General features: G+C 47.9%; 45 protein-coding genes and 3 tRNA genes (2 of these 48 running past the window's edge). 13 read left to right on the top strand and 35 right to left on the bottom strand.

Going from position 1 to position 57,671, the window contains the following annotated elements:
- On the bottom strand, window positions 1–953 hold the 5' portion of the coding sequence (locus B212_RS0105315; RefSeq protein WP_028530622.1) for a family 43 glycosylhydrolase. Its footprint begins 475 nt before the window's first position; only the first 953 of its 1,428 coding nucleotides appear in the window; its start codon is at window positions 951–953; its stop codon lies off the left edge, out of view.
- Window positions 954–1,223: 270 nt separating this feature from the next.
- Here B212_RS0105315 and B212_RS0105310 point away from each other — a divergent pair, with 270 nt between their 5' ends.
- Entirely contained in the window at window positions 1,224–2,336 is a 1,113-nt protein-coding gene (locus B212_RS0105310) for a glycosyl hydrolase family 8 (RefSeq protein ID WP_019909413.1), read from the top strand.
- A gap of 125 nt (window positions 2,337–2,461) precedes the next feature.
- On the opposite strand, the gene B212_RS0105305 is transcribed toward B212_RS0105310, so the two are convergent.
- The 12 genes from B212_RS0105305 to B212_RS0105250 form a co-directional block, all read right to left on the bottom strand.
- Window positions 2,462–3,967, bottom strand: a complete 1,506-nt coding sequence (locus B212_RS0105305) for an alpha/beta hydrolase family protein (RefSeq protein WP_019909412.1) — start codon at window positions 3,965–3,967, stop codon at window positions 2,462–2,464.
- 484 nt (window positions 3,968–4,451) lie between these two features.
- The gene (locus B212_RS0105300; protein WP_019909411.1) at window positions 4,452–6,830 is read right to left on the bottom strand and encodes an ABC transporter permease; all 2,379 of its coding nucleotides are present in this window, start codon (window positions 6,828–6,830) and stop codon (window positions 4,452–4,454) included.
- Window positions 6,831–6,857: 27 nt separating this feature from the next.
- Complete coding sequence (locus tag B212_RS0105295; protein WP_019909410.1) at window positions 6,858–7,565, bottom strand: ABC transporter ATP-binding protein; 708 nt, start codon at window positions 7,563–7,565, stop codon at window positions 6,858–6,860.
- A complete protein-coding gene (locus B212_RS30820; RefSeq protein ID WP_084673237.1) occupies window positions 7,562–8,272 on the bottom strand; it encodes a thioesterase II family protein in 711 nt (236 codons plus the stop codon). Before B212_RS30820 ends, B212_RS0105295 begins: the two co-directional genes overlap by 4 nt.
- Window positions 8,269–9,537 (bottom strand): MFS transporter, encoded by a 1,269-nt coding sequence (locus B212_RS0105285; protein ID WP_019909408.1) that lies wholly within the window; start codon window positions 9,535–9,537, stop codon window positions 8,269–8,271. Before B212_RS0105285 ends, B212_RS30820 begins: the two co-directional genes overlap by 4 nt.
- Window positions 9,538–9,542: 5 nt before the next feature.
- Window positions 9,543–10,733, bottom strand: a complete 1,191-nt coding sequence (locus B212_RS30815; protein ID WP_019909407.1) for a hypothetical protein — start codon at window positions 10,731–10,733, stop codon at window positions 9,543–9,545.
- A gap of 22 nt (window positions 10,734–10,755) precedes the next feature.
- Window positions 10,756–11,565, bottom strand: coding sequence for a methyltransferase domain-containing protein (locus B212_RS0105275; protein WP_019909406.1), 810 nt, complete (start codon window positions 11,563–11,565; stop codon window positions 10,756–10,758).
- 5 nt (window positions 11,566–11,570) lie between these two features.
- Entirely contained in the window at window positions 11,571–17,324 is a 5,754-nt protein-coding gene (locus B212_RS0105270; protein WP_019909405.1) for a non-ribosomal peptide synthetase, read from the bottom strand.
- Window positions 17,325–17,346: 22 nt separating this feature from the next.
- Window positions 17,347–20,325 carry a type I polyketide synthase gene (locus tag B212_RS0105265; protein WP_019909403.1) on the bottom strand — a complete coding sequence of 993 codons (2,979 nt, stop codon included), beginning with the start codon at window positions 20,323–20,325 and terminating at the stop codon, window positions 17,347–17,349.
- Window positions 20,322–26,885, bottom strand: coding sequence for a non-ribosomal peptide synthetase (locus tag B212_RS0105260; protein WP_036668000.1), 6,564 nt, complete (start codon window positions 26,883–26,885; stop codon window positions 20,322–20,324). The genes B212_RS0105265 and B212_RS0105260 overlap by 4 nt, the downstream gene beginning before the upstream one ends.
- A 36-nt stretch (window positions 26,886–26,921) precedes the next feature.
- Window positions 26,922–30,317, bottom strand: a complete 3,396-nt coding sequence (locus B212_RS0105255) for a type I polyketide synthase (protein WP_019909401.1) — start codon at window positions 30,315–30,317, stop codon at window positions 26,922–26,924.
- Window positions 30,289–32,043, bottom strand: a complete 1,755-nt coding sequence (locus B212_RS0105250; RefSeq protein WP_019909400.1) for a fatty acyl-AMP ligase — start codon at window positions 32,041–32,043, stop codon at window positions 30,289–30,291. The genes B212_RS0105255 and B212_RS0105250 overlap by 29 nt, the downstream gene beginning before the upstream one ends.
- 582 nt (window positions 32,044–32,625) lie before the next feature.
- Here B212_RS0105250 and B212_RS0105245 point away from each other — a divergent pair.
- The 3 genes from B212_RS0105245 to B212_RS0105235 all read left to right on the top strand — a co-directional run bounded on the left by B212_RS0105245 (window position 32,626) and on the right by B212_RS0105235 (window position 35,949).
- Complete coding sequence (locus B212_RS0105245) at window positions 32,626–33,327, top strand: hypothetical protein (protein WP_019909399.1); 702 nt, start codon at window positions 32,626–32,628, stop codon at window positions 33,325–33,327.
- A 228-nt stretch (window positions 33,328–33,555) separates the two neighbouring features.
- On the top strand, window positions 33,556–34,632 hold the full coding sequence (locus B212_RS0105240; protein ID WP_019909397.1) for an ArsR/SmtB family transcription factor: 1,077 nt from the start codon (window positions 33,556–33,558) through the stop codon (window positions 34,630–34,632).
- Between the two features lie 54 nt (window positions 34,633–34,686).
- Window positions 34,687–35,949: an MFS transporter gene (locus B212_RS0105235; RefSeq protein WP_019909396.1), complete on the top strand. Its 1,263-nt coding sequence runs from the start codon at window positions 34,687–34,689 to the stop codon at window positions 35,947–35,949.
- A 962-nt stretch (window positions 35,950–36,911) separates the two neighbouring features.
- Here B212_RS0105235 and B212_RS0105230 read toward each other — a convergent pair.
- Window positions 36,912–37,595, bottom strand: a complete 684-nt coding sequence (locus B212_RS0105230) for a CPBP family intramembrane glutamic endopeptidase (protein ID WP_019909394.1) — start codon at window positions 37,593–37,595, stop codon at window positions 36,912–36,914.
- A gap of 566 nt (window positions 37,596–38,161) precedes the next feature.
- Between B212_RS0105230 and B212_RS0105220 the strand changes: the two genes are divergently transcribed.
- Entirely contained in the window at window positions 38,162–38,896 is a 735-nt protein-coding gene (locus B212_RS0105220; protein ID WP_019909392.1) for a response regulator transcription factor, read from the top strand.
- Window positions 38,893–40,632, top strand: a complete 1,740-nt coding sequence (locus B212_RS0105215) for a sensor histidine kinase (protein WP_019909391.1) — start codon at window positions 38,893–38,895, stop codon at window positions 40,630–40,632. Before B212_RS0105220 ends, B212_RS0105215 begins: the two co-directional genes overlap by 4 nt.
- Before the next feature lie 193 nt (window positions 40,633–40,825).
- On the opposite strand, the gene B212_RS0105210 is transcribed toward B212_RS0105215, so the two are convergent.
- From B212_RS0105210 to B212_RS0105190, 4 genes are all read right to left on the bottom strand, one after another.
- Window positions 40,826–40,911 (bottom strand) — tRNA-Leu (locus B212_RS0105210).
- A 136-nt stretch (window positions 40,912–41,047) separates the two neighbouring features.
- Window positions 41,048–41,419, bottom strand: a complete 372-nt coding sequence (locus B212_RS30810; protein ID WP_019909389.1) for a WGxxGxxG family protein — start codon at window positions 41,417–41,419, stop codon at window positions 41,048–41,050.
- Between the two features lie 70 nt (window positions 41,420–41,489).
- Window positions 41,490–42,176: a M15 family metallopeptidase gene (locus B212_RS0105195; protein ID WP_019909388.1), complete on the bottom strand. Its 687-nt coding sequence runs from the start codon at window positions 42,174–42,176 to the stop codon at window positions 41,490–41,492.
- A gap of 126 nt (window positions 42,177–42,302) precedes the next feature.
- A complete protein-coding gene (locus B212_RS0105190) occupies window positions 42,303–42,485 on the bottom strand; it encodes a hypothetical protein (RefSeq protein WP_019909387.1) in 183 nt (60 codons plus the stop codon).
- Between the two features lie 110 nt (window positions 42,486–42,595).
- Here B212_RS0105190 and B212_RS34335 point away from each other — a divergent pair, with 110 nt between their 5' ends.
- Window positions 42,596–42,760: a hypothetical protein gene (locus tag B212_RS34335; RefSeq protein ID WP_019909386.1), complete on the top strand. Its 165-nt coding sequence runs from the start codon at window positions 42,596–42,598 to the stop codon at window positions 42,758–42,760.
- A gap of 27 nt (window positions 42,761–42,787) precedes the next feature.
- Here the strand turns inward: B212_RS34335 and B212_RS0105180 are convergent, their stop codons facing one another.
- Complete coding sequence (locus B212_RS0105180; protein WP_019909384.1) at window positions 42,788–43,093, bottom strand: YolD-like family protein; 306 nt, start codon at window positions 43,091–43,093, stop codon at window positions 42,788–42,790.
- A gap of 198 nt (window positions 43,094–43,291) precedes the next feature.
- On the bottom strand, window positions 43,292–43,936 hold the full coding sequence (locus B212_RS0105175) for a hypothetical protein (protein ID WP_019909382.1): 645 nt from the start codon (window positions 43,934–43,936) through the stop codon (window positions 43,292–43,294).
- 155 nt (window positions 43,937–44,091) lie between these two features.
- On the opposite strand from B212_RS0105175, the gene B212_RS32990 reads away from it, so the two are divergent.
- Complete coding sequence (locus tag B212_RS32990) at window positions 44,092–44,592, top strand: PH domain-containing protein (protein ID WP_019909380.1); 501 nt, start codon at window positions 44,092–44,094, stop codon at window positions 44,590–44,592.
- 21 nt (window positions 44,593–44,613) lie between these two features.
- Here B212_RS32990 and B212_RS0105165 read toward each other — a convergent pair whose 3' ends face one another.
- Both B212_RS0105165 and B212_RS0105160 read right to left on the bottom strand, forming a co-directional pair.
- Complete coding sequence (locus tag B212_RS0105165) at window positions 44,614–46,089, bottom strand: glycosyl hydrolase (protein ID WP_019909379.1); 1,476 nt, start codon at window positions 46,087–46,089, stop codon at window positions 44,614–44,616.
- A gap of 137 nt (window positions 46,090–46,226) precedes the next feature.
- On the bottom strand, window positions 46,227–46,643 hold the full coding sequence (locus B212_RS0105160) for a cytidine deaminase (protein ID WP_019909378.1): 417 nt from the start codon (window positions 46,641–46,643) through the stop codon (window positions 46,227–46,229).
- Window positions 46,644–46,762: 119 nt separating this feature from the next.
- Here B212_RS0105160 and B212_RS0105155 point away from each other — a divergent pair, with 119 nt between their 5' ends.
- Window positions 46,763–47,203, top strand: a complete 441-nt coding sequence (locus tag B212_RS0105155; RefSeq protein WP_019909377.1) for a NucA/NucB deoxyribonuclease domain-containing protein — start codon at window positions 46,763–46,765, stop codon at window positions 47,201–47,203.
- 62 nt (window positions 47,204–47,265) lie between these two features.
- Here B212_RS0105155 and B212_RS30800 read toward each other — a convergent pair whose 3' ends face one another.
- From B212_RS30800 to B212_RS34330, 3 genes are all read right to left on the bottom strand, one after another.
- The gene (locus B212_RS30800) at window positions 47,266–47,535 is read right to left on the bottom strand and encodes a hypothetical protein (protein WP_019909376.1); all 270 of its coding nucleotides are present in this window, start codon (window positions 47,533–47,535) and stop codon (window positions 47,266–47,268) included.
- A complete protein-coding gene (locus B212_RS0105145) occupies window positions 47,525–47,722 on the bottom strand; it encodes a hypothetical protein (RefSeq protein ID WP_028530618.1) in 198 nt (65 codons plus the stop codon). The genes B212_RS30800 and B212_RS0105145 overlap by 11 nt, the downstream gene beginning before the upstream one ends.
- A gap of 374 nt (window positions 47,723–48,096) precedes the next feature.
- Window positions 48,097–48,252, bottom strand: coding sequence for a hypothetical protein (locus tag B212_RS34330; protein ID WP_156830071.1), 156 nt, complete (start codon window positions 48,250–48,252; stop codon window positions 48,097–48,099).
- Between the two features lie 353 nt (window positions 48,253–48,605).
- Here B212_RS34330 and B212_RS33690 point away from each other — a divergent pair, with 353 nt between their 5' ends.
- The 3 genes from B212_RS33690 (at window position 48,606) to B212_RS34325 (ending at window position 49,676) form a co-directional block, all read left to right on the top strand.
- Window positions 48,606–48,782 carry a YjfB family protein gene (locus B212_RS33690; RefSeq protein WP_019909373.1) on the top strand — a complete coding sequence of 59 codons (177 nt, stop codon included), beginning with the start codon at window positions 48,606–48,608 and terminating at the stop codon, window positions 48,780–48,782.
- A gap of 111 nt (window positions 48,783–48,893) precedes the next feature.
- Window positions 48,894–49,436, top strand: a complete 543-nt coding sequence (locus B212_RS0105130) for an ImmA/IrrE family metallo-endopeptidase (protein WP_019909372.1) — start codon at window positions 48,894–48,896, stop codon at window positions 49,434–49,436.
- 81 nt (window positions 49,437–49,517) lie between these two features.
- Complete coding sequence (locus tag B212_RS34325) at window positions 49,518–49,676, top strand: hypothetical protein (RefSeq protein WP_019909371.1); 159 nt, start codon at window positions 49,518–49,520, stop codon at window positions 49,674–49,676.
- Window positions 49,677–49,850: 174 nt separating this feature from the next.
- Here the strand turns inward: B212_RS34325 and B212_RS34320 are convergent, their stop codons facing one another.
- The 3 genes from B212_RS34320 to B212_RS0105110 all read right to left on the bottom strand — a co-directional run bounded on the left by B212_RS34320 (window position 49,851) and on the right by B212_RS0105110 (window position 51,493).
- Window positions 49,851–50,024 carry a hypothetical protein gene (locus B212_RS34320; RefSeq protein WP_019909370.1) on the bottom strand — a complete coding sequence of 58 codons (174 nt, stop codon included), beginning with the start codon at window positions 50,022–50,024 and terminating at the stop codon, window positions 49,851–49,853.
- Window positions 50,025–50,244: 220 nt separating this feature from the next.
- Window positions 50,245–51,090, bottom strand: coding sequence for a pirin family protein (locus tag B212_RS0105115; protein ID WP_019909369.1), 846 nt, complete (start codon window positions 51,088–51,090; stop codon window positions 50,245–50,247).
- Between the two features lie 118 nt (window positions 51,091–51,208).
- Window positions 51,209–51,493, bottom strand: coding sequence for a hypothetical protein (locus B212_RS0105110; RefSeq protein WP_019909367.1), 285 nt, complete (start codon window positions 51,491–51,493; stop codon window positions 51,209–51,211).
- 125 nt (window positions 51,494–51,618) lie between these two features.
- Here B212_RS0105110 and B212_RS0105105 point away from each other — a divergent pair, with 125 nt between their 5' ends.
- A complete protein-coding gene (locus tag B212_RS0105105) occupies window positions 51,619–51,825 on the top strand; it encodes a hypothetical protein (RefSeq protein ID WP_019909366.1) in 207 nt (68 codons plus the stop codon).
- 64 nt (window positions 51,826–51,889) lie between these two features.
- On the opposite strand, the gene B212_RS0105100 is transcribed toward B212_RS0105105, so the two are convergent.
- The 7 genes from B212_RS0105100 to carB form a co-directional block, all read right to left on the bottom strand.
- A tRNA-Ile gene (locus B212_RS0105100) sits at window positions 51,890–51,963 on the bottom strand.
- Between the two features lie 44 nt (window positions 51,964–52,007).
- Window positions 52,008–52,084, bottom strand: a tRNA-Met gene (locus tag B212_RS0105095).
- An 82-nt stretch (window positions 52,085–52,166) separates the two neighbouring features.
- Window positions 52,167–52,331, bottom strand: coding sequence for a hypothetical protein (locus B212_RS34915; protein WP_019909365.1), 165 nt, complete (start codon window positions 52,329–52,331; stop codon window positions 52,167–52,169).
- Window positions 52,332–52,451: 120 nt separating this feature from the next.
- A complete protein-coding gene (locus B212_RS30795) occupies window positions 52,452–53,951 on the bottom strand; it encodes an ABC transporter substrate-binding protein (protein WP_019909364.1) in 1,500 nt (499 codons plus the stop codon).
- Window positions 53,952–54,219: 268 nt separating this feature from the next.
- Window positions 54,220–54,861: an orotate phosphoribosyltransferase gene (gene pyrE / locus B212_RS0105080; protein WP_019909363.1), complete on the bottom strand. Its 642-nt coding sequence runs from the start codon at window positions 54,859–54,861 to the stop codon at window positions 54,220–54,222.
- A complete protein-coding gene (gene pyrF / locus B212_RS0105075; protein ID WP_019909362.1) occupies window positions 54,858–55,616 on the bottom strand; it encodes an orotidine-5'-phosphate decarboxylase in 759 nt (252 codons plus the stop codon). The genes pyrE and pyrF overlap by 4 nt, the downstream gene beginning before the upstream one ends.
- A 182-nt stretch (window positions 55,617–55,798) precedes the next feature.
- On the bottom strand, window positions 55,799–57,671 hold the 3' portion of the coding sequence (gene carB, locus B212_RS0105070; protein WP_019909361.1) for a carbamoyl-phosphate synthase large subunit. The gene runs 1,349 nt beyond the window's last position; the window shows 1,873 of its 3,222 coding nt (coding positions 1,350–3,222); the start codon falls outside the window, past its right edge — the gene reads right to left on this strand; it ends in the stop codon at window positions 55,799–55,801.

Raw genomic sequence — 57,671 nt, 5'->3', positions numbered from 1 at the left:
TGTGGAATAGTGCCATCCTCCCGGAATTCAATCCGCTCAATACAGCCCTGCCGGCAGAATGCCGTTCCATTGGTGTGCCGGTGATAAAAAATGTACCCTTTCCCATTGATTTCAACGATGCTTCCATGATTATTGCCGCCATAATACATCGGCTGATCCGCCGGCTTGTACGTATCCATATGGAGATCGCAATTGCTTACAATAACCCCCTGGTATGTAAAATTCCTGGTCGGATGCTTGCTGGTAGCATAACACAGCTCATGCATGGAGATCGAGGAATAGATAAGGTAATAGGTATCTCCCCTTTTACGGATAGACGGAGCCTCAAAGAACTCATACCCCTCGAATCCGCTCCCCTTGCTGTAAGGCTGGCTCGGTGCGACGAACACAGGCGCCTCGACAATCGTGAGCATATCCGGGCCAAGCACCGTCGCCATTGCACCGTGTCTGGATCGGTCTCCGAACGCGCAGAATCCGGTGTACAGGTAGGTGTTCTCTCCTTCGGTCAGCACGCCCGGGTCAAATTGCGGCTCATCCCCTTCCCTCTCCCCGAGACGTGTTCCATCGGCATATCTGACGTAGCCGTAGAATTCATACTTGCCGCCCGGCGTGGCGCAGACAGCCACCGAAACGACGGGAACCTTATCAAGCACATAATAGAGATAATACCGCCCGTCCGGTCCCACTGTGACATCGGGAGCATATAGGCACATGCTGCCCTCCGGATTAAGCGGGTCATCCTTAGTCCTGTAGATGACCCCCTCATACCGCCAATCCGCCAGGTTATTCTCCGGTGCCGACCAGCAGACATAGTCGTTTAAGCAAAAGACGTGTCCGTTAAAACGGTCATGCGAGCCATACACATACACTCTGCCTTCAAAAACATAGGGCTCGCCGTCGGGGAGATATTCCCAAGACGGAAGATACGGATTAAATCCTTGTTTTTTTGCCATCGCAATCTCATCCTTGTCATTAATAAAATTGGTCTGTTTATCCCTGTATACAGAAAAATATATCCCCTTCGCTGTCATGCGAATTTGTCCTTTACAGTATAGTGAAGCGGCTTGACCGAAGTCCATGACATATAGACACCTAACATTGATCTATTCTTAGATTGTGCGTCCGGCCTGAATCATCTATAGATTTTCAGGAAAACGCTTTAATTTCTATAGTTCCGGTTATGTTATACTTTGGGCAAAACCCTATCTACTTGGAGGATTGCTATGGAATACAGAAACCTGTTCCTGGAGAACGGAGTGCCCAAAGAGGCGATCCGGCAAAGGCTTGACGACACCTGGAACGAATTGTTCTACGGCGCGCCCGATGTCCGAATCTACCACCCTATGGGTGACGATAAGGGATATATCGTGGATACCGGCAATACAGATGTGCGGACCGAGGGCATGTCCTACGGGATGATGATGGCTGTTCAGATGGACAAGAAGGAAGAATTCGACCGGCTCTGGAAGTTCGCCAAGGTATACATGCAGCATACGGAAGGCCGTTACAAGGACTATTTTGCCTGGCACTGCAAGCTGGACGGAACACGGCTGTCCCCCGGTCCGGCGCCGGACGGGGAAGAATTTTTCGCAATGGCGCTGTTCTTTGCCTCCAAGCGCTGGGGGGACGGCGAAGAACCGTTCAATTATTCCGGGCAGGCCAGAATCATACTCCGCGCCTGTGTGCACAAAGGGGAAGACGGAGAAGGCGATCCGATGTGGGACCCGGCGACCAAGCTGATCAAATTCGTTCCTGAAACTCCTTTCAGTGATCCCTCCTACCATCTGCCCCATTTCTATGATTTATTTGCCCTGCAGGCGGATGAACAGGATAGGGCCTTCTGGAAGGAAGCCGCAGCCAGAAGCAGAGCGTATCTGCAAAAGGCTTGCCATCCGTTAACCGGCCTTTCACCGGAATATGCCAACTATGACGGAACCCCGGTGGAACCCCAGCCTCATGGAGACTTCCGCCACTTCTTCAGCGATGCCTACCGGGTCGCGGCCAACATCGGGCTGGATTATGAATGGTTCGGCTGCGATCCTTGGCAGGTGGGGCAGTCCAACCGGATTCAGGCCTTCTTCCGGGACATTGATGTCGCCGATTACCGGCGCTACACCATTGACGGCCAGCCTTTCGAGGAGCCGTCCCTGCATCCGGTCGGCCTTCTGGCAACACTGGCCATGGCCTCGCTCGCTGCCGATGGACCGGATGCCGGATATTTTGTCAAGCTGTTCTGGAATACGCCGCTGCGTACCGGAGTCCGCCGGTATTACGACAACTGCCTCTACTTCTTCAGTATGCTGGCTCTAAGCGGGAACTACCGGATTTATTCATAAATTGACACAAAAATCGCTCATTTGGATATGGTGGATTCACAACCAGCCATCCCCAGAGGAGCGATTTTCTCGAGTGCCGCGCGGCACTCACACATTTCAGGAAAACTTATGGATTAAAAATATACTCACATCATCAAGTTTACGAACTTCACCTCCGGAAAGCGGCTATCCGGTCCTTTCATTAAGATTCCGCCTTGATTTTTCAGATACTTATCGAAGAAATCCAGCATATAGGCATTGATAACGGAGCTCGCTCTTTCGGGCGCAATCTTTCCTGTAATCCCCAGCATTTTGAAAATGGGAGAAATGAACTGTACGTCCGAAAAATTCAAATGCTCCGTATTTTCGATATAAAGGACTTGCCCCCCTGCTTTGACCGTTTGGCGCATCTGTTCAAGCTCCAGCTTTTTATCTTCCCTTACTTGATCCGTCCACTCTCTTGTTGAACCCATACGTTTCAGCTCTGCATCCGTGTAGACCCGGTTATCCCTCACCATTTTTATTTTTTCGAATTCGCTTTCCGAGTTGATGAACAAAAACGGCTTTCGCAGAGCTTCTCTGTCACGCAGTCGATAAAGCGCTCCATCCAAGTCTATCCCAACCGCAATTCGCGGATCATAAGAAGCGTCATAGGCCGTCGCTCCGCCGATGGAATGACCGAACACCCCGACATGACCGAGATCAACGCTCCCCTGTAGATGACTTGGAATCTGCCCCGATTGGATAAGCCCGAATTGGTCCAGCACAAACGACACATCGCCCGTTAGAATTTTTCCGAGCTGGTCGCGATTTCCGCTTTCCGTCCGGTAATCATGGTCAGGCGAGAATAAGTCATTGGTGTTGCTGGTCGTGATTCGACCGTCCGGAAACTCGGTTGCGAATGTATTGTAGGTGTGGTCGATCACTGCCACGATATATCCGTGACTCGCGAGATTCTCAGCTTGCGTGGTGTGGAGGAACCTGGAAGAGCCGAAGCCGGGATTCGCAAGAATCAGCGGGTATGAAGGCTGTGCCGAAGAGACTTCGGCCCCCGAATAAGCATGGCTGGATACGTACTTCAGATGCCCAAAAGTAAAACCGGGAAGGCCATAGTCCGCGCCCATATAACTTAAAATCCGGGTATCGGGAATAAAGGGAGCGTGCTTGCCAGTGCCAGCTTGAGCCGGATACCATACCTGAACCATCAATTCCCTCTTGCCATCTCTGGCTTTGCCGAAAATCTCTTCCCTATGTGTATCCACGAAATGAAACGTTTGCGTTCCTACCTTAAATTCACCGGTTGGTGCCGGAAGGCCGAATACGGGAAACACATAGTGGAAGCACGCCGTTGCGATTAGCCCAATCACGATAAAAAGGCGACCCAGCACCCTACGGATTCGCGAGACAGTCCGAACGGCTTTCTGCGTTCTGAAAACGTCTATAAGCGAACGCATAAGCATCAGGAGCGTAAATCCATATAGAAATAAAAGTTGAACCCTGTATCCTTCGACAAGAAAATGTATTACTAAAAAAATGAAGCCGGCTCCGCTTGCCAGGAGCAAAGCTGATCTTCGGATACGTTGATTGTAAATGAACAGGATTCCCAACAGACAAGCACTTGAAAAGAATAACAGCATTTCAAAAAGCCTCACGCCAACTCCCCCTACAAACTAATCCCACCGATGGATAGGCTTAGTATACTGGAGCAAATAGGCTGATACTATTGATCTAGATTACAGTTGCCTTACACTCCTTGTAAGATTATTCCGCGGGATTGAACCCGAGGCATCTCCGCGCCTTAGAGTCCCGCCAAACCCACTTCAGCACATTTCCCATAACCATTCGGGATCTTGATCTATATTAACAACGCTTCTTTTATCTTCACGTTTCTTAGTGATTTAAAGGATTGGAATCAAGCCTCTCTTGTTCTACTTATCCTAGATATTCAAACAGGTTATATGTAAGATAGCCCATCATTTCAAATGAATTGCTATATCTCTTGAAGAAAAGTCGCACATTGTTGTTCTTAAATTTGTTTAATTCTAACCATAATAAAAAACTCCTCTCCAGAACTTGTGGTTAGACAAGCACTGAAAAGGAGAATTACAGAACGCAACTAAATAATTGAATACACATTTAATACTTCAACGCTTTAGATTTGCCAAAGGATTTCTTGAACACATAATTTGAAGAAATGGTTATGACCACATAATAGATCAAAATGATTAGAGCAATAACACCTATGAGAATCCAAATATTATATATAAAAGGGATGTAATCATTAGTGCTGATGGATACGCTTCGAAGTATAGATGTAACGACCTCCCAGGACAAAGGCAGTGTGATTATATAAGCAACCAACAATATAGGCACATAGACATTGATCAGCATATTCTTGATCTCCGCAGGCTCATACCCCATCCGCTGCAAGATAACCATACTGCGTTTGCTTTCCTCGGTAACGATTAAACCGATCAACATTATCATCAGAATAGCAATAAGCACGCCAATGACCTGATTCAAAACAGCGCTTAATTGCGAGGACGAGGCTTGACTTAACTTTTCATCGTGAATTTGCTTTACGGAAATGACTTCAATTCCTGCCCCTTTGTCCCCTTCAGAAATTGAAGTATTGCTGAATCTGCCATTATAAATATGTGGAGATATACCGAGCATTGCCGTCAGCTTGTCTTTTTTCAAATACACTGTGTCCGGATTTCCATTATAGCTAAAAGCACTGACAGGAACCTGCAGCACTGAGTTGTCTACCCGAACTGTAATTGCCGTTCCTACCCGCAGCCCCCATAATTTCGCTTTAGAATAATGGACCACCGCCCCCTGATCCAAAGCGCTGTTAGTAGATTGACCGTCCTTCGACAACAGTGTGAGCCAGCCGGCATCGCCGTCCCAGGATAGCAGTTCACCTTGGAAGCCCTGTCGGCCGCTGCCGGAATCTGCCCAAGTAAAATGTTTGTTTCCGAGGCGGTAGTAGCTGTCAGAATCTCCTCGTTGTTCTTCAATTCCGGCCTGATCAAAACGCAAGTCATAGCTGTAATGAATTCCGGAGAACTGCCGCTGAACAGAATCCGAACTTGACTGATTCAGCGAGAAGCCGAGCAGGAACAAGATGGAGGACAGCATAATGGTTATGACAAGCAGCACAATTACCCGAAAGCTCCGAAACGCCATCCGCCATTTAATCCGGGACAAGAAAGGAAATTTTTCCGTCCACGAGGCAAGCTTTTGCATAACCTTCTTAGGAGAAGATTGCAATGTCGGCTGCAGCATGGATAACGATGTTTGACGTGCAAACAGGCGCAGCTTCAAATATAAAGGCAGGACAAATGCGGCAAGAATAAAGATTATCCCGATCAGCAGCGAAGCGGTTGAAACGCTTTTGGGAAATGACGGCAATGTATACTGGGATTGAAACTGCGCGATCAGCAGATCGGCTCCCATGTAAGCCAGTCCCCAGCCGGCGAGAATCCCTGCTGCGCACAAGCTCGTATGCACCAGCAAAAATGCCCGAATGATAAGACCCGGTGAATAGCCCATGGCTTGAAGCACTCCCCAGGATTGTCTCAGTGCGTTCAAGCGGCGGTCCAGAAAAACGTAATAGATCCCCCCGCACAAGGCCCCCAGCACAACCAAAAAAGTATAGGACAAGCCTTGATTCGAAGTAACACCCTGTATGATTTCAGACGCATTCGGGTTATCATTGACCTGCAGGATGGTGTCAAAACCAGTATCTTCATTCATTCGAGCTGTTTCATCGGAAAGCGATAAACCCTCCATCGGCAAAAATCTGCCGGTATACAGATATTGCTCCGAAGATGCCGAACGTTTATAATCATCAGGCCACGATAAAATGGAAACAAGCTGCTCCGACCCGGAAGACACTCGTGTTAAATGCCCCGGTTCAATAAAATGGCCCACAACGGTATAATTATTCCCGCCTAAGCTGATCGTCCCGCCTATATGGGAGGACAACAGCTCCTCTGCATTGACAGGGACTGCAATTTCACCGGATTTTCCAGGCAAACGGCCTTCGCTCATATACACCTGATTGATGCTTTGCGAGTTCGGACTTGCAATCAATCGGAAGGTTGTACCGTCTTGCCGGATTTCCTTGTAAGAGTTCCTTTCATATGTGAAGTGATACTCCTTGCTCAACCGCTCCGCTTCCTTACTTTCCTCAGCCTCAAAAGCAAGCCGGTATTTCTTGCGGATATTGTTAAATCCCATCAAATCGAACTCTTGCCGGGAGACTCCAGTTCCTGACAACAGCTCCCATTGCTGATCCTTGGTTAAGGCGCCCGCCAGGTTTAATGTAAATTCAAACTGCTCCTGATGCTGTTCTTCAATAAAGCTGTTGTATTCTGCGGCGATCCCATCCGATGCATAACGTATAAAAAAATAGATAAAAGCCGCAGCCAAAATAAGGATTATAATCAAAATCGTCTGCAGCCGGTTTTTAAGCACATCCCGCCATACCCACTTCAGCACATTTCCCATAACCATTCACTTCCTTAACTCGGATAACTAGCTCCAATGGATGTCACCCACATCAAGCGGCTGTAAAGAATGCAATTCTTTGACCAGCTTTCCGCTGTTCAGCATAATGATGTGATTTGCCATCTGCGATATGGATGTATTATGCGTGACGAATACAACGGTAAGTCCATACTTGCGACGTAGCCGTTGTATTATTTTTAACACCTGTTTGCCGCTCCCCTCGTCGAGTGCTCCGGTCGCTTCATCGCAGAACAGGATATCCGGCTTTTTAATCAAAGCTCTGGCAATGGCAACCCGCTGCTGCTGTCCGCCCGACAGTTCGTGTGGAAAACGCTTCTCCATGCTGCCGATATCCAGCTCTTCCACAAGCTCATCAATTTCCAGTCCCTCTTTGTTCAAATAACGCCCAATCTCAATATTCTCGCGAACGGTCAGATTAGGAATCAGATGATACTCTTGAAAAATAAATCCGGTATGTAGCCGGCGATAGCGGCGCAATTGTTGATCATTACACCGGCTCAAATCGTCCCCGGCAAAAAAAACAGCCCCTTCATCCGCACGCTCAAGTCCCGACAACAAATTCAACAAGGTAGACTTACCCGACCCGCTCGGACCAAGGATAACAACAAAATCCTTTTCTTCTATTCCCGCACTCACCTGCCTAAGGGCCCAAGCCCGCCCTTCTTTTTCCCCATAAGCTTTACTTGCATTTTCAACACGTAAAATCTCCGTCATGAATCCCCCTCCATTTTTGCTGTAGACATTGTACTGACGGCATTCAGAATAGCAGGCGCATCTTTAATAAAGAAATGGCCTCCATGAAAAGCATGAAATTGGCATCGGGCCGACGTATGCCTGCTCCATCCGTCAATGTTGGATTTTGTTATCGAATCGTCGATGCCATACAGAACAGAAACAACGCCCTGCAATTTTTCCTTACGCGGCTGAAACACGTAATTCTCCAAGGCCATGTAATCAGCGCGCAGCACCGGGAGTAATATAGCCGACAAATTGGGATCGTCCAAGGCCAAGGCTGGAGTTCCCTCAAGTTTGTAGATTTCCTGCTTGAAAGCTTCATCCGGCAGATCATGTATCAGGTAGTTGCCAGGATAATCGGGCGGGGATTTAGCGGCAAAAAACATTTGCACGGGTTCTGGGATTCCCCGTCCCTTTAGCAGATAATAAATCTCGTATGCCAGCAATGCGCCCATGCTGTAACCAAATATGCCGTACGGCTCATGAGTGGCAAGCTTGCAAATGGTGCTGCAGCCGTCCACCGCCATTTCGTTCAGATCGGTAAGCAATGTTTCTCCCATTCTTCGTCCCCTGCCAGGAAGTTCAATAGGCACCACTTCTATCCCTTGGTTAGAAAGAGGTTTTTTCCATTGCGAGTAAATGGAAGAAGCGGAGCCCCCCGCATAGGGGAGACAAAATAACTTCATCCTTTATCACTCACCTTCTCTTCCAGCCTGGTCATTTGTTTCCCCTTTTCAACATATGAGATGCCCAGCAAGACGATACTTGTGATGACGAGAAGTACACTGGAAACATAGAAGATCGTAAATACACCGTAGGCCTGAATTAATATGCCACCCAAAAGTGGGCCGATAATAGTGGCAAGTGTGCTCAAACTGCCAATTACCCCAAAAACCCGGCTGGTCAGAGACTCAGGAGTTATCTTTTGGGCCATAGTTTGAAAAGGTACAAAAACAAGGGCGGCAAAAGCTCCACCCAGCAAACCGAGCAGCAGATACCAGAACCACACGCCCCCTAGGGCACGTTCTGTAAACAGGGTAATTAGGAAAAAGGACAACCCTACCCCCAAACATCCGGCAGTCATGAATAAAATAGCGCTGCGTATCTTTAGCTGCGACAATAACCCGGCGACAACCAGCGTTCCAAGTCCAACAGCCCCCATGACCATGCCAAACAACGAAGCGGGAACGTGAGGAATTTCACGTACCAACACAACCAACTGGCTGTCAGTCAATGTCAATACGAACATCGCAATACTGAAAGCAATGAGACCGTAGAATAGCGCGATGTTATTTCGGATAAAAGCCAGTCCGTCCTTGAAAAGAGAGAAAAAGGGTTCTTTCCCGGCTACTTCATTTATGGTATCTTCAGGAGTCGTACGTTTCCCCAATCCGAACAGGAACAATGCAGACAACAGAAATGTAGCCGCATTGATATAGAAAGCTACGTTTACGCCAAGCGACGCCACAAGGATGCCCCCGACAGCCGGTCCGATGATTTTTGAGCCGAAATCAATGACCGTAGTTATGCTTACCGCCTGCTCCATCTGCTCCATCCGAACATATTCCTTTAATTTTCCGTTCTTAGCCGGAGTAAACAACGACTCAAAAGAGCCTTTCAAAAAAAACAAAACATACAACAGCCATACCTTATCCGTGCAGAACACTACCACAAGCATAATGGCGCAGCGACACAAATCGGATAAAATCATCAGTTTCTTGCGATCGAATTTATCAGCAAGCACACCGGTCAGCGGACCAAACAATACAAACGGCAAACCGAGCGACAAGGTAACAAAAGCCATCTCCATAGGTGAAGCTTCTTTTTGCATTCCAAACAAGGTCAGAATCGCTAGCAAGCATACTCCGTCTCCGATACAGGAAAAAATCTGGGACGTGAATAAATAAAGAGCATTTCTGTTGCGAAACAAACTTGAATTGGTCGTATCCATGATCGTCATCCCCTCTTCGCTTTTATCTTCGATGAACGGGCTTGACGCGATGCATAGACTACGCCAAACACGACAGCAAATCCAAGCAGGCACAAGCCAGCAATGCTGAATACTTGATAGATCCCAAGCATGGATACCCCTGCTCCGCCAAACAATGGACCTAAAATATAGGTCGAGGCCATCACTAATCCGAATGTAGCGGCAAAGGCTGTATTATCAGCAATTTTGCGAAGAAAAGACATAAATCCCGTTTGCCAGAATCCCCCGGCTACCAAAAAGAGCAGCAGCAGCCAGATTAACGGGATCTCTGCCATAATCCCTCTGGTTAAGATCAGAAAAACAACTGCAAGGGCCCCGCAGGAAATTCCGACCCATACAATAGATAATGATGAACTATTCGGAGACTCTTTCCAAAGACGAACAAGAAATGTGCCTATACCGGCTGACGCCATTACCAAAGCCACAGGTACTGCATTTGTCCACATATATATATCCCTGAATAGAACAACAAGCTGTGAATCGCCAACTGTAACGAAAAAAGACATCGCCCCCAGCACCACCAGTCCCAATACTAAATAGGACGGTTCCAAATTCTGTTCTGCCTTGCTTTCCTTATGGGCTGAAGCTTCCTCACCTATTATCCGCGGCAGGAACAAGGCCGCCACAGCAGCAAACACGTATAAGGCTGAAGACATGTGTATAGAAAAAGCCCACGATTTATCTGAAACCACCATTACAGCCACCAATGGGCCGGCAAATTTCATTACAGCCGCCCACCATTCGAACGTATTGTCGACTTTTTTAAACTCGTCTTCTTCGCTTAAACGCTCCATGCATGCATTGTGTGTGGCGGCCATCAAGCCAATAAGCCCACCTTTGAGCAGGATCGGGATAATGCCGGTAGCCAGCGAAGAGAATAACGGATAAACAGCGATGCCCACAGCACAACCCACCGAAGCGATAACCAGCATAAAGCGGTAGCCTTTTCTGATATGTCCGTTCAGCAGCGTGCCGGCTATCCCCATGGAACCGGAAAAACTCATGACAAGAACACCAAGTCCAAGAGGGGTGGAGTTTTGAGCAAACCCCCAGTAGTTCAGTGTGGTCACAAGGTCCAGCCAAATCGCCAAATTATAGATCAATACGACAACCAGCAATAAGCGCAGCGACGAATTCAAACCAGTTATTTTTCCCATGAACGGTATCCTCCGGATTTTATTAAAGGGGCTTTTCTCCGTAAACGGCCAGCATTAGCAGCATCACAAAGGCATCCGGGGTTTCCAAAAAGGTTTGAACCCCTCTTTGCACAGCTTCCAATTCTGCTTCTGTAATAAAGCCGCTGCTTACCATGGTCCTCATTTCATCCGGGTCCGTTTGGGGGAGAAAAGCTTGAACTCCTAATTCGTCGCTATGCGATGCAATCATTTGCAAATCAAGCCGCTCAAATCCCGAACTGCGCAATAATCTCCATAACTTGCGGCCGATAAAACGATTTCCGCCCTCGGTCGATTGTTCTTTGGCGTGCTGGTTCATAACAAAACCCAGCTCAGGGAATACAGGATCGATAATCCCCCATACAGTGTCGTCCACATCCAGAACGATGAGTTTCCCTCCTGGCTTCAGCAAGCGGAACAACTGGTCAACCGCTTTCCCGGGATCAGACAAATGCTGGAGCACAAGGCGAACAATTGCTACGTCGTATGCGCCTATACTTGTCTTCTGCGGCTGGGCGATGTCATCCACTAGAACTTTCACCCGCTCACCCCATTTTGGAGCGAGATGCGAACTGGCAAATGCAGCGAAATATGGTTCAATCTCGATAGACGTTATCTGACTGCTGGGATAGAGCTGCGCCAACTGATCGGTAATAAAACCTGGACCGCTCCCCACCTCAAGAATCGAGTGCCCGTCTTGCACACCAAAGCGTTCAAGCATTCCCTCTTCCTTGGCCCAGCTAATGTCCATCTGGCCTTTCATCCGTTCAATCAAACGTTTCATTTTCTCTTCATCCATTGCCAATTTAGTCATAAAAATCACCCCATATCAGATTTTACCAGCGGCATGAAGAAACCGCGGTTGATAAAATAGTCGATATATAAAGCCAGCAGTTCATTTGTAACGAACGCAGAGGGCAACGACAACAGGTCCATTGCCGATTTCGTAAAGGCAGCATCGAACTGCGGATATTCCGACGTTGCCGCCATTTCGCCAATAAAAGGCATCACCGATGCGTCCTCATAGCCGCCACCGTGTTCAATTTGTTCTTCCACGCGGCATTTCCACTGTTCCCAAGGTAAAAGTTCAAAACTGTAGCCTCGGCTATTCAACACATCCAGAACTTGAAAAAAGGTATAATCATTCCGGCTTAACAGGTGATACGTCTGGTTCTCCATTCCCTGCTTCGCCAGATGAATCACTGCTTGTGCCGCAAAATCGGCAGGGATCAGATTGAAAGCAAAATCTATGTCAGGAAATATGCCGAGATGAAGACATAAGCGGACGGATCTCCAAAAAAAGTCATTCTCCTGGCAAGCCCCTGTTAGGCTATCACCGGCGATGCGCCCGAGCCGGAATACATTGACCGGGATGCCTCGTAGACGAGCTTCCCTCATCAGTTGTTCAGCCGCCCATTTGCTTTGCGTATATCCCAATTGTAAGCTCTGTAAGTAGACCGGCACATCGTTCTCGAGAATGATTTTTTTACTTTTTATATCTTCCAAGGAAAAAACATACAACGTCGAAATGAAATGAACCGGTTTTATAGTTTCGGTTGCAGCTAATCTAAGCACCTCTTCACAACCTCCGACATTAGCGGCAGCAAGGGATGCGTAGGGCTGGGCAAAATTGACTACGGCGCCATTATGATAGATTTCAGTGACCGCAATGCTCAGCTCCTTATAAACCGCAGAATCAAGCCCTAGTCCGGGAAGAGCCAAGTCACCCTTGATGGCGATAATGCGTTCTTCCCACTCGTCCTTCCAGCATCCATACCGATTCAATGCGGCAACAATACGTTGTAAGCCTTCTCTCTTGCCTGAGGACCGGACGAGACAATAGACAGGCTTGTCTCCTTTCTCCAATAGCTCGCGAAGCAGAAAAGCTCCAAAAAATCCCGTTGCTCCCGTCAGAAGAACGGCGGAGCCTGTTATGCGGGCTGCAGAAGGAAGTCCGCCTGCGGTAATGTCTGGAGACAGGGCAACATCAGCGGAGAAATCAAACACGGTTGCAGGCTGCTCCGAAAGCGCACGCTCAATCACAGCCGCAATCCCTCTGACGGTCGGCTCCTGCATAAGCTGCAGCAAAGGAATATGGACTTTGAAAGCTTTTTTAATCTGAAACATCAATTGAACAACAAGCAAGGAATGGCCTCCAGCTTCAAAAAAAGATTCATCAAGGCCGACATATCCCGTATCCAGTAAATCCATCCATAATCTGCAGACCATTTCCTCCATCTCTGTACCTTCTTGGCGGGTAGCCTCGACAAATGAGGTAACTTTGGCCTTGTACGGTTTGAACAACCGAAGCTGGCTCCGGTCAATCTTCCCGTTAACAGTCAACGGAAAGCTCTCCAGAGCCACAAATTCGGAAGGAATCATATATTCCGGAATCAGGCCCTTTAACGAAGCTTTGATATTCTGCTCAATTGTGGCCTCCAGTTTGGCCCGAAGCGGAAGGTTAGCCCCGGGCAACACGCAGGCAGCCTCGGCGATCAGTGTCAAACAAGGAAGCAGCTTCTCTCCACTGACCGGATAAAAGACAGCGTCAATACAGCCTCTGGATGCCGTATCCGTAATCACCCACTCCATAAGGTGAGTATCCGATTCCCAGGCGAGCTGCGTCTGATGAAGGCCAGTCGCCTCCAGCCGCTCTTTAACCGGATAAGCGGATATAGCGGTCTGCGGATAGGCGGTATTGTACCACTGCACAAAATTCCATTCCGTCATAATTCGTGAATTAGGAAAGTTTCGAATCACAAAACATTCCTTTTCATGCTGCAAGCACAGCCCTACTATATCCGTTCCCTTTTCCCGCAACTGCCTCCAGTCGTATTCTCCGGCAATCTCCCACACGGGTTTAGCCCCTTTATGAAGCACAGCATCGAAACGATATTTGTTCATTTCATGATGAAATTTGCCTCTCTTATACAACAACTCAGCATATTCAAGCCCCCCAACGGTATTGCTAAGTCCAGTAAAATACGATACGTCCAGCATCAGTTCGTTATGCCTGTCCAATCTATGCCGTACCAGGCGTTTGAAGTCGGCCACGGTCATGTCCAGCTCTGCTTTGCTCATGGCAACGGACGATTGGTGAATCTCCCCAAACATCATCCCGCATACATCCCCAAGGAAAATGCAACCTCTTTTCCCGAGCCTTTTCGCCGCTTTTTCCAGAACCAGATTCAAATACTGTACATCGGGAAAGTACTGGGCAACTGAATTGATAATGACCATATCAATATCGTCCAAATTCAGTTCGTCAAGGTCATGGGCATTGGCTTTATAGAGTTTTACCTTGCTTGCATTTGGACCAAGCAGCGACAAATGAGCGCGGAGGTATTCGATGGCCTGCACCGAAAAATCAATGGCTGTGTACGATTCACAGTCTGCGGCGAGCCTGAACAGCAACAATCCGGTTCCGCATCCGACCTCAAGAATGCGTCTCGGGCGATAGCTCCTGATTCTTGCCACCGTCTCCTTTGTCCATTCTTCCATTTCCACTTCGGGAATGGCTTCTCCTGAGTAGGAATCGTTCCAGCCGGCAATATGAAACGACTTATCCTCATGAAAATTTTCCTCTTGATAATATCCGTCAAAAACCAGCTCCCAACGGTTGGTCACTTGTTCTTTCTTCTGCAATTCCCGGCGAAGTTCCAATAACTTGTACTCGTAAGGAATGAAATACGACACGATTCTCGGATCTCCAAATTGATTGTGTTCCACAACAGCGACATTTTGCGATACATTTTCATTCTGCTGTATAGCCGTCTCCACTTCACCAAGCTCAATGCGGAATCCGCGGACCTTAACCTGATTGTCTATTCGTCCCACGTATTCCAGTTCATTTTCGTGTGTCCAACGAGCCAAATCTCCGGAACGGTACAGCCTGCAGAAATTCTCCTGTGGCATAGAACCTGCTATAAAGGGATCTTGGATAAACTTCCCTTGATTCAGCGCTTCACGGTTCCAGTAACCGCGCGACACCCCCGGTCCTCCGATGTACAATTCTCCCGCTACACCAACAGGAACCATCTGCATCCATTCGTCAAGCACATAGGCTCGCATATCCCGCAAGGGATTTCCGATAACATGACCATACGCGCCTTGCAGATCCTCTATTCGGATACGGCGATAAGTTGCATGAACCGTAATTTCCGTAATGCCGTACATATTGATCAACCTCGGACATTCATCGCCATGACGCTTCAACCATGTTTCCAGAGAGGACAGCTCTAGCGCTTCGCCGCCAAAAATAACATAACGGAGGTGATTTAAACCGGACCCGCCGTCATCCGAACATAGCAGTTCCTCCGTATGGGACAGCTGCTTGAACGCGGAAGGAGTTTGATTTAGCACGGTTATTTTTTCCTTGACTATAAGTTCATAGAACAGCTCGAAGGAACGGGTTACATGGCCTGGAACGATAACTAGCTTTCCTCCATGAAGTAACGCTCCCCATATTTCCCAGACGGAAAAATCAAATGCATAGGAATGAAACAGTGACCACACGTCATTTTCATCAAAATGGAATTGTCCGTTTGTCGAAGTAAATAAGCGGCTTACATTACCGTGATCAATCAGCACACCTTTAGGAACCCCGGTGGATCCCGAAGTGTAGATCATATATACCAAATCTGTACTTTTGCTGTCATACCGCACGGAGGCGACCGGCAATCGCGTAATGGCGTCTTCCGCCGAAGACAGATTCACAATCAAACAATCTGAATTGGCCGTCAAGCGGGCTTCGGTCAGGTTATCCACCAAAATAACACGGCAACCTGCGTCGTTCAGCATAAAGCGAATTCTCTCTTCGGGATAAGCCGGGTCCATTGGAACGTAGGCGCAACCCGCTTTGAGAATGCCTAAAATGGAAGCTACAACTTGAGGCGAACGTTCCATAAACAGGCCGACAAATTCCCCGGGACGTACTCCCAATCCATTGATGTAACGGGCTATTTGGTTAGCCCTTTGCTCCAATTGTCCATATGTCCAGGCTTCTGAATCCCATTGAAGTGCAATCCGGTTGCTGAATTTGGCGGCAATTTGCTCAAATTTTTGGTGTATAACAAAATGCTCTGTATTCTGAACAACTAGGTGAGAGAACTGTGGCTGTTGTTCGGCCTTATCCAGGAGTTCAAGATGGCAAATAGGCAGATCCGGTTGCTCCATTGCCGATTCAGCCAGGCGCACAAAATGTTTGGCAAAACTCTGCATAGTCTGCGGTACAAACAACCGTCCGTCATACTCCAACCTAGCGTCTATGCTGCCATCCCGGACTATCATGGACAGCAGCAGATCAGATTTTGATGTATGGTTATATAACTCCAAGTATTCCGTATCTATACCGTTCAGCCGCAAAGGAGGAACCATTTGGTTCTGGAATACGAACAGATTGCGAATAAGCGGAATAAGCTGGTCGGTTCGCTCCGGCTGAAGCTCCTCAATCACCCGATCAAATGGAAAGTCTTGATGGCTGTAAGCTTCCTGAGAAGATTGCATCACACGACCCGCAAGCTCCCGGAAACTCATCTGCGGATCGAGCTCAACCCGTAGCGGCAGCAAATTGACAAAATACCCGATAATCTCTTCAATTTCGGTATAATTCCGATTGGCAATCGGCGTTCCGGTTACAATTGAAGTTTCTTTTGTATAACGGTATAGTAATACATTGAATATAGAAAACAGGACAGTAAACAAAGTAAGACCTGAACCCACACTGAACTCGGCAAGCCGTCTATAGAGCTCTCCCGGCAAGACAAACCGAACCTCATTGCCATTGTGCTCCATACGTTCCGGATGTCTGTTGTCAGGGGTAAGAGCCGCGCTGCTAGCACCGGAGAGAAGGGTTTTCCAGTAATGCAGATGGCCGCTCCATCCACCCGACTCCAGCTTGTCTATCTGCCAATGGGCAAAGTCGGCATAGCTTACCGGAATTTCCGGTAAATTGGGCTCGGAATTTTGGAGCAGGGCATTATAGACGGTAGTCCATTCTTTAAGCAAAATCCCCATCGACCAGCCATCCGATATAATGTGGTGCATGCATACCGCTAAAATGTGTTCTTTAGGGGCAAGGCGGATCAGCATGGTTCGGAATAAAGGTTCCCCGCTCAGGTCAAAGGGTTGAGAGATAAAGGATTGCAGCAGCCGCTGCGCCTCTTCCTCTGCGGTGCGAATATCATGCGGACTTACATCATCATAAAGCCGCGTATGTACCGGATTATGAATATCTAGAATAACAATGGGGCGGCCTTCTTGCTCAAGAAAATTAGAGCGCAAATTCTCGTGCCGATTCGCAACATGCCGAAATGCCGATTCAATCGTATCGGTCTGTATGTCTCCTCTCAAACGAACTGCTGCGTACATGTTATAGGCAGCCTTATCCTCAAGCAGTTGGTCCATAAACCAAAGTCTCATTTGAGCCGGGGAAACCGTTCCTGCATATTTGCCCTTACCGGAGGTTATGGTATATTCGGGAACCGCCTCCGATAACTTCCATTGCTCCAGCAGGCGGCGCTGTTCAGCAGATAATTTCGAGCGCCGTTTTTCCAACTCGTTATTATTTTTCATCTTCACTCCCCCATAACTATTGTCAAGCTTGATTCTCTATAAATTCTATCATTTGCAATTCGATTTGCTCCGCGATTTCCTGGATGGTGGTATACACAAACAACTGGTCAAACTGAAGTTGGATGTTTGGAAACAAATTACGCAATCTGGAAATGAGCTGGGTTGCCAGAAGGGAATGTCCTCCCAATTCAAAAAAATCATCCCGAATCCCTATTGGCTGTGTTCCAAGAACCTGCTGCCAAATTTGAACCAGCTTTTCCTGAATGCCGTTTTCCGGAGCGACATATGCGGTCGAAAGGTGAGCGCGGAGTTCAACGCTCCAATCAGACTTGTCATTGGCTTCTTCCTTAACGTCGTCTGAATCGCTGAACCAGCATCTTTTTCCTTCGAACGGATAGGTGGGAAGGGAGATTCTCCCCGTTTCCGGCTCATGCAGTTGTTCCCAGCGGATGTCGCTGCCGGCCAGCCAGCATTGAGCGAGTCCTTTCAGCAGCACTTCGCGATCCGATCTTGCCTCATCCCGGCGCCGGAGCAGGTTGTACACCCCAGACGGATGAGAACCGTCCGATTGCTGCAGGACAAACTGTCCCAATGCCTTGCCGGGGCCGACCTCAAGCCATAGACAAGGCTCACCTCTGAGCAAAGTATCCACACCTTTCGCAAATTGCACCGGATTCCGCGAATGTCCCAGCCAGTAATCTGTGTCTTGAACCTGCTTGTCCGTAATGAAATCGCCGGTGACATTAGAGATGAAAGGAATACCGTGAGTTTTCCAGGAGCAGCGCTCAATGGCCTCGCCAAACCGTTCCAGGATAGTATCCATCAGCCCACTGTGAAAGCCATGGTTCACGTCTAAGAACCGGTGTTCTATTTCAAGCCCCTTCAAGCGGGCGGCCAGACTGAGCAAAGCTTCCTTTTTGCCCGCCACAGTACAGGAGTTGCCGGAGTTTACTGCGGATATGGACAATTCTTCATCAAGAAGCGGTTTAACTTCCTCCCATGAAGAAAATACTGCCATCATGCCGCCTGCGGCGGTCTGTTCCATCAAAGCGCCCCGCTCCATGATCAATGTTAGCGCTTCTTGCAGGCTGATCGCTCCCGACAGACAAGCGGCCGTATATTCTCCCAAGCTGTGCCCTATCATCGCAACCGGCTTGACGCCCCATTCCATTAAACTTCTGGCTAGCGCATATTCCACCATAAAAATTAACGGCTGCGCAACTGCCGTCCGTTTTACCTCTTCAGCGGCGGAACCCTTCTCATCCTTTCCCATCAAAAGCATTTTAAAAATCTCTCTGTCCTGCCCGCCAAGCAAGCTTAAACATTCTTCCATATATTTACGAAATGAAGGAACAGTAGAATATAAACCGGCGGCCAGCCCTGGGTATTGGCTGCCTTGTCCGGGAAACATAAAAATAACGCCTGGTCCGGGTACAGAAGCCTTTCGCTCGCCGACCTGCTGCAATCGACCCTGCTGATCAAACATAGCAGCCCGCCGATAAGCGAATTGGGCCCGGCCAGTCTGAAGGGTGAAAGCGGCAGCGGCCTTATCGGCCTCAGGGTGTTCACTGAAAAAACACTCCAATGAATGAGCCAGTTGTTCAGACGCAGCGGAAGTTCGCGCCGAAACAAGGATAACTTGTTCCTGCCCGGCCTGCGGATGCTCCAAAGCGAATTTAAGCTGATCACGTTTTGGAGCCGGAGCTTCCTCTAAAATGACATGTGCATTCGTCCCGCCGATTCCGAATGAGCTGACACCTGCTCGGCGGGGCGTCGCTCTTCGTTCCCATTTCCTTAATTTCGTATTTACATAGAACGGACTCACCGCGAAATCAATTGCTGGATTTGGAACATGAAAGTTCAAGCTTGGCGGTATTTCCCCATACTTCAACATACAGACCGTCTTAATTAATCCGGCAATGCCTGATGCGGCGTTTAGATGGCCGATGTTGGTCTTCACCGAACCGATTGCGCAACTTTGGCTTTCCATTGCTCCAAATGCCTCTTCCAAAGCGGCTATTTCGATTGGATCGCCAAGCGGGGTACCAGTGCCATGGGCTTCCACGTAACCTATCGTATTAGGGTTAATGCCCGCCATCATGACGGCCTCGGCGATAACATCCCGTTGTCCCTGAACGCTTGGAGCCGTATATCCAACCTTGGCAGAGCCGTCATTGTTAACCGCGCTACCCCGTATAACGGCATAAATATGATCTTGGTCAGTCAAAGCGTCTTCCATTCTCTTAAGTAGAACTACGCCGGCGCCGCTGCCAAATACCGTCCCTTTAGCGTCCGCGTCAAAAGCCCGGCAATGACCGTCCGGCGAGAAGATACCTCCCTCCTGATAAAGGTAGCCTTCGCCGGCGGGCAGCCGGAGTGAAACTCCCCCTGCCAAAGCCATATCCGATTGATACATCAACAAATTTTGGCAAGCCTGATGAACCGCAACCATGGAGGTCGAGCAGGCGCTTTGAATATTGACGCTCGTGCCTCGAAGATTAAGCTTGTAAGAAATACGCGTACATAAATAATCGCTGCTGTTTGTTTGCAAAAGAAGCTGGAGATCCTCTTCGGCAACTTCCTTCTGCTGCGCCATAATTTCATGGAACAAATAGCTGTTGAACCCGCAACCAGCAAAAAGACTGATGATACCCTTATAACAATCCGGCACATATCCTCCGTCTTCCAGTGCTTCGTATGCGCACATCAGCAAAAAACGATGTTGGGGGTCAAGCATATCTGCTTCCCGTTTGTTCATGTCGAAAAAAATATAATCAAACAAGTCGACCTCTTTGATCCCAAAAGCAGTTTTTACATAATGAGGATCAGCAATCCGCTTTTCATCTACGCCAACCTGCCGTAGCATTTCATCCGTCAGTTGGGTTGAGGATTCCCGCCCTTCGCGGATATTGTTCCAGTATTCGCTTATATTCTCCGCACCGGGAAACCTTGCACTCATGCCTATGATGGCAATGCTATTTTCCAATTCTTCACCACTCATAGCTCCGTTGTCCCCTTTCGTTTGGCTTTTTGAGCTTTTATAGCACTAAAGCGCTTATCTCGACGTTGCTCCACAGTTGTCTCAGTAATTGCTGCCGCTATACCGCTTGTTGTTGGCGTATCTTCAAGAAAAGCCGCCAGGTCGGCAATGGTCGGATAACGGAACAATGCAACTATGGGAATCGCTCTGTCCAGCAGAGACTCTAATTGCTGGTGGACCTGAATCAGCAAAAGAGAATGACCCCCGATTTCAAAAAAGTGGTCCATTATTCCCACATCCTTCTTTCCCAAGAGGCGTTTCCATATAACGGATATTTCCTGTTGCAGTTTCGTTTCGGGAGTACGCTTTTCAAGCCTTGGGGCATAGGCAGTGCGGGCGGCGGTTTCTTTCAGCAGCACGTAATCAATTTTCCCGTTCGGCGTAAGCGGAATCCGCTCCACCTCATCATAAGAATACGGCAGCATATAATCAGGCAGCTTATCCCTTAGAAATACTTGCAGTTTTGCAGGAGTAAAAGGCTGCTCCGCAGGCACAACATAGGCAATCAACCGCTCTTGTTCCCAAACCATCGCACAGTTGCTGATAACTGGAAAATCCATGATTGCACTCCTGATTTCAGCCAGTTGGACGCGGTGTCCGCGAATTTTTACAATTCCAGCCCTCCTGCCGAGAAATTCAATGGTGCCGTCAGGGTTGTAACGCCCCATATCCCCTGTTTTGTATAGGCGATCACCCGGCAAAAGTGCGGCAGGATTCAAGCAGAACGGGTTTTCTTCGTCACGCTGGTCATTCAAATATCCGAGAGCCAGATAAGGGGAACGGACGACGATCTCTCCGGCTTCGCCTATTCCTCTCATTTCCCCTTCCGGTCCCATGATGAGCAGTTCCACCCCTTCACGTCCTGAACCGATAGCAATTCGGTCATTCCCGTCCTCTCCCACTTGAAAAATGCTCATCAATTGCGGCGTCTCCGTCGCTCCGTAGCCGTTAAAGCATCTAACATTGGGCGCAATTCGCCGAATACCGTCTACATGGGAAGCCAGAAGAGTATCTCCGCTAAAAAAAGCATATCGCCAATTCGTTTGCTGTATCAGCTCCGCAGTTCTTCTGCTTCCGCCCGCAATGACCATAGCCATCGCCGGAGTCAGATGCGTAACAGATATCCTGTTGCTTCGCATCCACTCATTTACATAATCAGGAAAAACCATATATCTTTCATCAGGTATACATATGGCGGCTCCGGCGCACAGCGGCACAAAGATATCCCTCAACAGCGGGTCATGCCCTATTCCAGAGAACATGCTGAACCGGTCCCCGCTGTTTACCTGAAATGTGTTTAAATACCATGTCACAAAACGCGCAAGCGGCTCATGGCTGCATAAGACAGCTTTAGGCAGAGCAGTTGTTCCAGAAGTAAAAAGAATATAGGCAGGGTCTGTCGACAATGGGAAAATGGGTGAGAACTCATTGTTCTCGGCCTTGTCCCCCTGCTCCTGTCCATATTCCAGCACAAACTGAACCTCTCGCGCCAAAGCCATTGTTTTGTCTGTGGAAAAATCCCTTTTCCCCCTCGCAATAAGTAATCCCTTGGCCGATGCGGCATGCAGCATGGCAATGGAACGTTCAAGGGGATCGCGGGGGTCCAGAAGCATAAATATTCCCCCCGCCTTTTGCACTGCCAGAATAGAAACGACAAGCGAAGCGCTGCGTTCGCCCAAAATGGCGATAACCGGACGTTCCCAGTTTATTTTCGACATCAACCGCTTGGCCAGCCAATTGCTTTGATCGTCGGTTTGGCCGTAGGTCAACCCCGTTCCGTCTGGATTAACAATCGCTCCTTTATCCGAATACTGCGCGGCAACACTTGAAAACAATATGTGCACAGGCAAACATTCCGTACTACCTTGCAACAAAGGCCGGCCCAAGTCCGGCAACCGTCCGGCCGACTCTGGTGTTAATAGTGAAAAATGTTTAATTTCCCCTTCAGGTTCGGCAAGCACCTGAACACATAGGCGTTCATACTGTGCCAGCATTTCGCTCACCCGTTCTTGGGTGAACAGGTTTGCCGCATACACAGCTTCAATCATGATACCTTCATCAACTTCCTGCGCGTAGAAAGTGAGTTCGTATTTGGAGGCGTAATCCTTTAACTCAATGATTTCAGCCTCCACCCCCTTCATGCGCAGATGAATAGGAGGCATATTCAGCATATTGAACATAACCCGGAACAAGGAAGATAGACCGGTATCCCGATTCGGATTAACCTCTTCCACCCATTCCTCCAAAGAGACATCCTGATGGGCAAATGCTCCAATCGCCGTCTCCCTTACCGACTGCAGCAAATCAGTAAAAGACATCTCTTGGGTGATCCTGTTTCTCAGCAGCAAAGTGTTTACGAACAATCCGACAATAGGCTCAAGAGGTTTGATTGTTCTCCCGGCTGCCGGCGCGCCGACGACAATATCAGATTGACCGCTTAACCTGTATAGCAAAACATCAAAAATAGCCAAAAGCGTCATAAATAAAGTACAGCCATTACACCGGGTTAATCTATGTAGCCCCTCCCGCAATTCCAAGGGAAGCAGCAGCTTGACGCTGTTTCCCGGATAAGTCAACGCCGGCTGCCGAGGAAAATCGGCGGGCAACTCCGTTGAGGGAATGGAATCCTTGAAAATCCCCTCCCAATAAGACAACTGCCTGCGATATCTTTCCGAATCTTTCCTCTTGCGCTCCCAAACAGCATAGTCGGCGTAACCTAAAGCAAGAGGAAACAAGCGGGCTTCCCGCCGTTCCACATACGCATCGTACAGTTCCCCCAATTCATTAAGCAAAAGACTCATTGACCACCCGTCCATAATGAAATGATGGACAACAAGCGTCAAATAATAGCGCTCCCCTGCTTTCCACAATCTGTAGCGAAATAATCTTTCATCTGTAAGCTTGATAGGAATTTTGCATTCCGCCTGAATGTTTTGGTCTGCCTCTTCTTCTGCACAAGTGTTTATTTTCAATGGGTACTCTTGCGGTTCGCCTACGGAAATATAGGGGATACCGTTCTCCCGGCCGGAAATGTGCATGCGCAGTGAATCATGCCGTCCAATCAAAGCATTGATCGCCAATTCCAGGGCGGGAACATCCAACATACCGCGGAAAGATAACACGCCGGGCATCAGATAAGCGTTTCCTCCTTCATCCAGCGCCTGCATAAACCAAATTTTTTGCTGCACGTTGGTAAGGGGTAGCCGGATTTTATCTTCCGGTTTCACGATTTCGATCCTATCGGCATCCTCCATTAATCCGCAAGTGGTTAACGCCTCTATTTCAGTAGCCATTTCTTGTAAAATCGGCCGTTCAAAAATGCGGTTAACAGGTATATTCACTCCGAAAACAGAACGGATGCGAGATGAAAGCCGGACCGCAAGCAGCGAATGTCCGCCTGCCTCAAAAAATGAATCAGTACAGGCTATGTCGGGCCGCTGAAGCAAATCTCTCCATATCCCCAGCAGCAGGTCTTCCGTCAAGCTCAAGCCCGAATAGGATGGAAGGTTAGAGCGACCATCCCAATCGTCAATCAAAGCCAGTAACGCTTTCCGGTCCACTTTGCCGTTTGGCGTCAAAGGAAGCTGTTTCAGCATGATAAACCGGGAAGGAACAAGCGACGGCGGGAGCCAATGCTCCAAGGCTCTTCTTATCCGCTCTTCGTCGGAAGCATTTGGGTCCCTCAGTAATATAAACGCGACTAATCTCGAATCGGATGAATGGAAATCGGGCACGGCAAGAACAGTACTACCCAGAACTCCTTCACAAGCAGCCAAATGATGCTCAATTTCACCCAGATTGACACGCAAGCCATGAATTTTGATTTGATCGTCCTTACGTCCAACAAATACCAGGCCTCCGTCTGCCTGTTGTTTGACCAAATCACCTGTCTGATAGATGCGTTGGCGCCGCAACATTGTTTCTCCATTGTTATCCGCTGCTCTTGAATCAATTTCGACATACCAGCCGAATTTCTCTGCGGTTCTGCGGGAATCATTATGGTAGCCGCGAGCAATCCCGATTCCGCTAATATACAATTCACCGAATTCCCCTGGAGGAAGCTGCTCCATACGCTCATTCAATATATGCAGATCCACATTGGAGATGGGTTCCCCAATAGAGATTAACGGTTCATGTGAAAAGCATTCCTTAACGGTGGCCCATACCGTTGCTTCGGATGGCCCATATGCATTATAGAACCGCCGTCCCGGAGCCCAACGCCGCACCAATTCGCTGGTGCAGGCTTCACCGGCCGAAATAATAACCTCTAGACTTTCCAATTCTCTGTACGGAAGCAAATTTAATACAGATGGAGGCATGACAATATGTGATATTCCTTCTTTCTCCATCCAGAGAAGCATTTCCGGGCCTGGAAGCAAGGCGTCAGCACTTGGAATTCGCAAGCTTCCCCCACTACGAAAGGCCATGACAACCTCAAAGACCCAGGCATCAAAGCTAGGCGAAGCAAACTGCATAATTCTGCTCGATTCTTGTAAACCAAAATGCTGACGCTGAGCCTGCGCCATATTCCAAATTCCCCGATGCTCAACCAACACAGCCTTGGGTTCTCCAGTCGAGCCGGAAGTAAAAATGACATAAGCCAAGTCATCGTTGATGGCTGGCTCCCCACTGAATACCATATTTTCAGCAGCAATTTCCTCCGCAAGCCGGTCAAGGCAGACATGTTGAATATTTGTTCCGTCCAATTCTTCCATATCCGAGGTAGTAATTACGAAGGCGATCCCCATATGATTCGCCATATAAGATTTGCGCTGCATCGGATATCCCGGATCAATGGGGACATAAGCGGCGCCAACTTTGAGTGTAGCGAATGCGGCGATCACCATATCTGGAGAACGCCCTAAGCTTGCTCCGACAAAATCGCCTCTTTGGACTCCCATTTTTCGCAAATAATTGGCTAATTGATTAACGTGTTGGTCAAGCTCACTGTATGTCAAAGAGCCGGACGGAGAAGCAAGCGCCGTATGTTGCGGCCGGCAATGCGCCTGATATTCGAGCAGATGATGCAGGCAAATATGCTCATCCGGCTTCCCCGCTTGTGTTGAGAAACCGTTTGCCTGCTCTTGTTGTTCCCAGACATCCTCTAGCTTTTCCGATGGATGAGAGACAATTTGTTCTACGAACCGGATAAATGAGGAAATCCAGCTTTGCACAAATGAAGAAGTGTAGCGATCCGGTTGATACGCCACAGTTCCTCCTATAAAGCACTCCGTTTCTTCCATCATGAGAGTAAATTCAAAGGGAGTTCCAAGCACGGGCAGCGGAACCGGATTCATGCGTAGCGCCCCCCATTGGATCTCGTCGTTTTCTCCTCCGGTGAACAAAGGCGATTGTAAAGAGCGATCTTGAGCCCGTTCCATTACAAAAGCCGTTTGAATTAGTGAAACCGCGTCCAGGGAATCTTCCCGTTTCTGCATCCCCTGAACGACAAGCGGAAACGGATAGTCCTGATGTTCCATAGAACTCAGCAATTTATATTTCACAGCATCAAGAAGGTCGATAAAAGACATCGACTCATCCACGGACAGCCGAAGTGCAAGGGTATTTACAAAATAGCCTAGAGTATTCTCGAACGACGGGTCGTTTCTGCCAGTCGTAAAAGTTCCCACAACAACTTCCTTTCTTCCGCTGCAGCAATGAAGCATCGCGGTAAAAGCGGCCAAAAGAAACATATTTACTGTCACACCGCCGGACCTGCTTAACGAAACAACATCGGCGGACAACGATTCACTGAACCGAAAATGGTTGGAGGATTTCTCACGGTCATCTTCGTCTGGACACTGATGCAGCAGCGGCGGGAATGGCAACGGCGCAGAAAATTCGTTCTCCCAATAGATGCGGTCCCTTTCGGCACGATTACTCGCCAAATATTGTTCCTGCCATTTTACAAAAGCCGGATATCCAGCTTGATCCTTCCCCGGAGGAAGTGAGAATATTTCAACATCGGGCAAACCTTCAAGGTACAAAGCGAAGAAGTGGCGCAGCATGATGGTAAGCGACCATGCATCGGTAATTATATGATGCATGGATATCAGCAATCTGACGGTAGAACCTTGAGGAACATACAATCTAAAACGGATTAACGGACCTTCATTCAAAGAAAAAGGTTCCCGTAGATGACTACTAAAGCAGGCCTTTGCCTCGTCATTCCATACATCCAAATAATGAACGCTGAAATCTGGTTCTCCCGCCGGAGCAATCTTCCGCTGAATCTCTCCATCCTCTTCCAGGTATGTTGCCCTCAAAGATTCATGCATGGAATACAAACGCTTGGCGGCGCTCATAAGCCTTTCCACGCTTACCGGCTTGGCGATATCCCATGCTCCATGCAAGTGATAAGCAAAGTTGTACGGGTCTTTGCTATGGAGAAGCCAAAGCGCTTTTTCCCCATAAGAGATTCTCGACGACTGTAGCTCGGAGCGTCGTTGCAGCAGCAAACGAAGCAGCTCTTCCTTTTGTGTACGGGGCAGTCCGGCTAATTCTGTCTTCTGGTTCATCATTCACCCTACCTATCAAAGATATATATAGTTGCTGGATTAACGAGGGTCATCGGCAAGCAATAGCAGCAAACGATCTATCTCTTCGTCGGACAATTCTTCGATTTGAACCACGCCGGATTCCAACGAATCCAAAATATCCATTTGATTTAATGGTTCGTTAGGAGCAGCCGCTGATGCTACTTGTTCCTGCAACAGCCGGGAAAGTTCATTTGCGGCCTTCCGTGTCGTCATTCCGCCAATGAATTCCGCAATAGGAATAAAGACGCCAAAAGCTCTTTCCATCTCATTTTTAATCTGAAGAGCCATGATGGAATCAAGCCCCATTTCGATTAAGATCTTATCGTGAGGAAACTTGGCCGTATCTCTCAGCTTGAGTATCTCTGCGAATCTTGATTGCAGGTATGATTCTAGCAAAGGTTGCAGCAGATCTGGCTGCTCTCTCGCCTCTAAGATCGCTTGTATACTCCCTTGTTTATCACTTTCTACTGCACCCCCTCCTTGCACCATTTCCGTTACCCGCTTCGAAGACGCCGGTGGCCAAGAAGTGCTCAGTGAACCATTGGATTTCTGTGCCCAAAAACTTTGATGATTCCATGAGTAAGCAGGCAAAGAAACGCAACGGGAACCCGTAAACGTCCAAAGAATCTCACCGCCAGACTCATACCATTTCGATAAGTTATCCAAAAAAATTCTTTCTTCATCCATTCTCCGGGAGGAATACAGAAGAAGCTTGTTCGGTATTTTCGCATACAGATCCTCTAAATGAAACATTAATGCAGGGTGCGCGCCAATTTCAACAATAGTGTGATAGCCATCGTCCTTGGCCCGACTCAGCGCTTCCGCAAACCGAACAGGGCAACGCATATTATCTTGCCAATGGGTTAGAGGCAACCGCAAGCCAGTTTCCTTCCCGCCCGAGACGGTAGAATACCAACGAATTCGGGCCGGCTTATGCTTGACTTCGGCGATTTCTTTCATCAGTCGCTCAAAATGAATCTCCATCTGGCTGCTATGAAATGCAAAGTGGCGCGAAATATAATGGCTATGGGTAGATTCCTGGATGGATTGCCTGAACAGTTCAACCTCCCCTGCACTTCCCGCAATGACCGTCAAAGTCCCACTGTTAACGGCGGCAATATCCAATGACGACCATTGTCCGCTCATCAATAGTTGTTTCAATTCCTCATGGGGAACACAAACAGCGAGCATCGCCCCTTTCCCGTATGAGGATTGCATTAATTGGCTACGCCAATAGACAAGTGTCAGGGCGTTTTCTAGACTGATGACCCCCGCCGTGTAACAAGCTGAGATTTCCCCTAAACTATGGCCGACAGCGGCCTCCGGTACAATTCCGTGGCTTTTCCATAGCGCAGATAGGGCAACTTGTACAGCAAATGTGAGCGGCTGGGCAATATCCGTTCGTTCATTCCAATTTGTAGGATTTCCCGTATTCAATTCCTGAAGCAATGACCAGCCTGAAAGCCGGTTCCACAATTGATCGCACTCCAAAAAAGCCTTTTTGAAGGCTGGCTGGGATTTCAACAAAGCCAGTCCCATTCCTGACCATTGGGTCCCCTGTCCTGAATATACAAACAGAACGCCTGACGACTTCCGGTTGGACGGCCTGCTAGGAGATGAGCATTGATTCAGTTGTTCTATCCATTCTTCCGTATTCCGTCCAAGGACAGATAGCCTCCAAGAATGATGTGTCCTCCGGCTTTGGGCTGTGTAAGCAATATCCAGGAACCTTTCTGCAGGACTGTTGTGCAACAAGCGCTTCATATCCGAAATATTGTTTTGCAAAGCGGGTAATGAGCGAGCAGAAATAGGCAGCAGCATCCATTGTTCAGGAGAATCGGTGCTAGCAGCATCCCGTCTCAGACGATACTCTTCAAGTACAACGTGGGCATTTGTCCCCCCAAACCCAAAAGCACTGACTCCTGCGTGCAATAAACGGCCATTTTCCTGATTTCCGTAAACGATATTATCCTTTACAACCTTCAAAGGCAGTTCTTCAAAGGGAATATAGGGATTGGGCTTATCCATATGCAGACTTGGTACCCATTCTCTATAATGTAGACATAAGGCGGTCTTGATAAGACCGGCAATTCCCGCAGCCGCCTCCAGGTGCCCGATATTGGTTTTTACAGAACCTAGAGCACACGGTCTTGAAGCCTCCCTGTCCCGGGACAAAACGGCTCCCAGCGCCTTTACTTCAATCGGATCTCCAAGCGGCGTGCCGGTTCCATGTGCTTCTATGTAATCTAGATCATTTGGCTGTATCCGGGCTTTACGGCAGGCAGCAGATATTACCTCTGTTTGCGCCATACCACTAGGAGCGGTCAATCCGTTGCTTAAGCCGTCCTGATTTACCGCACACCCTCGTATGACGCCATATATCCGATCATGGTCACGAACCGCTGAATCGAGACGTTTTAAAATAACTGTTCCCGCTCCCTCGCCTCTCACATAACCATCCGCATCGGCGGAAAAAGTTTTGCAGCGCCCATCAGCGGCAAGCATACCGGCTTCATAAAACGCATTGCTGATCGCAGGGGTCAGGAGAAGATTCACCCCGCCAACGATAGCTATATCACTTTCCTCCGTCTGCAAGCTTTGACAGGCAAGGTGGACGGCAACAAGCGAGGAAGAGCAAGCCGTATCTATTGCCATACTTGGACCACGCAAATTCCAAATATAGGAAATTCTATTTGCCGCGATGCTTTGGGCATTTCCAGTCATTGTATATACGCTACTGTGTTCCATGCTGGATAACCTGTCGTATCCATAATCGTTACTTGAAATACCTATATAAACGCCGGTCCTTGAGCCGTTCAGATGGTCATCCGTCAATCCGGCATCATCCAGTGCTTCCGCAGTTACCTCAAGCAAAATCCGCTGCTGAGGGTCCATCTGTTCAGCTTCGCGGGGAGAAATCCGGAAAGCCTCATTATCAAAGAGATCCATACCGTCAATTAAGCCTGCATAGCGAATACCAGCCTGACTGAATTCTTCCGCCCGGCTGCCGGGAATTTCCGTTATGCAATCCTTTCCCTCCTGCAGGTTTCTCCAAAAGGCCGCCAAGTTGGGGGAGTTCGGAAATCTGCAAGCCATTCCGACAATGGCTATGCCGTTGTCGCTTTGCATTTTTTCTATTGTTTCATGCGTTCGTTCGGAGTCAGGCTCTTTTGCAAAATACAATGCGGCCAAGTGGATGGAAGGATATTCCCACAAAACAGTAGGGTCTATATCCTTCTGCAGCCAAGACCCCAAAGCTCCAGTCAATGACACCAAAGTTTGAGAATCAAGGCCCAAATAATCGAAAGTGACATAAATATCAATATCCGAGCTTACTTTTTTGCTTACCTTACCAATTTCCAAAACAAACCAGTGGCATATTTCCTCATAGCTCCAAATGTAATGATCTTTCAATCGCTTCACCCCATATATGTAAAGTCCCATCCAAGTACATATCTTTACATTTGCTGCGTTGAACCTTATTGCTTGAAGTCTTCGGGATGCCCAGAGGATGTACAATTTGAACATCGTATGCATAAATTTGGAACTTCTCTAAAATGCGGGCCCGAATTGAACTAACAACCTCCTCTATCATTTCGGACAGCTCCAGTTTAAGCTGCTTGGCTTTATGCCTGAACTCTCGCTTCACCTCACATACAACCACCAGTTCTTCGATCCCTTGATGGTTGATTGAGAATGCCGCCAAGCTGGTCTCGTTGATGTCTTCATGACAGCTTGCCGCATCGAACTCAATATCCTGTGGATAATAATTCTGTCCTCTTATGATAATTAAATCTTTAAGTCTGCCTGTAACAAAGAGTTCTCCTTGATCGACAAAACCGAGATCACCGGTTCTCAAGAATAATTTATCTTTTTGATCCGCAATGGCCGCCTGAAATATTTCGCGGCTTTTTATCGGATTGTTCCAATATCCTTTAGCCACGCTGTCACCATGGAGCCAAATTTCGCCAACCTCCCTCTCTTGGCATTGGGCGAGAGAATTCGGATTCACGATTTCCACATTCAAAAAATCAGAGATGGCTCCACTGCTTACCAAGGTGACGCCGGATTCCGACGAAGTCGCAACACGAATAATTTTGTTTCTGCTCAAAGCCTCCCTGTCTACCTCGTGTACAATAGGCCCCGTCTCACGACTGGTTACAGTAGCGCAAAGTGTAAACTCAGCAAGCCCGTAACCCGGCAACAGTGCGTTTTCATTAAAGCCGCAATTCTTAAAGCTATCATTGAACATACGCAAAGTTTCCGCATAGATAGGCTCAGAACCGCAGTATGCATTGGACCAGCTACCAAGATCCAGCCCTTGTTTCTCTTCCTCCGTTATCTTTTGACTGCATAAGCGATAACTGAAGTCGGGACCTCCGCTGTATGTTATTGCGTATTTGGAAACAGCCCTTAACCAGCGTATCGGCTTCTGAATAAAGTCCAATGGTGACATAATATAGCAAACACTGCCGTTGTATATGTTTTGAAGCAAATTGCCGATAAGGCCCATATCATGGTAAAAAGGAAGCCAGGTAACCATTCGCGTTTGCGCCGAATGTTCAAACTTCGAAGCCATTAAATTAAAGTTGTGAAGCAAGTTGCGATGGGTTACCATCACACCTTTAGGATTACTAGTTGAGCCTGAAGTAAACTGAAGAAATGCAATATCATTAGAAGAAATATTTTCATTCTGGGGTTCATAAGTAAAGTCATGTTCGAGAAGTTCTTCGATGAGGAGAGTTGGAGTGTTGTGCATAGAAGCAGACAGTTTGGTTAACATCCCATTAGAAGAAAGAATAATTAAGCTTGGTTGGGCATTTTCATATATTGATATAAGCCGATCCGTATTTCGTGATTTGGTAGGCGGGTATACGGGGACTGGAATAACTCCAGCGTACAAGCACCCAAGAAAAACGACGAGATAATCAATACTGCTAGGGAGAAGAATCAAGACTCTTTCTCCCTTCAATTCCAAAAATTGAAGATAAGCTGCCACTTTCTTGGCTGACTGACCCAATTCAGCATAAGTCAGACTATCGCTTTCCACTTCGCCGTTTAAAAGATAGACAAAAGCCTTCTTATCGGGATAACGTTGCTCTCGATCAGACAGCATAGCTAAAAGATTGCGATAGAGCATGATGGTAATCCTCCAGTTTATTATCCTCTAGGAGCGAGTCATGTTGAAGGAAAAATTTTAATTTTTATGTTTTTATTTATTCATATCAATATATTAATTGTAATTCTTCCAATAAAATACTTCAAGAGAAATAATTCGACATATATTGCACGTTAAAACATAAAGAGTGAACGAAAATGGCGCTTAGCTTGCATATATTGATAGCTCATACAAACGAAATTCATTGTGAATAATCGCATCTCACCTTATCTAGAATATATTGAAATTCAATAACGAAATTATGCCCATAATTACATTTTACTTCTTTAAACAAAAAATACCTTTTATGCGGGTTTTATGTCCAAATACTACTTTTTAATTACAATATTTGTTAAATATATTGAATAGCATATCTAGCAAAATTCAACTCCTGATTATATCAAAACCATTTGAGGTGGAATACGCTAAGGTTAGTTAGTGAAGTTGGTTTAAGTGAGGGATACGCTTAAGGCAGCTTTCTATCCTACTAATGAAATTAGTGTGACTTTGTCCCCAAATCTCGTAATTAAGGTTTCCTATTTGTATAATTATGGAGGTATTTATATGTCCACTTATTCAAAAAATACAGTTGCAGTTAATGGTAAATCAATCGTATTACATGTCATAAGTGCTCCGGCTAAGAACATTACGCTGGTGACAATAAATAGTAAGGTCCCTGATCAAAACAATTATTATGGAATTAATGGGAGTTTCTATATTCTTCCTCCTGATAATGGTGATTTACTTTCGATATCCGTGGTCAATGACTATCCCTTGAAACCTTCCTTAAGTTATGGGGGACGCTACAATGTCGGTAAAAATTCAATATCTATGGATAAAGGAACCATTGTTTATGACGGAGCGGATGACATTGTTACTCATCAGATTGTAGATGACTATAATGACATTGCAGTTGTTAAGCGCAGAAATTATTGGGCTCAAGGTGGTGTAAGCATGAGTCTGAATAACAATGCTAATTGGAAGGCTATTATGCAAGCTCAAGAGTTACCGGCTCAAGACTATGAAACTACAAGAACTGCTCTCGCTTATACAAATGGAGCTACTCCCTATGTATATGGAATCGTCACTACAACAAATTGTTTGCCGGGTGATTTTCGTTCAGCGATCAAAGCGGCATATAGTTATGATGAAGCCATCTTTCTCGATAGTGGTCCTTCCTCTCAAATGCGGGCAAAAGATTCCAGTGGCAATTTAGTCACAATTACTGGTGGGAATACTCCTAAAGAAATGGTTGTTTTCTATTAAAAGTTCTTGATGGCACCAGAATAGCATCTGCCTGAATCATATACTGCATTTCAAAAAGATTGATGTGAACTCACCATCAGTCTTTTTGGTATAGCCTTACTTACAGAATAGATCTCTTCCTGATATTGACATATGCGCTTCCATATAGTAAGTTCATGTTAAATGAAATTCTAACAACAATTTAAATCATTTAGATTTTTTTTGAAATGGAGAAGGGAGACAGCATTTATGAAGTCAAAAAAACGGGATTCATTTATGCAATACGGCTATAGTGAGCCACTAGAGTTCATTGCATACCTCATAGCCGTGTCCAAAATGGAACATGTGTGGATGATACGCGATTTAAAATTCACGCCTGATGCTGAAGTCGTTGAGATGATTAACACTGTGGACAGCAGACTTTCCCGATTTGTAAAAGGTGAAATGGAACGTTTTTTCGGCAAAGGGATGACCTATGACCGTTTGGATGCAGTTTTAAATCAAGCTTTTTTTGATGAGGAAGAGCCGAAATCCGTGGAGATCTTTTTGGAATACTACAACAGACGTCCTGCAGAAGAATTGGTAGTTGTCTTGGCGTTAGCAGCATACGCAGATGTAGGAGCGGATTGGATTAAAGAGCATGATTTTATCCAAAATACTGAATTACTGTATCAATTGGTCGTCGCTCACCCTTTACCGGATCTTGACTTCCACTCAGACCTTCTGGAGTATCTCCGCTTCCCTGAGGAATTCAAACAAAGAACTCTGTATGTTCTAAAATCCTTTCTCAGTAACGGCTTCATGCAGATCCGGGATCGCCTTCAGCAACTAGGTAAGGAAAACGCTACCCGATACGAGAAGTATTTCAATGAGAAACCAGAGCTTGCTTTTGGTGACCTTGCGAAAATGGATGAAGGACTTATTATAAAGCCAACTCGAATACATATCAGCTATATTTCCCAAGTTCAAATGGATTTCCGGAGAAGTGAGACAGACACTCGACCCGATTGGTTGATTTTAGGCGCACGTAATGATGCACTTGTCTGGCAAAGAGAAGAAAAGGAAACTATCGAGAAGTTCCTAAAAGTTGTTTCCGATAAACGCCGGCTTGAGATGATTGAATTATTAAAGGAACGTCAGAGATACGCAGGAGAACTAGCGAATTTAATTGGATTAACGCCTGCAGCAATAAACTATCATACGAATCTTTTGATTGACCTTAATTTGATCCGCATTATTCGATCAGACAATCGAATTTATTATGAATTAAGTAAAGAACGGCTAACATACTTAATTGACCAAACGAGGAGTGTACTTTTACGGTGAGCGACTTGAAACTCTTTTTACAGAAATTATGAGTCTTATTAAGGAGAAGGATGTATGATTCATACAGATCAAAAAATGAGCATAGGCGCTCTGTTATCAATAAGAAATTATCGTTATTTAATTTTATCGCAGCTTGTTTCAAATCTTGGCGATGGAGTATATCGGCTCTCCCTAGTTTGGCTGATGAAGGAATTGACTCAAAATGCATTTCTGATGTCTGTCTTATTAGCTGCCGAAACAATCCCATTAATTATTTTTGGATTATTTGTAGGGGTGTTCGTTGACAGAGGAAACAAGAAAAAAATCTTGCTCCTAACGCATTTATTCAGGGGAATGCTTATACTTCTAATTGTAGTTTTCCTAGTTACTGATGTGATGCATCCTACCTTCCTTATTGTAATTGCAGTAGTGTTGACTTGTTTCACTGCTTTTTTAAAACCCGCTACTACAGTTTCAATCAAAGCCCTTATCCCAGAGCAACAGATAGCCCAGGCTCAAAGCCTCTCACAAATTATCCAGACTATTATAAGTTTAGCAGCTCCTGCTTTTGCAGCGTTTCTGATTGTGATCGGAATGCAATTTGCATTTATTTTAAATGCAATTATGTATTTTATCGGATGTTTTTTCGTCTTACTTATACAAAACAAGGAACTTGTTTCTTCTAAAATGAGTGATTTAACTTTTTTAAAAATTTTCGATGATATAAAAGATGGAATCAATGCCATTACAAAGCACGCTTTCTTAAAAAACTCCATGATCTATTTCGCGTTAATTAATTTTGTAACAGCACCTGAGGCTGTACTTCTTCCGCTAGTCGTGATTAATGTTTCGGAATTAGCTACACTTGAAATAAGTTATTTAGTTGGGATTTTGATTGGGTCGGTATTAATTAATTATTTGAAAAAATTTTCTCCAATCGTGTACATTTGCTTCGGAATAAGTCTATTTAGTCTAGGTATAGGCCTGTTCGCTTTTGATATCCCCCTTGTTTTGCAAATTACTTGCGTCTTTATAAATGGAATTGGATCTGCATTTGTGAATATTAAAATGTCAACGATGATTACGATATTAGTACCCACAGAGGTATTAGGGAGAGCGTCAAGTATAATTAGTGTTATTGTCTTAAGCGCAATGCCCATTTCAATCTTTATGACAGGATTGATTAGTGGGTTCATCCCGCTCTTATTGATTTTTGGGATCATCGGTTTACTTGGATTTTTGATAGTGATATTGATGATGATTAATCCACATCTAAGAAGTACTAAAGGAGATGTTGTTCAAGATTCCAGCCAGGAGTTCCGTGAAGTTTCCATGTAGTTTTTGTATATATGCTTACCAAAGATAGAAGACATCTGCTAATCCTGTATAGTTGAACGTCATACCAAACAACAAAAGTATCCCTGTCAGGAAGGGAAAGCAACTTTATAAGCACCTCTTGCTCTATATTTACAACTTGCCTTTGTCCTTACGCTTCTTGAGCGACTTAACAGGGTTAAAATTGATCAGTTTTTGTTCAACACACCAATTAAAAAAAGTTCTTAGGTAAACAAGACGATTGTTATAGGTACATGGCTTAATGCTTTCTTGTCAAAGGTATTCGAACAGATTGTTTTTCAGATAGTCCGCTGTCTCAAATGAGTGGCTATACCTGTTGAAGAAGAGCTACACATGCCGCAAAACTGCCTGTTTCTGCAGTACCAGTACATACAAGTAAACAAATTGCTAAGCAGGCCGGAGTTGCATTAGGACTTACTGTTACGATGCTATTCATATAAACACCTCCTTTCAAAAATCTTAATTATTTATATAACAATTGGTCTCTTCCATGTTAATTGATTTATTACATATATCCCTAAATAAAGGCTGATGTTCTATAAAGATGCATATTTTATCCTTGAGCATATCTTTAAGCAGCGCTTCAATTATTGATCTGCTTTCTTCATCCACATTGCTTAAGAATTCGTCAAATAAAAACACATTGGTATTACGGATTAATTATATATTCATCCAATAAAATCACATTTTGTCTATATATGGCGCATCTTATAGCTAAGAGAAGCTCTAAAGTAATTCCATAAAAGCTTAATGAGCAGACGTATAGTTATACCCCAGCATTCACCCGGAGACATCAATTATAGACATAAATCTCATATAATTCCTTATTTCCAATTCGGTAATTATAACTTATTTGTCCGGACTATACTCAATCAATTCCGACCGAAAAGGCACATTCACTTGAATGCGCCTTTTTACTGTTGCAGGGTTGGGATATGCAGCCATTATAGCATGCTATAATAGAGAAGATTGAGGCAGTTATACACGATATGCACCACGACTCCTGGCCAGATGGAGCCTGTCTTACGGAATAGTATACCCACCATGATGCCGACCATGAATGCGTCTAACAGGATGACGCTGAATCCATGAACAACACCGAAGATCGCAGCGCTACCGACCACGCCGGCCCATGCTCCGTAACGGTTCAACGCATTGGCAATCACACCACGGAATACAAACTCCTCGCTAAGCGGCGTGAGGATGGCGCCAGTGATAATCAGAACGAAGAGCGAGAGCGGTCCGCCTTTCGCCGCCGTCTGGAAGTCCGTTTGGGTGTTCAGCTCGGTGATAAAGTGAAAATATACCCCTTCTATAATGAAACATCCCCCGAACGCGATAACACCGAGGGCGGCTCCCACAAGCAGCCATTTCCGTTCGGTCATCCGGAAACCGAAAGCACGTAAATTGCGCACCCGCAGGGCGTAGGCTGCGAACAAAGCCATGAGTCCAACAAGACCATTGCCTACACCTCCGATGTTAATTCGCAAGATGGCTTGCTCATCAGGAATTTGCATCATCCAAAGACCGAGGATAACAATGCCGATCAGATAGAGGAACAGTGCAGTTAGAATCTCTGGCCAGCCAGGCCGGGCTTGGGGCATATCGGACGCGGAAGGGCTACTCATTTCCAGCCTCCGATAGTGTTGGGCGCAACATTTTCAATTGTTGCGCCCGGTTCTTGTCGCTTGAGAGTGAACACGCAGGTGCGCTCCGCATGAATTCGCGGCTAATCCCGGTCTTCCTCTCGAATGCTAGTTGGCACCAGTTTTCACTCATGCTAAAACCTCCATCTAGTAAATTGAACATCAAAAACAAAAACCATTTCACCTTATCTCTTTTCCCTTCCGCTCTCTGTTTTCTACGTAATTTATCATGAACTACGTTTATAATCGTGATCCTTCGTCCAGGTTGGACCATGGCCATTGTCCGGCCTCCCTAATAACTTTAGGGCCCACATGACCGGGAATGCTGTAAGCTTGTTGACGACATGAGTACAATGACAGTAGTGACGACTCAGGACAACTCCTCTCCTCATCACCTCCTCCTAGTTGTTCGAATTGGCTGCTTATTCCTATCCTAACAATCTCATTGAAACGGGGCCTAAACGAATCGATGAACTGTAGCTTAATTTCGCTCCCCCCGTTTAGGTTCTGTTAAAATAAGTATGCTATTTTGAAAAAGGGTGAAAACAATGACAAAGCTATCCGATATTAAAATCGCCATCATCGACGACGAGCCTTCGATTGTCACCATGCTGCAAATGGTGCTTCGCAGGGAAGGGTTTTATCATCTGCACGGGGCTTCTACTTATGCGGAGGCCCTCGACCTAGTGCAGCGTGTAGTCCCCGATATCGTCCTACTCGACATTATGCTCCCCGACGGCAGCGGACTAGAGCTCTGCTCCAAGCTCCGTGAATACGGGAACCCGTATATACTGTTTCTGACAGCCAAAGCGTCCGATCTTGATGTCCTGCGAGGCTTCGCCATGGGCGGGGACGATTATATCACGAAGCCCTTCAATCCCCTGGAGGTGTCCGCAAGAATTAAAGCGCGCATACGCCGGCTGGAGCTGGAAGCCTCGACGTACAGTCCGGCGAAGCGGCCCGATTCGGGGATTTACCGGTTCGGACGCTTCGCCGTCAACGAGTCAGAGGGCGAACTGACTGTGGAGGGGCAGCCCGTTCCTTGCCCCGCACAGGTCTTCCAATTGCTGCTGTACTTCTGCAAGTATCCCGGAATCGTATTTTCCAAAACACAGCTCTACGACAAGGTATGGGGGATCAACGGACAGGGAGATGATTCGACCGTGATGGTGCATATCCGGCGCATACGGGAGCGGATCGAGATTGATCCCGGTAATCCGAAGCTGCTGCTTACTGTACGCGGGCTCGGCTACAAGCTGGTGAAGGAGCCGCAGGAACGATGAAGATCCAGCGGCGCATGGCATTCCACTTCACGTATCAATTGATCTTTTATGCTCTGGTGATCGTGACCATTACCTTGGTTGCCTGCATCATATTTTTCCAGAATATGACGAGTAATGAGATACGCCGGAACTTTCCGGTTGGCGTCCTGCAACAGATCGCTCAAGAAGCTCATTACAAAGACGGAACGCTTCAGATCTTTCCCGAGTGGAACAAGCTCATCGAAGAGAAAGGAATGTGGCTGCAGGTTGTCAGTGCAGAAGGGGAGGTAGTTTATAGCGTCAATACAACTCCAGAACCTACGCTACCGACCTCCTACTCCATCGCTCAACTGCTCGATATCCAAGAGACACGGACGCTTGGGCCGTATGCTGTACATACTCAACTGAATTTTTCTTTCCAGGACCCGCTTCTGTATGTGCTGGGCTACCACAATCCTGAACTTGACCAGCTCGTAGCCTGGTTCGACGCTTACGGACAGCATGGCATTGTGCGTAGTGAATCGGTTCCCCTCTTGGACCAGCGGCTGCGCGAAACCGGCAGCTATCTGCAGGTGATCGACCCCAAGAGCCATATCGTACAAGGTATCGGCGATGGAGCATACGTACAGAAAGCGTATCGGCCGCTGGATATCCTGGCCATCGAGCAGTCTCCCGACAACTACGACGCAAATATTGTCACCCATCGGGACAAGCTGAGCGGAATGACATGGATATTCTATACGCCCCATACAGCAGGAGCCCCTCTGAAGAATCCTGTAATGGAAACGGTAACGCCTAGACTCGTCTGGATTGCAGGTCTGATCCTGCTCTTGGCGCTGTCGATTTCTATCTGGCATGGCTACCGCTATGGGCGGCCACTGATTCTGTTCGCAGGCTGGTTCGAACGAATGGGCAAAGGGCATTACGACGAGGTACTGACCGCCAAGGACAAACGCAAGGTATTCCGCCGCAATGGCACAATGCGAACCCGCAACAGGCTCTATCAGGAAGTCATTCAATCCTTCTATCAAATGACTGATCAATTGGCTCAAACCGAGAAGGAACGCAAAAGGCTGGAGAAAGAGCAAGCGGATTGGATGTCAGGGATTTCCCATGATCTGCGCACGCCCCTGGCCACGATTCAAGGGTATGGGTATATGCTGGAGATGTTGCCTGAGCAATGGAGCCAAGAGGAACTGCGGATCATGGGCACGACGATCAGGGAAAAGGGGGATTATATGCTGGAGCTGATTTCCGACTTTTCTTTGGTTCATCAGCTCAAGCAGAGCGATTCAATCATGGAGCTTCGGGAGATAGACTTGGTAGAATTGGTACGCTGCTCCGTGCTGAAGTATGTCAACGACGCCACGATGTCTGAGTATCAGTTTCACTACATTGGGGAGGAGCGTCCCTTGCTGATACAGGCGGATGTAACTTGGTTGCAGCGGCTGATGGACAATTTGCTGTCCAACGCTGTGAAGCATAATCAGCCGAACGCAACCATCACTGTCTCTCTAGACAGGATTAACGACAAGGCTTGCATACGGGTAATCGATAATGGTAAAGGGATGGACGAGGAAACACTGCATCATTTGTTCAATCGCTACTACCGGGGAACAAATACCGAGGAATCGACGGACGGCTCCGGGCTTGGGATGAGCATCGCCAAAACCATCGTGGAAGCGCACGGCGGCGACATCAAGGTGCATTCTAAAGTGGGGCAAGGCACGAAAATTGAGATCCTCCTACCCTGCTAAGCGTTTAGATGGAATCATCCTTTCCTAATGTAAACGCTCAGCTAAGTAAAATCAGGATTGATCTTTTAGAATCTGACGGATAATTCCTCGTCCCTTTTTCTCCGGAGTTATCCAAATATTTTTATATTGTATAATTTCCTAAACAACAAACAAGGGTTCCAGCTCTAATGAGCTGAAACCCTTGTTGTTCTAGTGCCGAGGACGGGGGTCGAACCCGTACGGTACTCACGTACCGCAGGATTTTAAGTCCTGTGCGTCTGCCTATTCCGCCACCCCGGCATGTATGTGCGTAGTTAACGCGACAAGAAATATCATATCATGTATCCTGTGGATGCGCAATCATAATTTCCATTATGTCTGTGATTACACAAAAAATAGCCCGATCAGCCGATGCTGATTGGGCCATTTGCGCCTCCTATTGGCGGTCGCGTTCACCGCTTCTGCTTCTCATGCCGGCCAGGCCGAGCAGGCCGATCAGACCGAGCCAGCCCCAGTTAGAGCCGGTTCTCGTCGTAGTTGTAGGAACGGTCGTGCTGGTTGTGCGGTATCTGCCGGTTGGTGTGCCATTGGATAGCGGAGAGACGGTGGTGTTATCTCCATAGCGGATTTTGTCCTGCATGATGGTTTCATTTCTGTGCATCGTTCCTGTGGTCTGATTCATCATGGTATTGCCCTGCTGATTCATCATATGGGTGCCGTCTAAGGCAGCCGATGATGCATTTCCGACTCCGAGCAGACTCATGGATAGTATTGTACCGCAGGTAAGGCTGGTGATCAGCTTGTTCAAGATGGAATGCCCCCTTTAGTGGTTTATGCTGATAATTTTCCCCTGCGGTGCATTTACTATGCAGATAATTTTATTGAGTTTCTACATTTACCGTTTTGTTTACAGGATCATATGTCACCTTGGCGCCAAGCGCTTCAGCCAATGCCCGTACCGGGACATAGGTGGTTCCATTATCCAGTACCCCGGCGGTGAGCTTCGCCCCGTTCAGGTTGATCGTAATTTCCACATCCTTATTCACTTGCTCGTCACCTCCGTTGATCCGGCTCAAGGCCATCTTCACCTGCTCAGCGGTTGGACGCTGGCCTGCTTTTAACTGGGCGGTGGTTAGTCCAAAAGCCATCTGCAAATGCGAATAATCCTGAAAAGAAGTCCAGTCGCCGCCCCATTCGAGCCCCAGCTTTTTCGCCTCCTGCACCACTTCCTGCCAATCTGTAAGCTTATCGCCGTCCCCATCCCTTTTCGTATCCCAGGAGACGCTTTGGCCGTCCGGCAGCAGCAGCGCAAAATCAACCGCCAGGCCGTAATTATGGTAGCTGCTGCCTCCCCGCGCGTTGGTTACAATATCGCCCTTCTTCGTTCTTCCCTGCGCGTACAGCGCATTCTGTTCGGCAAAACTCCGCATACCTGCGGTTATGACGATTGGAACTCCCCTGGCGTAGCTTCGCTGTATCAAGGCGTTCACGGCCGCCAGCAGAACAGGATGAAGACCGCCCAGCCGGGGTGCCGATTTTTGTGTTACCTGATCTATAGTCAGCATCTAATCACCTCCTGATATAGTTAATGCCTCTGTTCGCCAATTGCTTGTACGCTGTTCCTTGATTTGCAAAAGAAAAAGACCCCGAACTCTTCGAGGCCTGTCAACTCACATAGTATAAGGTGGGCGTTACCACCATCTGGTCGAATAGATGATCAGTCCAATGATCGCAACCGCAATCAACAAATCGACCACTTCTCTAAAAAACCGCGGCATCTCATTGTTCAGGAGCTTTTGCTCCTTTTCCTGATGCTTCAGCTTCATGGCTTCTTCCATCGCCCCGTCCAGAGGCGGCCTTGGCTCTATCATCATAAGCTTCCACTCCTCTCGCAGCGTTATCCAAATCATACCACATATTTCCGATTTTCTGGATGGTTTTCGGATAAAAAGGCCAATATAATTGCGAAAGGTGGGAAGACCCAATGGAGATTCACAGCGACAGCTACAAAGTAGCAGCGTTTGGCAACCAGGAGGATGCGGTGGAGATCATTCGTCAGGCCGAAGCGGCGCTAGCCCGGATGAACGGAAATAAGGCGGTTACTTTAATCGCTTATGAGCAAACAGCCCCTAGCCCCTATAGTGAATAACGATTATATTGCCGCAGCCAATCCCCTTCACACGATGTAAGCCTCAACAATGTCATCCACGTTAATCCATTTCCATTCCTCCGCCCACTGCAGCTTGATTTCACGCGAGTGGGTGTGAATGGAAGTCACAAAGCCGCTTTGCAGTGTATTCTCAGCAGAATCGAACAGAACCACCGTTACCCGGACATGACTCCGCAGCGATAAAGCCAGCGTACACTCAATTTCCTCCAGCTTCTTCTGATCCAGTGCCGGCTTGATGCGGTGCAGGCGCTCCCGTTCCTCACTAATCGGGCTGCTCACCCACTGGCCGTTGCCTTCCAGCTTCTTGCCCATTGCCGTTCCTCCTTCCAATCTCTAAACGAACATATGTTTGTATTATATACACAATACTGATTGTTAAGCAATCCTAAATATATGGCAGCAAAAATGGGGCAAAGCAGACTATGCGGGGGCTGCAGCGCTCCAATGAACAGCAAAAAGGCGCTCACAGCTAATGCTGTAGAGTGCCTTAGACATGCCTTTAATGCATTTTCACTTCACGTCAGTTACCGTAGTCTTTGTGTCCGTCTTGGAATTTGTTGTGGATTCTTGGCTGGCCTTAGTGTCTGTGGCGGTTCCCGTGACCGTTCCTGTACCGCTCGGCAACTGGGCGTTCGTGCTGCTCTCGGCTTCAATCAGCCCTGCCGCGACTCTCGCTTCATTCAGCTTGGAGATGCCGTACAGCATTGCCACATCCGCCTGCTTGTTCATATCGTTGAACTGTTCAGCGGTAACATTGGGAGAAACCGCGCTTTTCGAAGCTTGCTCCTTGATTGAATAGGCGCTCTGAAAAGCGATAATCGAATCTCTTAGCAGCTTTTGGATGTTCTCAGGCAGGTTTGTAGAAACCTTCACATCCTTGACATCGCCGGCAATGTCTGAAGTTGTGTCCTGGAACTTATCAATAGCCTTCTCCAACTCCTTATCCGTCGCTTTTCCTGTTGAATACGAGGTTAAGGTCGTGTTGAAGGACTCCAATGAAGATTTGCCCATTTCATCGAATTTCGCCATCTCATTGTAGAAGTTCTGTACGGTCTGCTGCACCTCTTCATGGGTAGCAGGCGCCGAACTATTATTGCCGCAGGCGCTGAGAACCACTAACGCCATTAGTAACGCTGTCAGTAAAGCTTTTCTCATTAATATCCCTCCACTTAACAGAATAATGGCGGAATATGCAAAGTGCAAATAAAAAATTATGTAAAACCAGCTCGAATGAAACATATTTCTGCTTTTAAGCGTATTCAACAAGAGATCTATTGATTTCAGCCTGAACTAAGAGAGGAAGATTCCTTATGCCTTATTGCACAAACTGTGGCGCGGAATACAAGCAGGGCGCCAAATTCTGCGGAGAATGCGGCGCAAATACCGGAGATGCTGCTGCAGCCCCGGCACACCCTGCTAGGACAGGAGCAGCCCCCGGCTCAGGCTCCGGCCCTGAAGTGGAATTGTGGCAGGGCAAACCGGCCGGCATCTCCGATCGCCTCAAGGGCATTTTTGGCCTGAACACAACTACGTATACCATTACCAGCCAGCGAATTATGGTTAAAACCGGACTGATCGGGAAGGACATCGAAGAGATTGAACTGCTGCGGGTGAATGATTTTTCAGTGGCGCAGTCCATACCGGACCGTATTCTTGGCATTGGAACGCTGACGATATTCTCGGATGACGCTTCGTCGCCGCAGCTTCTTTTCCGCAAAATCCGCAAAGCCCAGACGGTGAAGGATATTCTGCGCAAAGCAGTGCGCGATGAGAAAATCGCCAACAATATCAGCTACCGCGAGCAGATCTAGCGATATACTGGACGTTCCTTTTCAGGGAAGAAAGAACGCCCCGGCCGGAATTACGCCTTTGACCTGGCTGGGGCTCTCCCACATCAGTACTGCCCGCGCATCCCCCTGGTTCTCGTAATACTCCACCTTCAGCTCATGCAGCTTGCCGGCGATCAGATCCACACTGCCCTTCCGCTCCTGTCCGCTCTGCTTAATCCAACTGTCAATCACCAGCACATCGTCAATCCAGACCCGGATGCCATCATCCGAAGAGGTGTATATCGAATAGCCCTCAGTATAAGCTGCACTCAGCCTGCCGCTCCAGCGCACCGAAAATAAATCGGCGGAGATAGCCGGATCAGGAGACGCCTGCTTCCAGACAAAGTTAATATTTTCGTCCGTGCGGGTAAGCGCCGGTGTACCGCTAAGCGAAGTATTGTTGTAATATTGCCCGAACAGGCCCGGCATAGGTGCGGTGTCTGGCAAAGAGGCATACTGCGCAGCCTTTGACTTATATTCATCCCTCGTGAATACAAAGGATTCATTCATATACGCCTTGATCACCGCATTGCTGTTCTTCTCAAAAAGCAGCTTGCCCCAGCTCATCTGGTATGACCATTTATTCTGAGTCTTGGCCAGCACGGCGGGAGACGGAAGCTCCGCATTTTCTCCAATGGCGATCAGCTTCCCGCACCCGAGCTTCCATAACTTGTCATGATGGCTGGCTTTGAAATCTGCGTCATAAATATCCAGTGCCAGCACATCCACGCTCCCGCTGCCCGGATAATAGCCTGCCGGCTCATCGCACCATTCATTTTTGGCATTGGGACTCCATACCCACAGCAGATTGTGCAGCTCATGATATAGGGTGTACCGCTCGAACATCAGGCTCCACAGCCGGCTGAACGAGCTTTTCTGGCCCCACCAGAACCAGCCGCCGTTCATCTCATGATACGGGCGCCAGAGCACAGGCACACCTGCATCGCTCAGTTTTTTCAGAAATAGGGCAGTATTATCCAAATCCGCGATCAGCGCGTTGTACTGGACGGTGCCGGGGGTAATATATTTGGCAAAATCCGCTTCGCTAAGGCTCATCTGGACATTCGACCACAACGGAGCCGTACCCGGCAGATTTGCATGGTAGCTCATCGTCACAATGCCTCCCGCCTTATGCCAACGAATTGCGCTGTCCACCACTGCCTGCCGCTGGCTGGCAATCTGACTTGCCGTCTGATTCTCTATTGCGCCCAGCTCATACCCGTGAAGCGCGGCATATTGGCCGCTGACCGTCTTTAGCTTGCTGCTGAAATCATCCGGGCTCTCCAGATAGTCATGCTGTCCGCTGATGATGCCTTGTCCCTGCATGCGGTACAACGTCTTCAGCAGCTTCAACGCCGTTGGCGCAAGCGCTGCATCTGCCGGAGCCATCTGCACATTCCGGAAGGACGCCTGCCACTGCACATCGCTCACCAGCCGTGATGCGGAATCAAGCAAATCGCGAAGAATGCGCTGTTCCATGTACCCACCACCCCATAATCATTTTCTTCATAGTATGGGGATATTCGGGACAATACCACGGCGAATAGTCATGAAATTGTAATAATTATTCAATAGGGAAAAGAAGCCGCTACTTAGACTATGTATGTAATGGTCAGCTATCTGACATACCTCAGCGGCAGCAGCTCTGCCGCAACCATTGTAACCAATTTCCCCTCCGCAGGTACTATCACCTTACAATCTTTGCCGTAATCGGCAATAAGCTCTCTGCACATGCCGCATGGCGAGACGACTTTGATCTCATGCTCAGGGCTGTCCGGGTCGGGATGTCTGACGGCAACAATCGTGTCAAAGTCCTTGTATCCCTCGGATAACGCCTTCCCAATCACCATCGCTTCCGCGCAGACAGTCACTCTAGAGAGGCTAACCTCCATATGAACTGCGGTAAAAATCTCTCCCGTCCTGGTGCGCAAAGCGGCTCCCACATGATGACGTTCCCATTCATAACGCTTCTTAATGATTTCCTGCGCGGAGGCAATCAGCGTCTGATCCTCAGTTGAAATCTCATATTCCATATGCTTTCCCTCCCTATTATTACTAATTTCAGTATACCAAAGTGGGTTATTCTTGAGCTATACTGGTTAAATCTACGCTCACTGAAGCATAGGCTACACCATAAATTAGGAGGAGCAGAGTGAAAGCACAAAAAGTTATCCCAAGCCTCATCATCGCCGCACTGCTCTTGGCAGCCACATACTGGTTCGAAGAGAAAGGACCATCGCCTGCCGGGCAGCCGTCCACAGGAAGCTCTGACGTGGTCCAGCTTGACTTCCCAAGCAACCGCTATCCAGAGACCGCCAAGCACATTCAGGACGCGATCCGCAGTGGAGAATCTCCAGTCTGCACCATTGACCGGAAAGAAGCCGAGGAGAACCGCAAGGAATCCCTGAAAGGAGTGCCGACCAAAAAAGGCTACGACCGCGACGAATGGCCAATGGCCATGTGTGAGGAGGGCGGAACGGGAGCCGACATTGAATACATAACACCAAGCGATAACCGCGGCGCAGGAAGCTGGGTTGGCAATCAGCTTGAGGAGCTGCCCGACGGAACGCGGGTAGAGTTCATGTTCAAATAGCTTAGGACACCAAGGCCGGCCCCGGGTTGTGAAGTTCATTTGTCCGCACGTCCGGGGCTCGCCTAATCTCTCCAGTGACCGCCGCCATTACCGGAGAACTGCGGCCAAGACTCGTGTTTTTCCCAGGCAAGCAGTATTACAGCAGTCTCCACAGGCTGCGCTTGCAGCCACTGGATGTACTCCTCCCGAACCAGCTCCCGGCATCCCGCTATTACTCCCGCTCTCTTCCGTCCGCTAAGCCGCATTAGCTCTGCCAAGGCCGGCATCCTCCGGTAATGATTGCTGAAATGACACATAATCCGCAGCAGCTTGCGCTCCGTATCATCCAGCATGGCTTACCTTGGCCAGTCTCCAGGCCAGAATGCTGTCCGCCCGAAAAACCCGTGGTCCTCCTGTACTCAGACAAGTTGCCCGGAGCAGTTCTCCTTTATGACCATGCACCTCTATTCTGCGCTGCGTAATCTTGCCCGCCTTGTCCTCGTAAATGATTTCGATAATCTGACCGATCAGCTTTTCCATCTCTTTTGTGCTCACTTTAGCCCCATCCTTTCGATGAAACAGGAACATATGTATGTATTATATGCGAACAAACGTTCTTTATGCAATAATCCGTTCAGAAGGCGTAAAATGAGGGTGGTATATTATCCCAAATTCGGAGAGCCAGGGTGTTCTATATCTGTTACCGGGGAAAAAAGCTATACGGCCCCATGTCTGAGGCGGAAGCCTTGAAGGAATGGTTCGCACTTTCAGGAACAATCAAAGAATTGTATATTATTGAAACCGACGCGCACACAGGTCGAACCAAACGCCAAATCGGACCTGCATCCCGCAAAAAAAAGAAATAGCCCCATCCGGCATGAAGCCTGACAGGGCAACATTCGTTAACAGCACAATTAGAAAATACAGGCACTAGTGATAATTACCAGCAAAATGAACAACACAAGAATCGCGCTTGTTGAAGTAAACGGGCTTACATAAGGCGTAGCTACTGGAGGGCCTTGGTTCACTCCACCGACATTCCCGCAACCGCAACCATACTCTGCTCCCATAATTGAATTCCTCCTCAGTAATAATGACTACAGCACAGAATATGTAACAGGCCAATTTGCCGCATGGGCCAATCGGTAAAGAATTACTATTCACCTAATGAACCAAAGAAGTGCTGTCGATATACATTAAGGGAAGATCTTCACAACACTAAATTCCGAAGCGAGTTTTGTACGAAGAGAATTCCCGGAGGCCTATGCTCACAAAACTTAAGCGAATCCTTCCGAAGCGAATTTTGTACGAAGAAGATTCCCGGAGGCTATGCTCACAAAACTTAAGCGAATGCTTCCGAAGCGAGTTTTGTACGAAGAGGATTCCCGGAGGCTATGCTCACAAAACTTTTAGGAGGTGCAGAATGGATATTGCCGCTTTATCCGTTTCATTGGGACAGGCATCATTTAAAGAAGCTGCCGGTTTACAGGTACTCAGCATCGCCAAAGACCAGGCTGAAGTTCAAGCGCAGAATATGACGCAAATGCTTGAGCAGAGCACGCATCCAAACTTAGGAAAAACACTTGATATTAAGGTTTAATTGATTTATGATTAGAGACATAAGAACACAGGTTCTCGTAACCACTAAGCCCTTTGGGCTTTTCTTTTGCCTATAAATACGAACACATGATCTTATATTGAGGTGAATAATATGTATGCCTACTATCAAATGACCACTCTGGAGAAATGGACAGAGGATCTGTATGAGCGGCTGGACATCCGGCATCCGGCCCAAATATCCATTAAGCACATCTCTGAACGCCTGAATATCTGGGTTCATTATCTGGATGTGAGGAGCAAGTGTATCGAAGCGTCTGCCGGCATGTACAGCATGTTCCTCGACAGCCGTCTTCCCGCTGAGCTGCAGCGCCTCGAATTCCTGCATGAGCTCTGCCATCTGCTGCGCCATGCCGGGAGCCATACGTTAATGCCCGAGCATTTCCAGCAAAATCAGGAGGATGAAGCCGAGCGTTTTATTCTGTATGCGGCAATGCCCTTCTCGATGATCTCCACCATGAATCTGCCTGAACTCCGTGAAGATGCTGTCAATGCGATCGCAGCAGCTTTTCAGGTTCCTTGCGAGCTGGCTTTGCAGCGAATCGACCAGATCCAGCGGCGCGTGTTCCAGGGACAATTAATTGCCGTTATGGAAAGAAATGAGGATAGAAAATTAATCCACAGACATATTCGCTAAACGGCGCGGAAATAATACAGGCATACACATGAAATAAGCATCTCTAGGCTCAAGTTGAATTTATCCGTAAGGGGGAGCAGTATGGAGGCCAGCCAAGTTATCCAGCTATTATTGACCCATCCGGATTACAGCGTGGACGCAGTACACCCCGAAATCCCTGATTTTGTTGGCATTGCGACCATTGAAGTAGATCATGAAACCCAGACCTTTTCCATTTTGCTGCAGGAGCCTAATGAATAGGATTAGCATAATTGGGAAGGAAGGGCACATTTATTTTACCTCAGCACAAAAAGCGACCCCGCCGGCATCCGGCAGGGTCAAATATATATATAAGGGGATGTGCATTTAATATAATGCTATTAGCTTAAGTGCTCATGAAATTCCGCTGAGGATAAGCTTAATCTTGTTTCAAGACTACGCACTTATAAACTGAATCACGCCAATTAGAAACATCACCAGAAACAATCCAAGCACAATCCCTAGCATTGTCCAGACCCATTTTTTAGCGGGATGCGAAGGCTTGGAGTAATTCTCTAATACATTAATACGGCGTTCCAGCTCCTGAATTTTCTCATCTTGCTCCGACATAAGTGCACTTCCTCTCCCAGGATAGAGTTGACAGCTACACAGCTATTCCTGAAATACGCAGATAACCCCCAAAAGTTTCATATAAAGGAATACAACCCTTCTCCAGCCAGATTGTAGGGAACAGTCAAAAGGCCGATTCCCGTAAAATGGAAGCATCTACAAAGCATTATTCTTGCAGATGAGGAAGCTGGAAGAGCATTCTGGAGCGCCGACCCCATTCTTATTTCAAAAAGGTTCCCCGCCGATACTCACTGAAGGCTTCCGTAATTTCTCTCTCTGTATTCATTACAAATGGGCCTCTGGCGACTACGGGTTCGTGAATGGGTTCACCGGCGTATAACATAATCCACAGCGGCTGGGTGGCAGTAATGTCAATTTCACTCTCACCGCTGCCACCTTCACCAAGCCAAAGGACTTGTCCTTTGGAAGCCTCGATGTTGTTGCGGCCAAATGTCCCCTTGCCTTCAAGAACATAAATGAATCCATTGTAACTGCCGGGTAAATCCTGTGTAACTGTATGTCCTGCTTCAATGTGCATTTCTGCCATCGTAACCGGAATATAATTTAGAGTTGGAGCGGTCACACCCCGGGAGGAGCCGGAGAACACCTTAATTGTTGCCCCTTCTTCACTCCGTACAGGCATATCTTTACCTTTTAGATTCTGATAGCGCGGGTGTGTCATTTTATGCACCTTCGGTAAATTGACCCATAGCTGCAAAGAATGCGCCGTAACTCCTTCTGATGGAACCTCGTTATGCTCAACGCCGCTCCCCGCAGTCATCCACTGTACATCCCCAGGTCCAAGCACGCCGCCTTCACCACTGTGGGTGTCATAATGTTCAATCTGTCCGGAAATCACATAAGTAACCGTCTCCATTCCACGGTGCGGATGGATGTCGAAGGCCCCCTTCTCGAACTGATCCTCCATCATCAATAAAAAAGGATCGTTCTTCTCCCAGACTCCCGGTTCAATGACCGGCCCGGCTGCATGGATAGAACTCACCTGAGATAGTGTAACTTCTCTGACTTCACTAATATCCCGTTTAACTGCGTTGGAATGTTGCATAACAATTCCCCTCCTGTAAAGATGATATTGTTTGCTATTCAAACTTTTGTTTTTATATTTACTTTCTTTTATATAGTAATATTAGTACTCTCTTTACTGTTTGTCAAAGCTTTTACAATCACGTGGTTTTGTTTTTTGATCTCTTGCGTGAAAATCCCCAATCTAATACAAGACCAACAATTAGCCATGAGAAGAAATGAATCGCGTACAAAATAAGCTGCCACAAAAGCTCATTTTTCATTAAGTAATGCAAATCTGTCAATTGCGGATTTAACCAGATGAGCAAAGGATTTGTAAAGGCAAGCAATAAGTTTTTATCATCGCGTCCTGATAGGTTATACAGACAAACAATTAACGATAATAGCGGCAACCAAAGGCCCAGCTTCTTAATGAATACTTTCATGGCACGCCTCCTCATTTAACAAAATATTACTATAAGCGAAGGACTAAAACCACAACACCCCCTATTCCCCTAAGCATTCCCAACCGATAAAATAGAGGATAACTAATACATAAGAGGTGTTTGAAATGGATTTCGCAATTCTTATCGGTATTGGAATATATGCACTGCGTATTGCTATTCCAATTCTGGTTGCTCGGGTTATGTGGAAAAAAGAGTGTCCTAAATGGCAGATTGCCATCGGCTTCACCCTGGCAATCTTTATCCCGTTGGTGGGATTAATTTATCTCGTCATCTCTCAATTTAACTCGCCACGTATCAGCCGACTAAAATAATTCTGTCTGCTCTTGCTCCTTAATAAACAGCAAAAACCCCTTGCTACGCAAGGGGTTTAGGAAGTGGGCCCTACAGGACTCGAACCTGTGACCAATCGGTTATGAGCCGACCGCTCTAACCAACTGAGCTAAGGGCCCGGATCTAGGATTCCGTATATACAATGGCTGTCTGGAAAATAAATTGGTTGCGGGGGCAGGATTTGAACCTGCGGCCTTCGGGTTATGAGCCCGACGAGCTACCGGGCTGCTCCACCCCGCGTCAGTAATCATATTCAAACAGCGACAATAGATAATATACATTATATCCGGGGTTAAAGTCAAGGATGATTTTGGTTAATGGATCAGGGCAGAAAGCGTACCCCATAGCGGCCCTTGCGCGAACGGTAAATTTCCACAAAACGCGGGTCATGATAGCCGTAGATCCAGCCGTCCTGCTCCAGTCTTTTGGCCAGGCAGCCTGCTTGAAACCTCGTCCTGAACAGCTTTGCGAAGTATATCCAGTTCATGATGCCTTCTTCTCCTTTTTCGCAAAAATAAGGTCGCTCTGTTTCTAAACATATCATGCCCAGTTTCCGAAAAATAAGCCGCCGGAATCCGGCGGCGGCTGCGTAATTTTTGGATGCGTTCTATTGATTCGCTGCGCTTTTCTCAGGCCAGCTATTATAAAGATCAAAATATTCATTAGGGTGCTTCTGCAGCGTCTTCAGCATGAGATTGCCCTGCTTCTCCCAGGCTTGAAGCGCACTGGCGACAGTTCGCTTGCCTTGATACACCTCTGTGAATAATATCTGCCCGGCATCATTGATTTGGGTGATTCCGGGAAGGCGTGCCTGCAAACTGTCCATCGCCGGGTCATTTGCCGGCAGCGGCTTCTGGCTGTAGAACGGAGCAAGATCCAGCCCCTTTTCCGGGGATTTATTATAATCTTTGCGCGCGGTCAGCTCGTAACGGTTATGGGCTTTGATTTTGGCAACCTCGTTGCTGTTGACGAATTGGATCAGATCCCAGGCATCCTCTTGGTTCTGCGCTATTGCATTGATCGCCATCAAGCTGCCAAGCGAGGTTCCCATAGCTACTCCGGGCTTTTCAGCAAAGGTAGGCACTGAAACGATGCCCCAGTCCACAGGCTGGAAATTTTTAATGAGGGATGCATTTCTTTCCGCTACCGTAAGCTCATTGATATAACTGTAATCCGCAACTACCATTGCAGCTCTGCTGGTCAGAAACAGGTCAACGGCTAAGGGAGTAACCTCATTCGGGTAGATAATCTCGTGCAAACCCGGAATGATCTGTTTTTTCACTAGATTGCTGTAGTCGTTCCAGGCCTTGCTCCAGGCGGGAGTATTCACGGTCATTTTTTCGCCTGTATTATCATACATCGCAAGCTGAAGCGGAGAAAGGTAGCTCTGCATATCCCAGAAGGGAGCACCCGCGAAGCGGTTCATGGCTAATCCGTAGATACGGTCTTTAACGTCTCCGGGACCCTTGGTGACCTTTGCTGCAACCGGGAACAATTTCTCCCAAGTCATCCCCTTCTCAGGATATGCCACTCCGGCAGCATCGAATATCTTTTTATTGTAAAACAGTGCACTTGATGTAAAGGCAGGCCCCAGCGCATACAGATTCCCCCTGCCCAATTCCCGTATCCCCTCCAGAACCGTAGGGGCCATATTGCTGAGATCGTAGTGATCCCGGTCAATCAAAGGCTGTAACGGCTCAACCAGATTCCGGTCGGCCAATCTCTTAAGCAGTGTGCTGTCGCCGATAACCACATCCACCGGCTTATCACCGCCCATAATGGCCCGCATACTGTCCAGATTATCCTGACCCGCCTGGAGGTTGCCGGAACTGAAGCGGAGCTTCTCTGTATCAATGGCTGTAACGAACTCCAGGGTGACCTCGGGATGCTGCAGCTCATAGAGATCGGTAAACTGCTGGCGGAAATAATTATCGTCCTCCCCGCTCCATAGGCTGCCGATACGCAGCACCCGCTGCCCTTCAGAGACCTTTGAGCCCTCGGCGGCGGCACTAATCCCTCCCGCAGATGTCAGCGGCAGCACAAGCGCCGTACAGATGCCAAGTGACAGCCAGCGTTTGGCTGCCGCCCCGATTCCTTTACTATTCATGTACAAATCCCCTCCTGGGCGAAATTCGTTCTCTCCCTTAACGGAAATGAACCTTTCCTATATTTAGCATTATAAAGATATGTGCGGGAGGGGAAGTTACAGGCTGTTTAAAGATACACTACGATTTCTTCATAGGATGGGGAAAGTCAGGGGGGCCAACGTCATTCATGCACGCCATGCCACAAGAAGAAACGGCATCCGTTTCTCCAGAATGTCAAAAAATCCCCACCGAGGTGAGGACTTGAAGAGAGAATTATTGTTTCAGACATTATACGCCAAAAGAAGCCGGATCTTTACGCCATGCTTGCAGCAGCTCTACATCTGAATCAGCAATAGTGCCTTGGGCGAGTGCGACATCAATCAAGGTTGTGTAATTGGAAAGAGTCTGCAGCGGCACACCGGCTGCGGCAAAGGCTTCGGTGGCGCGGTCCAGCTCATAGCTGAAAATAGCCAGCACAACCAGCGGAATACCTCCCGCCTCCTGAACAGCCTGAGCAGCTTTGATGGAGCTGCCGCCTGTAGAGATCAGGTCTTCGATTACGATGACCTTTTGACCGGGCTTGATCAGGCCTTCAATCTGGTTCTGCTTGCCATGGCCCTTGGCCTTGTCACGGATGTAGGCCATCGGCAGATTCAGCTTGTCAGCCACCCAGGCTGCATGCGGAATGCCGGCGGTAGCCGTGCCTGCAATCACTTCGGCTTCCGGGTAAGTGCCGGCAATTGTCTCCACGAAGGCATCGGCAATGTAGCTGCGGACTTCCGGGAAGGACAACGTCAGACGATTGTCGCAATAGATTGGCGATTTAATGCCGGAAGTCCAGGTAAAAGGGTCCTGCGGACGCAGCGCTACCGCGCCGATCTTCAGCAGGTAACGGGCAACTTGTTCACTTTTATTCAATAATGGGCTCATGCTTGGCTCATCTCCTCAATAATGGTAAGTGCGGCCTGGCGCGGGTCCGCCGCCGCTGTAATCGGACGTCCGACAACCAGGAAATGGCTGCCCTGACGGATGGCTTGTCCGGGAGTCATTACGCGGGACTGGTCATCCATCGAAGCGCCTGCCGGACGTATTCCCGGTGTTACTGTGCGGAATTTCGGTCCGCAAGCTGCGGCAATCACCGCTGATTCCTGCGGTGAAGCCACCACGCCGTGCAGGCCGGCTTCAGCCGCGAGCTTGGCATAGCGCACAACGGTATCTGTAACCGTGCCGTCGATACCAATCTCGGCGTTCATCGTCTCCTGACTGGTGCTCGTAAGCTGGGTTACAGCGATAATGAGCGGAAGCTGTAGCGACGGCTGCTGGCTGACCGCCTTCGTTGCGCCTTCCAGCGCCGCTGCCATCATTGTTTTCCCTCCGGCAGCGTGAACGTTGAACATATCCACTCCCAGCAGCGTCAGGCTCTCCGCTCCGCCGCGGACGGTATTGGGAATATCATGCATTTTGACATCCAGAAATACAGAATAGCCGCGCGCCTTCAGCTCTCTGATAAAGTCAGGTCCAGCCGCATAAAAAAGCTGCATGCCAACCTTCATATAACAAGGAATGCCCTTCAACTTCTCAATTAAAAGTCTGGCCTGGGCCACATCCGGTACATCGAGAGCGACCATCAGCCGTCCCGCCATTTCTTCACGATTCTTGACTTGCTGATCCTCTTCGTTTGCCATAGTATTGCTCGCTCCTAACCCATGCGGTGCACCGCAAGTCTTGTTGATGATCGCCTGTCACTTCCATAGCATTCACCATAAAATTAAAGTTTTTCAAGGTCCCGGGCACAGCGGAACGGTCTGCGCTAACGCAAACCGTTCCCGTTGTCCCGCCTGTATAGGCCGGGCTATACTTCGATAGATTATTGTCCGACAAAAGCAGGCATCGACTGTGACGAGAAGTTGATCGTCTGCAGCATTCTCAGCAGCGCGGTCACGGTATCAAGCGAAGTCATACATACAACGCCGTTCTCCACCGCTTCCCGGCGGATACGGAAGCCGTCGCGCTCCGGCGTTTTGCCTTTGGTCAGAGTATTGAAGACGAAGTTCGCTTGACCGCCGCGAATCAGATCGAGGATGGTCGGCTCTCCTTCATCCAGCTTGTTGACGTTCATCACGTTCAGGCCCGCCTGTTCGAGGGCAAGCGCTGTGCCGCCGGTGGCAATGATTTTGTAGCCCATGGCGTGGAAGCCCTTCATCAGCTCTACCGCTTCCGCCTTATCTTTGTCTGCTACCGTTACGATGATGGCTCCGGTGGCCGGAATCTTCATTCCCGCACCGATCAGGCCTTTATACAGCGCTTTGGCATATAGCTTGTCGCGGCCCATCACCTCGCCGGTTGATTTCATTTCCGGTCCCAGTGTAGGCTCTACTCTGCGCAGCTTGGCAAAAGAGAACACCGGCACTTTTACCGACACATAGTCGCTCTCCGGCCAGAGGCCTTCTGTATACCCGTCTTCCTTCAGCTTGCCGCCGAGAATGACCTTGGTCGCAAGATTGGCCATTGGAATGCCTGTTACCTTGCTCAGGAAAGGAACCGTACGCGAGGAGCGCGGATTCACTTCGATGACATACACTTCATTTTGATAGATAACAAACTGGATATTTACCAGCCCGATGGTCTTCAGTTCTTTGGCGATCTTGATGGTGATGTCCGTAATCTTCTGCTTCAAGCCGTCACTAAGATACTGTGGCGGGTATACGGCAATGGAGTCGCCGGAGTGAACCCCTGCGCGCTCTACATGCTCCATAATGCCCGGGATAACCACCGTCTCCCCGTCGCAGATGGCATCAACCTCTACTTCTTTGCCGAGCATATAACGGTCGATCAGGACCGGATGCTCCGGGTTGACCTTCACCGCTTCAGCCATGTAGCTCAGCAGCTCCGTGTCGTTGTAGACAATTTCCATCGCGCGGCCGCCCAGCACGTAGGAAGGACGCACCAGCACCGGATAACCGAGAGATTGCGCAGTTTCCACCGCTTCGTCGATGTTGATGACCGTCTTGCCCTTCGGTTGGGCAATATCCAGACGGGCCAGCAGCGCTTCGAACTTCTTGCGGTCCTCGGCTTCGTCGATGCTGTCCAGGCTGGTGCCCAGAATATTCACACCCGCAGCAGCCAGCGGTGCAGCAAGGTTAATTGCCGTCTGTCCGCCGAACTGCACGATAACGCCGATTGGCTTCTCCTGGGCGATTACGTTCATAACATCTTCGAAGAACAGCGGCTCAAAATACAACCGGTCCGAGGTATTGAAATCCGTAGACACCGTCTCTGGATTGTTGTTGATAATTACGGCTTCATAGCCCGCTTTTTGAATTGCCCATACCGCATGCACCGTAGAGTAGTCAAATTCAATCCCCTGGCCGATGCGGATCGGACCGGAGCCCAGCACGACTACCTTTTGCTTGTCGGAATGAATAACCTCGTTCTCGGTCTCATAAGTCGAATAGTAGTACGGTGTGGAGGCTTCGAACTCGGCTGCGCAGGTATCTACCATTTTGAAGACCGGAGTCAGCCCTTGCTGCAGGCGCAATGCCCGAACCTCGGATTCCTGCGTTTGCTCAAGACCGGAACATCCCTCTGCACGGATCTGGGCAATCGCCCGGTCGGTGAAGCCCTTGCGCTTCGCTTGATAGAGTGTTTCCGGCGACAGTGTTGCTTCGCTGCGGATCACCTCTTCAAAGTTCACCAGCCCCTCGATCTTGGAGAGGAACCACCAGTCCACATTTGTGATA

This window comes from Paenibacillus sp. HW567, assembly GCF_000374185.1.
Classification (GTDB): Bacteria; Bacillota; Bacilli; order Paenibacillales; family Paenibacillaceae; genus Paenibacillus_AQ.
The sequence above is the reverse complement of the archived record's forward strand: the minus strand, read 5'-3'. Positions and strand labels throughout refer to the sequence as shown.

Excerpts from the sequence above, each read along its gene's own strand:
- B212_RS0105265 (WP_019909403.1), bottom strand. The coding sequence starts at position 20,325 with ATGAGTGGTGAAGAATTGGAAAATAGCATTGCCATCATAGGCATGAGT.
- B212_RS0105195 (WP_019909388.1), bottom strand. The coding sequence starts at position 42,176 with ATGCTGACTATAGATCAGGTAACACAAAAATCGGCACCCCGGCTGGGC.
- B212_RS34325 (WP_019909371.1), top strand. The coding sequence starts at position 49,518 with ATGGAGGCCAGCCAAGTTATCCAGCTATTATTGACCCATCCGGATTAC.
- B212_RS32990 (WP_019909380.1), top strand. The coding sequence starts at position 44,092 with ATGCCTTATTGCACAAACTGTGGCGCGGAATACAAGCAGGGCGCCAAA.
- B212_RS0105130 (WP_019909372.1), top strand. The coding sequence starts at position 48,894 with ATGTATGCCTACTATCAAATGACCACTCTGGAGAAATGGACAGAGGAT.
- B212_RS33690 (WP_019909373.1), top strand. The coding sequence starts at position 48,606 with ATGGATATTGCCGCTTTATCCGTTTCATTGGGACAGGCATCATTTAAA.
- B212_RS0105285 (WP_019909408.1), bottom strand. The coding sequence starts at position 9,537 with ATGGATACGACCAATTCAAGTTTGTTTCGCAACAGAAATGCTCTTTAT.
- B212_RS0105235 (WP_019909396.1), top strand. The coding sequence starts at position 34,687 with ATGATTCATACAGATCAAAAAATGAGCATAGGCGCTCTGTTATCAATA.
- B212_RS0105275 (WP_019909406.1), bottom strand. The coding sequence starts at position 11,565 with ATGACTAAATTGGCAATGGATGAAGAGAAAATGAAACGTTTGATTGAA.
- B212_RS34915 (WP_019909365.1), bottom strand. The coding sequence starts at position 52,331 with ATGAACTGGATATACTTCGCAAAGCTGTTCAGGACGAGGTTTCAAGCA.
- B212_RS0105190 (WP_019909387.1), bottom strand. The coding sequence starts at position 42,485 with ATGATGATAGAGCCAAGGCCGCCTCTGGACGGGGCGATGGAAGAAGCC.
- B212_RS0105220 (WP_019909392.1), top strand. The coding sequence starts at position 38,162 with ATGACAAAGCTATCCGATATTAAAATCGCCATCATCGACGACGAGCCT.
- B212_RS0105215 (WP_019909391.1), top strand. The coding sequence starts at position 38,893 with ATGAAGATCCAGCGGCGCATGGCATTCCACTTCACGTATCAATTGATC.
- B212_RS0105310 (WP_019909413.1), top strand. The coding sequence starts at position 1,224 with ATGGAATACAGAAACCTGTTCCTGGAGAACGGAGTGCCCAAAGAGGCG.
- B212_RS0105115 (WP_019909369.1), bottom strand. The coding sequence starts at position 51,090 with ATGCAACATTCCAACGCAGTTAAACGGGATATTAGTGAAGTCAGAGAA.
- B212_RS30800 (WP_019909376.1), bottom strand. The coding sequence starts at position 47,535 with ATGCTGGATGATACGGAGCGCAAGCTGCTGCGGATTATGTGTCATTTC.
- B212_RS0105240 (WP_019909397.1), top strand. The coding sequence starts at position 33,556 with ATGAAGTCAAAAAAACGGGATTCATTTATGCAATACGGCTATAGTGAG.
- B212_RS0105110 (WP_019909367.1), bottom strand. The coding sequence starts at position 51,493 with ATGAAAGTATTCATTAAGAAGCTGGGCCTTTGGTTGCCGCTATTATCG.
- pyrE (WP_019909363.1), bottom strand. The coding sequence starts at position 54,861 with ATGAGCCCATTATTGAATAAAAGTGAACAAGTTGCCCGTTACCTGCTG.
- B212_RS0105245 (WP_019909399.1), top strand. The coding sequence starts at position 32,626 with ATGTCCACTTATTCAAAAAATACAGTTGCAGTTAATGGTAAATCAATC.
- B212_RS0105160 (WP_019909378.1), bottom strand. The coding sequence starts at position 46,643 with ATGGAATATGAGATTTCAACTGAGGATCAGACGCTGATTGCCTCCGCG.
- B212_RS0105295 (WP_019909410.1), bottom strand. The coding sequence starts at position 7,565 with ATGACGGAGATTTTACGTGTTGAAAATGCAAGTAAAGCTTATGGGGAA.
- B212_RS0105260 (WP_036668000.1), bottom strand. The coding sequence starts at position 26,885 with ATGATGAACCAGAAGACAGAATTAGCCGGACTGCCCCGTACACAAAAG.
- B212_RS0105175 (WP_019909382.1), bottom strand. The coding sequence starts at position 43,936 with ATGAGAAAAGCTTTACTGACAGCGTTACTAATGGCGTTAGTGGTTCTC.
- B212_RS30815 (WP_019909407.1), bottom strand. The coding sequence starts at position 10,733 with ATGGGAAAAATAACTGGTTTGAATTCGTCGCTGCGCTTATTGCTGGTT.
- B212_RS0105145 (WP_028530618.1), bottom strand. The coding sequence starts at position 47,722 with ATGGAAAAGCTGATCGGTCAGATTATCGAAATCATTTACGAGGACAAG.
- B212_RS0105165 (WP_019909379.1), bottom strand. The coding sequence starts at position 46,089 with ATGGAACAGCGCATTCTTCGCGATTTGCTTGATTCCGCATCACGGCTG.
- B212_RS0105300 (WP_019909411.1), bottom strand. The coding sequence starts at position 6,830 with ATGGGAAATGTGCTGAAGTGGGTATGGCGGGATGTGCTTAAAAACCGG.
- B212_RS30820 (WP_084673237.1), bottom strand. The coding sequence starts at position 8,272 with ATGAAGTTATTTTGTCTCCCCTATGCGGGGGGCTCCGCTTCTTCCATT.
- B212_RS0105270 (WP_019909405.1), bottom strand. The coding sequence starts at position 17,324 with ATGAAAAATAATAACGAGTTGGAAAAACGGCGCTCGAAATTATCTGCT.
- pyrF (WP_019909362.1), bottom strand. The coding sequence starts at position 55,616 with ATGGCAAACGAAGAGGATCAGCAAGTCAAGAATCGTGAAGAAATGGCG.
- B212_RS0105230 (WP_019909394.1), bottom strand. The coding sequence starts at position 37,595 with ATGAGTAGCCCTTCCGCGTCCGATATGCCCCAAGCCCGGCCTGGCTGG.
- B212_RS0105250 (WP_019909400.1), bottom strand. The coding sequence starts at position 32,043 with ATGCTCTATCGCAATCTTTTAGCTATGCTGTCTGATCGAGAGCAACGT.
- B212_RS34335 (WP_019909386.1), top strand. The coding sequence starts at position 42,596 with ATGGAGATTCACAGCGACAGCTACAAAGTAGCAGCGTTTGGCAACCAG.
- B212_RS34320 (WP_019909370.1), bottom strand. The coding sequence starts at position 50,024 with ATGTCGGAGCAAGATGAGAAAATTCAGGAGCTGGAACGCCGTATTAAT.
- B212_RS30795 (WP_019909364.1), bottom strand. The coding sequence starts at position 53,951 with ATGAATAGTAAAGGAATCGGGGCGGCAGCCAAACGCTGGCTGTCACTT.
- B212_RS0105105 (WP_019909366.1), top strand. The coding sequence starts at position 51,619 with ATGGATTTCGCAATTCTTATCGGTATTGGAATATATGCACTGCGTATT.
- B212_RS0105180 (WP_019909384.1), bottom strand. The coding sequence starts at position 43,093 with ATGGGCAAGAAGCTGGAAGGCAACGGCCAGTGGGTGAGCAGCCCGATT.
- B212_RS34330 (WP_156830071.1), bottom strand. The coding sequence starts at position 48,252 with ATGGGAGCAGAGTATGGTTGCGGTTGCGGGAATGTCGGTGGAGTGAAC.